General features: G+C 65.8%; 35 protein-coding genes and 1 pseudogene (1 of these 36 running past the window's edge). 17 read left to right on the top strand and 19 right to left on the bottom strand.

Features of this window, described 5'->3' with window-relative positions; genetic code table 11:
- The 12 genes from eno to pilM all read right to left on the bottom strand — a co-directional run.
- Positions 1-1,096, bottom strand: the 5' portion of a protein-coding gene (eno, locus tag FHR96_RS14115) for a phosphopyruvate hydratase (RefSeq protein WP_183388336.1). It extends 197 nt beyond the left edge of the window; the window shows 1,096 of its 1,293 coding nt (coding positions 1-1,096); the start codon lies at positions 1,094-1,096; its stop codon lies beyond the left edge, outside the window.
- A 93-nt stretch (positions 1,097-1,189) separates the two neighbouring features.
- The gene (kdsA, locus tag FHR96_RS14110; RefSeq protein WP_183388335.1) at positions 1,190-2,041 is read right to left on the bottom strand and encodes a 3-deoxy-8-phosphooctulonate synthase; all 852 of its coding nucleotides are present in this window, start codon (positions 2,039-2,041) and stop codon (positions 1,190-1,192) included.
- A gap of 5 nt (positions 2,042-2,046) precedes the next feature.
- Positions 2,047-3,702 (bottom strand): CTP synthase, encoded by a 1,656-nt coding sequence (gene pyrG, locus FHR96_RS14105; protein ID WP_183388334.1) that lies wholly within the window; start codon positions 3,700-3,702, stop codon positions 2,047-2,049.
- A 259-nt stretch (positions 3,703-3,961) separates the two neighbouring features.
- Positions 3,962-5,380: an FAD-dependent oxidoreductase gene (locus tag FHR96_RS14100; protein WP_183388333.1), complete on the bottom strand. Its 1,419-nt coding sequence runs from the start codon at positions 5,378-5,380 to the stop codon at positions 3,962-3,964.
- 23 nt (positions 5,381-5,403) lie between these two features.
- Positions 5,404-9,852 carry a glutamate synthase large subunit gene (gene gltB / locus FHR96_RS14095; RefSeq protein ID WP_183388332.1) on the bottom strand — a complete coding sequence of 1,483 codons (4,449 nt, stop codon included), beginning with the start codon at positions 9,850-9,852 and terminating at the stop codon, positions 5,404-5,406.
- A gap of 452 nt (positions 9,853-10,304) precedes the next feature.
- Positions 10,305-11,411, bottom strand: coding sequence for a 3-dehydroquinate synthase (aroB, locus tag FHR96_RS14090; RefSeq protein ID WP_183388331.1), 1,107 nt, complete (start codon positions 11,409-11,411; stop codon positions 10,305-10,307).
- Positions 11,412-11,414: 3 nt separating this feature from the next.
- The gene (aroK, locus tag FHR96_RS14085; RefSeq protein WP_183388330.1) at positions 11,415-11,957 is read right to left on the bottom strand and encodes a shikimate kinase AroK; all 543 of its coding nucleotides are present in this window, start codon (positions 11,955-11,957) and stop codon (positions 11,415-11,417) included.
- Positions 11,957-14,032 carry a type IV pilus secretin PilQ gene (locus tag FHR96_RS14080; RefSeq protein ID WP_183388329.1) on the bottom strand — a complete coding sequence of 692 codons (2,076 nt, stop codon included), beginning with the start codon at positions 14,030-14,032 and terminating at the stop codon, positions 11,957-11,959. Before FHR96_RS14080 ends, aroK begins: the two co-directional genes overlap by 1 nt.
- A 53-nt stretch (positions 14,033-14,085) precedes the next feature.
- Positions 14,086-14,610 carry a pilus assembly protein PilP gene (locus FHR96_RS14075; RefSeq protein WP_183388328.1) on the bottom strand — a complete coding sequence of 175 codons (525 nt, stop codon included), beginning with the start codon at positions 14,608-14,610 and terminating at the stop codon, positions 14,086-14,088.
- Positions 14,607-15,230, bottom strand: coding sequence for a type IV pilus inner membrane component PilO (locus FHR96_RS14070; protein WP_183388327.1), 624 nt, complete (start codon positions 15,228-15,230; stop codon positions 14,607-14,609). Before FHR96_RS14070 ends, FHR96_RS14075 begins: the two co-directional genes overlap by 4 nt.
- A complete protein-coding gene (locus FHR96_RS14065) occupies positions 15,227-15,787 on the bottom strand; it encodes a PilN domain-containing protein (RefSeq protein WP_183388326.1) in 561 nt (186 codons plus the stop codon). Before FHR96_RS14065 ends, FHR96_RS14070 begins: the two co-directional genes overlap by 4 nt.
- Positions 15,784-16,845 (bottom strand): type IV pilus assembly protein PilM, encoded by a 1,062-nt coding sequence (gene pilM, locus FHR96_RS14060; RefSeq protein WP_183388325.1) that lies wholly within the window; start codon positions 16,843-16,845, stop codon positions 15,784-15,786. Before pilM ends, FHR96_RS14065 begins: the two co-directional genes overlap by 4 nt.
- 261 nt (positions 16,846-17,106) lie before the next feature.
- Here pilM and FHR96_RS14055 point away from each other — a divergent pair, with 261 nt between their 5' ends.
- A complete protein-coding gene (locus FHR96_RS14055) occupies positions 17,107-19,632 on the top strand; it encodes a penicillin-binding protein 1A (RefSeq protein WP_183388324.1) in 2,526 nt (841 codons plus the stop codon).
- Positions 19,633-19,699: 67 nt separating this feature from the next.
- Positions 19,700-20,446 (top strand): DUF481 domain-containing protein, encoded by a 747-nt coding sequence (locus tag FHR96_RS14050; protein ID WP_183388323.1) that lies wholly within the window; start codon positions 19,700-19,702, stop codon positions 20,444-20,446.
- Positions 20,447-20,523: 77 nt separating this feature from the next.
- Here the strand turns inward: FHR96_RS14050 and FHR96_RS14045 are convergent, their stop codons facing one another.
- Positions 20,524-21,795 carry a malic enzyme-like NAD(P)-binding protein gene (locus FHR96_RS14045; RefSeq protein ID WP_183388322.1) on the bottom strand — a complete coding sequence of 424 codons (1,272 nt, stop codon included), beginning with the start codon at positions 21,793-21,795 and terminating at the stop codon, positions 20,524-20,526.
- A gap of 266 nt (positions 21,796-22,061) precedes the next feature.
- Positions 22,062-22,274, bottom strand: a complete 213-nt coding sequence (gene rpmE, locus FHR96_RS14040) for a 50S ribosomal protein L31 (RefSeq protein ID WP_183388321.1) — start codon at positions 22,272-22,274, stop codon at positions 22,062-22,064.
- Positions 22,275-22,294: 20 nt separating this feature from the next.
- Between rpmE and FHR96_RS14035 the strand changes: the two genes are divergently transcribed.
- The 13 genes from FHR96_RS14035 (at position 22,295) to tatC (ending at position 35,095) form a co-directional block, all read left to right on the top strand.
- Positions 22,295-24,652 carry a primosomal protein N' gene (locus FHR96_RS14035; protein WP_183388320.1) on the top strand — a complete coding sequence of 786 codons (2,358 nt, stop codon included), beginning with the start codon at positions 22,295-22,297 and terminating at the stop codon, positions 24,650-24,652.
- Between the two features lie 200 nt (positions 24,653-24,852).
- The gene (argS, locus tag FHR96_RS14030) at positions 24,853-26,538 is read left to right on the top strand and encodes an arginine--tRNA ligase (protein WP_183388319.1); all 1,686 of its coding nucleotides are present in this window, start codon (positions 24,853-24,855) and stop codon (positions 26,536-26,538) included.
- Between the two features lie 3 nt (positions 26,539-26,541).
- Entirely contained in the window at positions 26,542-27,252 is a 711-nt protein-coding gene (locus FHR96_RS14025; protein ID WP_183388318.1) for an SPOR domain-containing protein, read from the top strand.
- Positions 27,253-27,377: 125 nt separating this feature from the next.
- Positions 27,378-27,896 carry an ATP-dependent protease subunit HslV gene (gene hslV, locus FHR96_RS14020; protein WP_183388317.1) on the top strand — a complete coding sequence of 173 codons (519 nt, stop codon included), beginning with the start codon at positions 27,378-27,380 and terminating at the stop codon, positions 27,894-27,896.
- Between the two features lie 2 nt (positions 27,897-27,898).
- Positions 27,899-29,221: an ATP-dependent protease ATPase subunit HslU gene (gene hslU, locus FHR96_RS14015; RefSeq protein ID WP_183388316.1), complete on the top strand. Its 1,323-nt coding sequence runs from the start codon at positions 27,899-27,901 to the stop codon at positions 29,219-29,221.
- 220 nt (positions 29,222-29,441) lie between these two features.
- On the top strand, positions 29,442-29,825 hold the full coding sequence (locus FHR96_RS14010) for a gamma-butyrobetaine hydroxylase family protein (protein WP_183388315.1): 384 nt from the start codon (positions 29,442-29,444) through the stop codon (positions 29,823-29,825).
- 378 nt (positions 29,826-30,203) lie between these two features.
- Positions 30,204-30,959 (top strand): bifunctional demethylmenaquinone methyltransferase/2-methoxy-6-polyprenyl-1,4-benzoquinol methylase UbiE, encoded by a 756-nt coding sequence (gene ubiE, locus FHR96_RS14005; RefSeq protein WP_183388314.1) that lies wholly within the window; start codon positions 30,204-30,206, stop codon positions 30,957-30,959.
- A gap of 7 nt (positions 30,960-30,966) precedes the next feature.
- On the top strand, positions 30,967-31,608 hold the full coding sequence (locus FHR96_RS14000) for a ubiquinone biosynthesis accessory factor UbiJ (protein ID WP_183388313.1): 642 nt from the start codon (positions 30,967-30,969) through the stop codon (positions 31,606-31,608).
- Positions 31,605-33,227, top strand: a complete 1,623-nt coding sequence (gene ubiB / locus FHR96_RS13995; RefSeq protein WP_183388312.1) for a ubiquinone biosynthesis regulatory protein kinase UbiB — start codon at positions 31,605-31,607, stop codon at positions 33,225-33,227. Before FHR96_RS14000 ends, ubiB begins: the two co-directional genes overlap by 4 nt.
- Before the next feature lie 28 nt (positions 33,228-33,255).
- Positions 33,256-33,591 (top strand): phosphoribosyl-ATP diphosphatase, encoded by a 336-nt coding sequence (locus FHR96_RS13990; protein WP_183388311.1) that lies wholly within the window; start codon positions 33,256-33,258, stop codon positions 33,589-33,591.
- A 44-nt stretch (positions 33,592-33,635) separates the two neighbouring features.
- Positions 33,636-33,890 carry a Sec-independent protein translocase subunit TatA gene (gene tatA, locus FHR96_RS13985; protein ID WP_183388310.1) on the top strand — a complete coding sequence of 85 codons (255 nt, stop codon included), beginning with the start codon at positions 33,636-33,638 and terminating at the stop codon, positions 33,888-33,890.
- Between the two features lie 6 nt (positions 33,891-33,896).
- On the top strand, positions 33,897-34,325 hold the full coding sequence (tatB, locus tag FHR96_RS13980) for a Sec-independent protein translocase protein TatB (RefSeq protein ID WP_183388309.1): 429 nt from the start codon (positions 33,897-33,899) through the stop codon (positions 34,323-34,325).
- Entirely contained in the window at positions 34,322-35,095 is a 774-nt protein-coding gene (gene tatC, locus FHR96_RS13975; RefSeq protein WP_183388308.1) for a twin-arginine translocase subunit TatC, read from the top strand. The genes tatB and tatC overlap by 4 nt, the downstream gene beginning before the upstream one ends.
- Positions 35,096-35,286: 191 nt before the next feature.
- On the opposite strand, the gene elbB is transcribed toward tatC, so the two are convergent.
- On the bottom strand, positions 35,287-35,949 hold the full coding sequence (gene elbB, locus FHR96_RS13970; protein ID WP_183388307.1) for an isoprenoid biosynthesis glyoxalase ElbB: 663 nt from the start codon (positions 35,947-35,949) through the stop codon (positions 35,287-35,289).
- Positions 35,950-36,156: 207 nt separating this feature from the next.
- Here elbB and hemB point away from each other — a divergent pair, with 207 nt between their 5' ends.
- Both hemB and ppk1 read left to right on the top strand, forming a co-directional pair.
- Entirely contained in the window at positions 36,157-37,164 is a 1,008-nt protein-coding gene (hemB, locus tag FHR96_RS13965; protein ID WP_183388306.1) for a porphobilinogen synthase, read from the top strand.
- 44 nt (positions 37,165-37,208) lie between these two features.
- Positions 37,209-39,413 carry a polyphosphate kinase 1 gene (gene ppk1 / locus FHR96_RS13960; protein WP_183388305.1) on the top strand — a complete coding sequence of 735 codons (2,205 nt, stop codon included), beginning with the start codon at positions 37,209-37,211 and terminating at the stop codon, positions 39,411-39,413.
- A 211-nt stretch (positions 39,414-39,624) separates the two neighbouring features.
- On the opposite strand, the gene FHR96_RS13955 is transcribed toward ppk1, so the two are convergent.
- From FHR96_RS13955 to FHR96_RS13945, 4 genes and pseudogenes are all read right to left on the bottom strand, one after another.
- Positions 39,625-40,434 carry an OmpA family protein gene (locus FHR96_RS13955; protein WP_183388304.1) on the bottom strand — a complete coding sequence of 270 codons (810 nt, stop codon included), beginning with the start codon at positions 40,432-40,434 and terminating at the stop codon, positions 39,625-39,627.
- A 17-nt stretch (positions 40,435-40,451) separates the two neighbouring features.
- Positions 40,452-53,624: a YadA-like family protein gene (locus FHR96_RS13950; RefSeq protein WP_246392961.1), complete on the bottom strand. Its 13,173-nt coding sequence runs from the start codon at positions 53,622-53,624 to the stop codon at positions 40,452-40,454.
- Positions 53,625-53,669: 45 nt separating this feature from the next.
- Positions 53,670-54,284 (bottom strand): annotated as a pseudogene (locus FHR96_RS22755) (ESPR-type extended signal peptide-containing protein); the annotation flags it as partial.
- Between the two features lie 1,142 nt (positions 54,285-55,426).
- Positions 55,427-57,556, bottom strand: coding sequence for a PhoX family protein (locus tag FHR96_RS13945; RefSeq protein ID WP_183388302.1), 2,130 nt, complete (start codon positions 57,554-57,556; stop codon positions 55,427-55,429).
- Between the last annotated feature and the right edge of the window lie 115 nt (positions 57,557-57,671).

The following is a 57,671-nucleotide window of genomic DNA, read 5'->3' as shown; positions in this document are numbered from 1 at the left end:
CCGCGGTGAAACCGGCGTCCTGGGCCATGCGAATGGCGTCCAGGGTTTCGGACAACGAACCGATCTGGTTGAACTTGATCAGGATGGAGTTGCCGATCTGCTCGTCGATGCCACGCTTGAGGATGCGAGTATTGGTGACGAAGAGGTCGTCGCCGACCAGCTGCACCTTGTCGCCGATCTTGTCGGTCAGCGCCTTCCAGCCGTCCCAGTCGGACTCGTCCATACCGTCCTCGATGGAGACGATCGGGTACTGGTCGCAGAGATCGGCCAGGTAGTCGGCGAAGCCGGCGGCGTCGTACTGCTTGCCCTCGCCGGAGAGATCGTAGACGCCGTCCTTGTAGAACTCGGAGGAGGCGCAGTCCAGGGCCAGAGTGATGTCGCGACCCAGCTCGTAGCCGGCGTCAGACACCGCCTGCTTGATCACCGCCAGCGCCTCGGCGTTGGAGGCCAGGTTGGGCGCGAAGCCGCCCTCGTCGCCCACGGAGGTGGACAGGCCGCGGCCGGCCAGCACTTTCTTCAAGGCGTGGAAGATCTCGGCGCCCATGCGCAGCGCCTCACGGAAGTTGGGCGCGCCCACCGGCTGGATCATGAACTCCTGGATGTCGACGTTGTTGTCGGCATGCTCACCACCGTTGAGGATGTTCATCATCGGCACCGGCATGCGGAACTGGCTCGGCTGGCCGTAGAGCTCGGCGATATGCGCGTAGAGCGGCATGCCCTTGGCATTGGCGGCGGCCTTGGCGGCGGCCAGCGACACGGCAAGAATGGCGTTGGCGCCAAGCTTGGCCTTGTTGTCGGTACCGTCGAGCTCGAGCATGACCTCATCCAGGGCACGCTGGTCGCGAGCATCAAGGCCGACCAGGCGCTCACGGATGGCGCCGTTGATGGCCTCCACGGCTTTCAGCACGCCCTTGCCCAGATAGCGAGCCTTGTCGCCGTCACGCAGCTCGAGGGCCTCGCGTGAACCGGTGGAGGCACCGCTCGGGGCGCAGGCCGTCCCCACGGCACCGCTCTCCAGGCGCACTTCCGCCTGAACAGTAGGGTTACCGCGGGAATCGAGCACCTCGAGGGCGCGAATATCGACAATCTTGGTCATCTGAGTCGTCCTTTCAGTCAGTCAGCGTTGATTGAGTCAATAGGGAAACCGCATTTCTCTCTCGACTTGCAGGAGCTGTCCGGGTAAGCGGCCTTATTCTATTGTCAGTGCTGGCAGGCCCTTCACCAGATCATCCAGGGCCTTGAGCTGGGCCAGGAAAGGCTCGAGCCTGTCGAGCGGCAGGGCACAGGGGCCGTCACACTTGGCGTTGTCCGGGTCCGGATGGGACTCCAGGAACACTCCGGCGAGCCCCACGGCCACGCCGGCGCGGGCCAGCTCGGCCACCTGGGCGCGACGCCCGTCGGCGCTGTCCGAGCGTCCACCGGGGCGCTGCAGGGCGTGGGTGACGTCGAACAGCAGCGGGTAGCCGGTCTCTTTCATCTCGCCGAAGCCGAGCATGTCGACCACCAGGTTGTTGTAGCCGAAGCTGGTGCCGCGCTCGCAGAGGATCAGCCGGTCGTTGCCGGCCTCCTCGCACTTGCGCAGGATGTGGCGCATCTCGTGGGGCGCCAGGAACTGCGGCTTCTTGATGTTGATCACCGCGCCGGTCTCGGCCATGGCCACCACCAGATCGGTCTGACGAGCCAGGAAGGCCGGCAGCTGGATGACATCGGCCACCTCGGCGGCGGGCGCCGCCTGCCAGGGCTCGTGAACGTCGGTGATCACCGGCACTTTGAGACGCTCCTTCACCTCGGCGAGGATCGCCAGGCCGCGATCGAGACCGGGGCCGCGGAAGGAATGGATCGAGCTGCGGTTGGCCTTATCGAAGCTGGCCTTGAACACGTAAGGCATGCCGAGTCGGCCGGTGACCTCGACGTAGGCCTCGGCCACCTCGAGGGCCAGCTCACGGGATTCCAGCACGTTCATGCCGCCGAACAGCGTCAGCGGCCGGTCATTGCCGACCCGGAGGCCGGCGACATCGATCAGGCGTTCCGAGACGGACATGAGGCTCACTCCTGCGGGGCGCTCTGGGCACGCGTGCGGGCGGCCTTGTGTTCCAGCGCCGCGTTGACGAAGCCGGTGAACAGCGGATGGCCATCACGCGGCGTTGAGGTGAACTCGGGATGGAACTGGCAGGCCACGAACCAGGGATGATCGGGCAGCTCGACCATCTCCACCAGGGAGTTGTCGACGCTTCTGCCTGACACCACCAGGCCAGCCTTCTCCAGGTCGGCAACGAACTGGTCGTTGACCTCGTAGCGGTGGCGATGGCGCTCGACAATCTCCTCATTGCCATAGGCCTCGCGCGCCCTGGAGCCATCCGCCAGGCGGCAGACCTGGCCGCCCAGGCGCATGGTGCCGCCCAGGTCGGACGCTTCGTCGCGCAGCTCGATCTTGCCCTCGGGGCTCAGCCATTCGGTGATCAGGCCCACCACCGGATGCTGGGTGTCGTGGGTGAACTCGGTAGAGTTGGCGTCGTTCCAGCCCGCCACGTGACGGGCGAACTCGATCACCGCCACCTGCATGCCGAGGCAGATGCCGAGATACGGAATGTCGTTTTCGCGGGCGAAGCGGGCCGTTTCGATCTTGCCCTCCACGCCGCGCTCGCCGAAGCCGCCGGGCACCAGGATGGCGTCCTTGCCGGCCAGGCGTTCCGGGCCGTGACGCTCGATGTCCTCGGAGTCGATATAGTCGATGTTGACCTTGACCCGAGTCTGGATGCCGGCATGCACCAGCGCCTCGTTGAGCGACTTGTAGGCGTCGAGCAGCTCCATGTACTTGCCGACCATGGCGATATTGATCGACTTGAGCGGATTGAGCTTGGCGTCGAGCACGCGGATCCACTCGGCCAGGTCGGCCTCGCTGGCCTCCAGGCGCAGCTTGTCGCAGACGATCTCATCGAGGCCGTGCTCGTGGAGCATCAGCGGGATGCGATAGATGGTGTCGGCGTCCTGCAGCGGGATCACCGCCCGCTCTTCGACGTTGGTGAACAGCGCGATCTTGCGCCGCTCGCTCTCCTCCAGCTCGACCTCGCTGCGGCAGATCAGGATGTCGGGCTGGATGCCGATGGAGCGCAGTTCCTTGACGCTGTGCTGAGTCGGCTTGGTCTTGGTCTCACCGGCGGTCTTGATGTAGGGCACCAGGGTCAGGTGCATGAAGATCGCCCGGCTCGCGCCCAGCTCGCTTCTGATCTGGCGGATCGACTCGAGGAACGGCAACGATTCGATGTCGCCCACGGTACCGCCGATCTCGACCAACGCCACGTCGGCGTCCTTGCCGCCCTCATAGACCCGACGCTTGATCTCGTCGGTGATGTGCGGGATCACCTGCACGGTACCGCCCAGGTAATCACCACGGCGCTCCTTGCGCAGCACGTGCTCGTAGACGCGACCGGTGGTGAAATTGTTGGCCTGGCTCATCTTCGTGCGAATGAAACGCTCGTAGTGGCCAAGGTCCAGGTCGGTCTCGGCCCCATCCTCGGTGACGAACACCTCGCCGTGCTGGAAGGGACTCATGGTGCCCGGATCCACGTTGATGTAGGGATCGAGCTTGAGCATGGTGACCTTGAGGCCCCGGGCCTCGAGAATCGCCGCCAGCGAGGCCGACGCGATGCCCTTGCCGAGAGAGGACACAACGCCGCCGGTCACGAAGATATATCGTGTCATGAAGAACCTGTCGAAACGTGATCGGTAGGCCCGGCAGGAAGCCGCGCCAGGATGGGACGACAGCGTAGCAGAATACGACCAATGGCTCAATTTGAGCGACAAGCGGGCTGCGGGCTGCGGGCTGCGGGCTGCGGGCTGGATGATAATGCCGTCCTGCCCGCGGCTGACGCAAACCGTCTCGCTCGAGGCCCGAGGCTCGAGGCCCGAGGCTCGAGGCCCGAGGCTCGAGGCCCGAGGCCCGAGGCCCGAGGCCCGAGCCTTATACCTCCAGGTAGTCGAGGATGCCCTCGCCGGCCTGGCGGCCTTCGAACACTGCGGTGACCACAAGGTCGGAGCCGCGCACCATGTCGCCGCCGGCGAAGATCTTCTCATTGGTGGTCTGGAAGGCGTAGGCGCCATGCTCGGGAGCCTTGACCCGGCCGCGCTCGTCGAGCTCGATACCCACGGTCTCGAACCAGGGCGCGGGGCTCGGCTGGAAGCCGAAGGCGATGACCACGGCATCGGCGGCCACCACTTCCTCGGAGCCGGGCACCACCTCGGGCCGCTGGCGGCCGTTCTCGTCGGGCTCGCCGAGACGGGTGCGGACGACCTTCACGCCCTCGACCTTGTCCTCGCCAACCACCGCCACCGGCTGGCGATTGAACAGGAACTCCACGCCCTCTTCCCGGGCGTTGGCCACTTCCTTGCGCGAACCGGGCATGTTGTCCTCGTCGCGGCGATAGGCACAGGTCACCGCCTCGGCTCCCTGACGGATGGCGGTGCGGTTGCAGTCCATGGCGGTGTCGCCACCGCCCAGCACCACGACTTTCTGGCCTTCCAGGGAGACGAAGTCGGCCGGATCCTTCTCGAAGCCCAGGCAGTGGTTCACGTTGGCGATCAGATAGTCCAACGCCTTGTGCACGCCGGGCAGATCCTCGCCGGGGAAGCCACCCTCCATGTACTTGTAGGTGCCCATGCCCAGGAAGACGGCATCGTACTCTTCGAGCAAGCGATTGAAAGGCATGTCCTTGCCGATCTCGACGCCCAGGCAGAACTCCACGCCCATCTCCTCGAAGACGGCGCGACGGCGCTCCATCACGGTCTTCTCGAGCTTGAACTCGGGGATGCCGAAGGTCAGCAGCCCGCCGATCTCGGGATACTTGTCGAACACCACCGGCTTGACGCCGTTACGCACCAGGATGTCGGCACAGCCCAGCCCCGCCGGGCCGGCACCGATGATCGCCACCTTCTTGTCGGTCCAGGCGACCTGGGACATGTCCGGCCGCCAGCCCATGGCGAAGGCGGTGTCGGTGATGTACTTCTCCACCGAGCCGATGGTCACGGCGCCGAAGCCGTCGTTGAGGGTGCAGTCACCCTCGCACAGGCGATCCTGCGGGCACACCCGGCCGCACACCTCGGGCAGCGAGTTGGTGCGATGGGAGAGCTCGGCGGCCTCCAGGATGTTGCCCTCGCTGACCAGCTGCAGCCAGTTGGGAATATAGTTGTGGACCGGGCACTTCCACTCGCAGTAGGGATTGCCGCAGTGCAGGCAACGGTGCGCCTGAGTCGCCGCGTCCTGGGGCTTGAACGGCTCGTAGATCTCGGCAAACTGCTTCGCCCGCGTCGCGGCCGGCTTCTTCTCCGGATCCTGACGCCCCACGTCGATGAACTGAAAGTCGTTGCTCAAACGGTTGGCCATGTTGTGTTCTCCTCTCTGCAGGCTTACTCGGGACGCCGACGGGATTCATCCAGCAGGCTGGCGAGACTCGCCGCCTTGGGCTTCACCAGCCAGAAATGGCGGATGAAGTCGCTGAAGTCCTCGAGAATGTCGCGGCCGCGCTGCGAGCCGGTTTCCGCGACGAACTCCTCGATGATCTCCCTCAGGTGTCGCCGATGGGCCTCCATGGCCTCGGTGTTGACGCGGTGGATTTCCACCAGTTCATGGTTGTACTTGTCGACGAAGGTGCGGTCCTCGTCCAGCACGTAGGCGAAGCCGCCCGTCATGCCGGCACCGAAGTTGACACCGGTCTCGCCCAGCACCGCGATCAGGCCACCGGTCATGTACTCGCAGCAGTGGTCACCAGCCCCCTCTATCACCGCGTGAGCGCCGGAGTTGCGCACCCCGAAGCGCTCGCCGGCGGTGCCCGCGGCGAACAGCTTGCCGCCGGTGGCGCCGTACAGGCAGGTATTGCCGATGATCGCCGTCTTGTGGCTCTCGAACTGGCTCTCGCGAGGCGGCACGATCACCACCTTGCCGCCGTTCATGCCCTTGCCGACGTAGTCGTTGGCGTCCCCCTCCAGATACAGGTTCAGGCCACGGGCGTTCCATACCCCGAAGCTCTGGCCGGCAACGCCGCGGAAGCGCGCGGTCACCGGGACATCTTCGAGGCCCGCTTCGCCGTGGCGCTTGGCGATCGTCCCGGAGACCAGGGCACCAACGGAGCGGTCGCAGTTGGTGATCGCGAACTCGAACTCGCCGCCGGACTTGTCCTCGATGGCCGCCTTCAGCGCTTCGAGCACTTCCTGGTTCTTGGCACCCGGATCGTGCGGCACGTTTCGGCTGACCTGGCAGAACTGCGGCGCCTCGGCGGGCACGAAGTCGTTGGTCATCAGCGGCGACAGATCCAGGCGGCGCTGGGAATCGGTCACGCCCTCGATCGCCTCGAGCAGGTCGGTGCGGCCGATCAGGTCGGTGAGCTGGCGCACGCCCAGCATCGCCATCAGCTCGCGCACTTCCTCGGCGATGAAGCGGAAATAGTGCTTGACCATGTCGACGGTGCCACGGAAGTGCTCGTCGCGCAGGTACTGGTGCTGGGTGGCGACCCCGGTGGCGCAGTTGTTGAGGTGGCAGATTCGCAGGTACTTGCAGCCCAGCGCGACCATCGGCGCGGTGCCGAAGCCGAAGCTCTCGGCGCCGAGAATCGCCGCCTTGATGACGTCGAGGCCGGTCTTCAGGCCGCCGTCGGTCTGCAGGCGAATCTTGTCGCGCAGCCCGTTGATGCGCAGCGCCTGGTGCACCTCGGGCAGGCCCAGCTCCCAGGGGCTGCCGGCGTGCTTGATCGACGTCAGCGGGCTCGCCGCAGTACCGCCGTCATAGCCGGAGACGGTAATCAGGTCGGCATAGGCCTTGGCCACGCCGGTGGCGATGGTGCCGATACCGGGCTCGGAGACCAGCTTCACCGACACCTGGGCGCTCGGATTGACCTGCTTGAGATCGAAGATCAGCTGCGCCAGATCCTCGATGGAATAGATGTCGTGGTGCGGCGGCGGCGAGATCAGGGTCACGCCGGGCACCGCATAGCGCAGCCGGGCGATCAGTCCGTTCACCTTGCCGCCGGGCAGCTGGCCGCCCTCACCGGGCTTGGCGCCCTGGGCCACCTTGATCTGCAGTACCTCGGCGTTGGCCAGATAGGCCGGCGTCACGCCGAAGCGCCCCGAGGCGATCTGCTTGATCTTGGAAGAGCGAATGGTGCCGTAGCGAGCCGGATCCTCGCCCCCCTCGCCGGAGTTGGAACGTCCGCCCGCCTCGTTCATGGCCTGGGCCAGGGCCTCGTGGGCCTCCGGACTGAGAGCACCCAGCGACATGCCGGCGCTGTCGAAGCGCGGCAGCAGCTCCTCGACGGGCTCGATCTCGTCGAGCGGCAGCGGCGTCTCGGCCGGCTTCAGCCGCAGCAAGTCGCGAATGGTCGCCGGGTCACGCTCGTTGACCAGCGCCGCAAACGTCTTCCACTTGGCGTAATCGCCCTCCTGAACCGCCTCCTGCAGGGCCTTGACCACGTCCGGGTTGTAGGCGTGGTACTCGTGGCCGTGGACGTACTTCATCAGGCCGCCATGAGAGATGCCCTTGCGTGGCGTCCAGGCCGTCTTGGCCAGCAGCTCCTGCTGCATCTGCAGCTCGGCGAAGCCGGTGCCCTCGATCCGCGAGGCCATGCCGGTGAAACACAGGTCCATGACCTCGGAGGCCAGGCCTACCGCCTCGAACAGCTGGGAGCCGCGATAGGACGCCAGCGTCGAGATCCCCATCTTGGAAAGGATCTTGAACAGGCCCTTCTGCAGGCCCTTGCGGTAGTTCTCGCGGGCGTCGGCCGGATTGCCGACCAGCTCGCCGGTACGATGCATGTCGGCCATGACCTGATAGGCCAGCCACGGATAGACCGCGGTGGCGCCCACGCCGAACAGCACCGCCATCTGGTGGGCGTCGCGGGCGTAACCGGTCTCGACAATCAGGTTGACCCGCGGACGCAGCGCCAGGCGACCGAGATGATGATGCACGGCACCCACCGCCAGGGCGGCATGAATCGGCAACTGTCCCTTCTGCAGCTCGGCGTCGGAAAGCACCAGCAGCACCTTGCCGTCGCGAGCGGCCTGCTCGGCCTCGGCACATAGCGCCTGGAGGGCCCCCTTGAGACCGGTGGCCTCGGGATCATAGGCCAGCGACAGGGTGTGGCTGACGAATGCCGGATCCTCGTGAGTGACCAGGGCGGAGAACTTGCGCGGCGACAGCACCGGAGTGGTCAGGATCAGCCGGTGGGCGTGCTCCGGCGTCGCCTCGAAGACGTTGCGCTCGGAACCGATGCAGCTCTCGAGCGACATCACGATCGACTCGCGCAGCGGGTCGATGGCCGGATTGGTCACCTGAGCGAACTTCTGGCGGAAGTAGTCGGTCAGCAGCCGATGCTTGCCGGAGAGCACCGCCATGGGGGTATCGTCACCCATGGAGCCCACCGCTTCCTGGCCACTCTCGGCCAGCGGGCGCAGTACCTGGTCACGCTCCTCGAAGCTGACCTGGAACATCTTCTGCTGCACCGCCAGGGCATCGGCGTCCATGTTCTGGAAACGCGCCAGCTCGGTGAGCGCCGACTCCAGATAGCTGGCCTCCTGCTTGAGCCAGCGCTTGTAGGGATAGGCGGACTTGAGGCGCGAATCGACGTCCTCGGTATGCAGCACCTCGCCGGTCTGGGTATCCACGGCCAGAATCTGGCCGGGGCCGACGCGGCCCTTGGCCACGACGTCCTCGGGCTTGTAGTCGTAGGTGCCGATCTCGGACGCCAGGGTGATGTAGCCGTTTTTGGTGATCACCCAGCGCGCCGGGCGCAGGCCGTTGCGGTCGAGCATGCACACCGCCTGGCGACCATCGGTCATGACCACGCCGGCCGGGCCATCCCAGGGCTCCACATGCATGGAGTTGTACTCGTAGAAGGCGCGCAGATCGCCGTCCATGATCTCGACGTTCTGCCAGGCCGGCGGCACCATCATGCGCACCGCACGATGCAGCTCCATGCCCCCGGTCAGCAGGACCTCGAGCATGTTGTCCATGCTCGAGGAATCGGACCCGGTGGTATTGACGATCTCGTCCAGCTCGGCGATGTCGGGCAGACGCGCGCTGGTGAAGTTCTCCTTGCGCGAATTGGCCCAGCCGCGGTTGGCCTGGATGGTGTTGATCTCGCCGTTGTGGGCCAGCAGGCGGAACGGCTGGGCCAGCGGCCAGCGCGGCGCGGTATTGGTGGAAAAGCGCTGGTGAAAGACGCAGATGGCGGTCTCGAGCCGCTCGTCGCCCAGATCCTGGTAGAAGGCCGGAAGATCCACCGGCATCACCAGCCCCTTGTAGGAGACGACCTCGGAGGACAGCGAACAAACGTAGAAATCCTCGTCATCGCGCAGCGCCTGCTCGGCGCGGCGACGGGCCATGAAGAGCTCGACGTCAAAGGTGTCCGCGGCGGTCTCGCCAGGTTCGACGAACAGCTGACGAATGCGCGGCAGGCAGTCCAGTGCCATGGGGCCACAGACGCTGGGATCGACCGGCACCTCGCGCCAGCCCAGTACCTTTAGGCCACGGCCCGTCAATTCCTGCTCGAGCGTCTCACGCCCCCGTGTCTCACGGGCGTCGTCATCGGGCAGGAAGACGGTACCCACGGCAAAGCGCTCACCGAGTTCGATACCCAAGGCTTCCTTGGCGATGTCGCGCATGAAGCTCTCGGGCATCTTGAGCAGCAGGCCACAGCCGTCGCCGGTCTTGCCGTCGGCGGCGATACCGCCCCGGTGGGTCATGCAGGTCAGTGATTCGATGGCGGTCTGCAGCAGATCGTGGCTGGCCTGACCCTCCATATGGGCGATCAGTCCGAACCCGCAGTTGTCGCGAAACTCGCCGGGTTGGTGAAGACCTCTGTTCATGGGCGTGCCTCAGGTGTTGAAAGGGTTTTATCCGCAGCTTTTTGTGGTATAATTTAAGGTTTTTCTTTTTTTGTGATGCCCATTCGGCGGCATCATGACTGCGCGGCAAAAGGTTTGACAGCATAGCCATCACCCCCTTCCCATGCAATGCTTCCGCCTCGCCACCACCCCAAAAACCATTGTCAAATCCGCCACTTGGCGAACCGCCCAACAAAAAAACCACCACAACTCAACGGCTTGCACCGCTCGATCGCCGATACCTTCCATCGACATCCCACGCATAGACTTTGGTCTAACTTGCCGGCCAAATCCCATGCCGATGCTGCATATGGCATGCGCGTTCCATAATTCTTGACACCCTCGCCACCCCTCCGTGCAAAGGGTTTCCACAAACGATGACGCCCGCTGCGAAAGGCAGCGGGCGTCGAGAGAGCGACAACCAGAACGCGGCGTCAGCGTCGAGGAAATGCTTCCAGCAGCGCAGCCAGGGTGTCGGGAGGGGTCTCGTCGTGAACACAGGCCTCCCCGAGGCGCGTCAGCAGGATCAATCGCAGGCGTTCGTCGAGATTCTTCTTGTCCAGACGCATGATCGACAGAAAGTCTTCGACGCCCATCTCGGCCGGCGCGGCCAGTGGCAGCTCGGCGGCGGCCAGTATCGACCGGGTGCGTACCACCTCCGCCTCGGATAGCCAACCCAGCCGCTGCGACAGCTCCGCCGCCATCAGCATGCCGGTGCCGACCGCCTCGCCATGCAGCCAGCGGCCATACCCCTGGTGCGTCTCGATGGCGTGCCCGAAGGTGTGTCCCAGGTTGAGCAGCGCCCTCACCCCCTGCTCGGTCTCATCCTCGGCGACGATCTCGGCCTTGAGACTGCAGCTTCGCTCGATGGCACGGGTCAGCGACGCGGCGTCGAGCTCGCGCAACGCCGTCATGTGCGCTTCCAGCCAGGCCAGGAAGTCGGCATCGCGAATCAGGCCGTACTTGATCACCTCGGCCAGGCCCGCCGACAACTCACGCGCCGGCAGCGTCGACAGGGTATCGGTGTCGATCAGCACCGCCCGAGGCTGCCAGAAGGCACCGATCATGTTCTTGCCCCGGGGGTGGTTGACGCCGGTCTTGCCGCCCACCGAGGAATCGACCTGGGACAGCAGCGTGGTCGGCACCTGCACGAAGGCCACGCCGCGCTGGTAGCAAGCCGCCGCGAAGCCGACCATGTCACCGATCACTCCGCCACCCAGCGCCACCAAGGTACAGCGGCGGTTGAATCCGGCCTCGAGCAGGGCATCCCAGATGCGCTCGACGCTGGCCAGGGTCTTGGTGGCCTCACCGTCCGGCAGTATCAGCTCGCGCACCGTCAGGTCGTCGCCCAGGCCGGCCTTGAGCCGCTCCAGATAGAGAGGCGCCACGGTCTCGTTGGTCACCACCATCACCTGGCGACCGGCGAGATGGGGTCTCAGCCGCTGGGGGTCCCCCAGCAGGTCGGGGCCGATATGGATGGGATAGCTACGCTCACCCAGGGCGACGCGCAGGGTGCTCTGGGCCTCTTCGGGTCGGGTCATGGTTCAGGCCTTGCAGTGAAGGGGATCGATCATCCGCTCGACGCGACGCACGATCTCGTTGGACACCGCACGTGGACCACGGCGATCGGTACGCACCACCATGTCGGCGGTCGCCCGATAGAGCGGGTCACGCGTTCGGAACATCTCCTCGAGCACCTGCTCGCGGTCGCCACGCTGCAGCAGTGGACGGTTGCGATCCTTGGCGGTGCGCCGGAGCTGTTGCTCCACGGTGGTGTAGAGATAGATCACCGTACCACCGTCGCGCAGCATGCGACGGTTCTCTTCGCGCAGCACGGCGCCACCGCCGGTGGCGATGACCACTCCCTCGCGCGCTGCCAGCTCGTGGATCATCTGCGTCTCGCGCTCGCGGAAGCCCGCCTCGCCCTCGACGTCGAAGATCCAGGGAATGTCCGCACCGCAACGATCCTGAATCTCATGGTCGCTGTCGAAGAAATCTCGTGATAGCTCGGCCGCCAGAAGGCGGCCGATGGTGCTCTTTCCAGCCCCCATGGGGCCGATCAATATCAGGTTGGGTAATGCCGGCATCAGCGAATCGCCAGGTTGTCATCCAGTATTCGGGGCGTGATGAATACCAGCAACTCTACCTTATCGTTGGAGTCCTCGGTATAGCGGAACAGATTTCCGAGCACCGGCAAGTCCCCGAGCAAGGGCGTCTTGAACAGGCTACGCACCTGTTCGGTGGTCAGAATACCGCCCAGGACCACGGTCTCGCCGTCGTTCACCAGCACCTGGGTGTTGATCTCGTTGGTGTCGATGGCGGGCACGCCGTTGAACATTTCCCCCACGGTATCGTTGTTGATGGCCAGATCCATGATGATGCGATCGTCCGGGGTGATCTGCGGCGTCACCTCCAGCGACAGCACCGCTTCCTTGAACTCGGTGTCCGTCGCCCCGCTGGAGGTCGACTCCTGGTAGGGAATCTGGGTGCCCTGCTTGATCACGGCAGTGCTCTGGTTGGCGGTGATCACCCGCGGCTGGGAGATGGTCTGGCTCCTGCCTTCGCTCTCCAGGGCTCGCAGCTCCAGGTCGAGCAGGATATCGCCGGAGAGATAGCCGAAGGAAAAACTGGTGGAGGGATTGTCGCTGCCCAGGTCCACCGTCAGCCCACCGCGCTCGAACACGGAGCCCCCGGGATCATCGAACTGGCCGGTATACCGCCCGTCGGCATACCGCTGCCCGTCCTGGCTCAATGCCTGTCCGCTGGACGCGCCACCGAGATCGAGCCGCCCGTCGCCATCGGTCGACAGCCCCCAGTTGACCCCCAGCTCGCGAGTCGCGCTGTCCCGAGCGATGACGATCCGTGCCTCGATCTGCACCTGGCGCACGGCCACGTCGAGCCGCGCCAGGGTCTGTCGAATGCTGTCGATCTGGGCGGCGGTGTCCTGCACCAGCAGCGTATTGGTCCGCGGATCCACGGCGACGCGGCCACGCTCGGTCAACAGCCCGAAACCACTTTCGCCTCGCAACAGCTGGGCGAGGTCCTCGGCCTTGGCGTACTTGACCTGAATGTATGCGGTCTCCATGGGTGCCAGGGTCTCGAGCTGCTCGCGCGTCTGCAGCTCCAACTGCTCTCGGGCCGCCAGCTCCTCGGCCGGCGCCACCACGATGACATTGCCTTCCTGGCGACTGGCCAGGCCATGGCTCTTGAGCACCAGGTCCAGGGCCTGATCCCAGGGCACGTCCTCGAGATTGAGCGTGACCCGGCCGGTGACGCTGTCACTGGCCACGAGATTCAAGCCGGTGAAGTCGGCAATGACCGCCAGCACCGAGCGCACCTCGATGTCCTGGAAGTTCAGGGTGATGCGCTCACCGGTATAGGGAAACGGCTCGCCTTCCTGGCGATCGCGCCCCTGGGCACTGATCGGCTGAGCCGAGATGATCAGCTGCCGCCCGGCCTGGGTGGACAGCATGGCGAAGTCGCCGCTGCCCTGGATCTCGAGGGTAACGCCATCGGGCCCGACCCGCGGCGTGATACGCCGCAGGGGCGTGCCGAAATCGGAGACGTCATAGATCTGGTTGAGCGAGGGCGGCAAGCTGGCGCCATTCAAGCGAGCCACGATATCGGCATCGCCGCTCTCGCTGACCCGCGCATCGACCCCGGCCCGGTCGAAGGACACCACGACGCGCCCGCCGCCCTCGTCGCCCCGGCGAAAGTCGATATCGGTGATGCTTGGCCCGGCCGTCGCGGTCGAGACACCCGAGGCCGTCGACGCGGGCGGCACGGCGCCGCCGATCGACAGCCGCAGACGATTGCCCTGCCGGGTGGTGTCATAAGGCAATGGCCCCGAGAGATCGAATACCAGCCGCGTCCGCGAGCCAGCCTCCAGGGCGGTGACACGCTCGACACCACCGATGCCCAGCGCCTGGCGCCGCCGATCCAGGGCGCTGCGCGTGTCCATCAGATCGATGGTCAGCCGCGCAGGATCGTCGAGACGATATCCCCGCACCTCGGGCACTGCACCATCGAACACCAGATCGACCTCCAGCGCCCCACCCTCTCCCTGGCGAACATCGAGGTCGGTCAGCGTCGAGGCCGCCATGGCGGTGGTGGAGACCACCAGCATGGCCAGAGCCGCGAGAGCGCGTATCATCGATGTCATGGTTCTCTCCCTTTGGCTGCCTTTCCCTCGCCGGTCAGGCGACGCAAGATGAACTAGTCATCCAGCGACAGCTGGACACTGCGCTCGATCCAGCCACCCCGACCGGTCGGCACGACCTCTACCAACTGCACCGTGGCCTCGCTGATGCCGACGATACGCCCGTAGTCCGTACCCATATGATCGCTCACGCGCAGCCGATGCACGTTGCCGTCCGGTGCCTTGACCAGCGCCGAGGTCTCTCCTCCCACGGTCAGGATGCCCACCAACTCGAGCCGCTCGAGATCGTAGGCCTCCAGCGGCTCCCTGGGCCGCGAGGCATCCGGCGCCAGATCGAGGTCTCCCGTCGGCAACTCACGAAACGCCGGCAACTGCGCCTGGAAAGGGCTGCGCCGATCGGCAAAGCGATAGTCCACCGAACGGTAAACCGGCAGCGGCGGCAGCGGCTCCAACGTGACACCGCCCGGATCGGCTCGCAGCTCGGCAAGCTCACGCTTGAGCCCCGCCATATCATCGTCACGACAGGCCCCGAGCAACAGCGCCAGAGGCAACAGGGGCACGACGCATCGCCAGGCCCTCATGGCGCCTCCTCCTGCGCCCCTGGCGACCGATAGCTGTAGGTGCGCGCCAGCATCGACAGCGCCAGCTCACCGTCTCCCGTGGGCGCCAGTTCGAAGTCGTGCAGGGTGACGATGCGTGGCAAATCGGCGACAGCGGCGATGAACGTGCCAATGCGGTGATAATCTCCCCGCACCCGGATGTCGAACGGACGCTCCACGTAGAACTCCTGCTCGACGGGAGGTTGCAGGCGGATAGTATCGATGGAGAGCTGGTTGTCGACGGCCGCCTCGCTGATGTCGTCGATCAACGACGGAATCTCGGGCCCGCCGGGCAGCATGGCCACCAGGCCCTCCAGCCGCGAGTCAAGCGCCTCCACCTGGTCACGCAGCCCGGGCAGGTTGGCCACCTGGGCCGCCTTGCCGCGAAAGTCCCGCAGCAGGCGCGCTTCTTCCCGGCGCGCATTCTCCAGCTCATCGGCCTTCGACGCTCCCAGATACCCATACAGTCCGGAGAACGTCAGCACCAGCACCAGCAGGCAGCTCAGCCATTGCAGTAACACGGGCCAGCTGCCGGCCTCCTTGATATCCAGCTCGCCCCAGTCCAGCTCGCGCAGGCGGCGAAGCTCGGTGGCCAGCTTCATGGCGCCACCCCCTGCTGCTCGCGATTCGGCATGTGCTGGCCGACGGTAAGCGCGAAGCGCCGCTGCCCATCGTCGGTCTCGACCTCGGAGAGCACCGGCACATCGAACACCGGCGAGTCCTCGAGCCCACGCAACTGATCGGAAACGTGCCGATTGTCTTCGGCCACGCCGACCAGTCGCAACTGATCGCCCTGGCGCGACAGGCTCGAATAATGCACCCCCTCCTCGAGGCTCGCCGCCAACGCGTTGAAGACATGCACGGTCTGAGGACGCCCGGACTGCAAGCGTTGGAACACCTCGAGGCGCCGAGCGAGATCCTCGACCTGCGCCTCGTACTGGCTAATCGTACGGATGTCACGATCGAGCTCCGCGGTGCGTCGACGGATCAACTCATGGCGCTGCTGCTGGGCGACGAGCTGCTGCTCATAGTGCCAGGTCACGGCATATCCGCCGCCCAGGCCGATCAGGGCAGCCAGTCCCAGGGAGAAGTAGAAGCGTTTGCTGCGCCGCTGACGCTGCGCCTCGCGCCAGGGCAGCAGATTGATCTCGACGGTCATGCGCGCCCCCTCATCGCCAGCCCGCAGGCCGTGAGCATGGCTGGCGCATCACCTGCCAGGGTCGGGACATCGACCCGCGGATTGACCTTCATGCGGTGGAAGGGGTTGGCGATCACCACCTGCATCCCGCTCTCCTCCGCCAGACGCTCCGTCAGCCCAGGCAGCACGCTGCTGCCGCCGGCCAACAGCATGCGCCGCACTTCCTGCTTGCGGCCGGAGGTGTAATAGAGCTGCAGGGAACGCCCAACCTGCTGGCCCAGGGTATCGAGAAAGGGAGTGAGGACGCTGCGCCGGTAATCCTCCGGCAAGCCGCCGCGCTTCTTGGCCAGGCCAGCCTCTTCGAGACTCAGCCCGTAGCGACTGCGGATCTCTTCGGTCAGCGCGCGGCCTCCGAAGACGGTGTCGCGGCTGTAGATGATCCGGCCGTCGCGCAGTACATGGAACGCGTTCATGTTGGCGCCGATGTCCACCAGCGCCACGTCATGGTCATGGCCGACCGTCGGCGGCAGTTGGAGGGCAAGTTCGGTAAAGGCGCGCTCCATGGCGAAGGTCTCGACGTCGACCATGGCCGGGACCAGCCCCGCCTGACGCACGGCCTCGGTCAGTTGGCTGACGTCCTGCTGACGACAGGCCACCAGCAGGACGTCCTGCTGATCTCCATAGCGTGCGTTCAGGCCCAGGCGCTGGAAGTCGAACGCCACCTCACTGAACGGAAAGGGGATATGCTTGTCGGATTCGAGCTGGATGCGGGTTTCGATCTCATCGTCGGAAAGCGTTGCCGGCAGTGTCAGCGTCTTGGTGATCGCCGCGCTGGCCGGCACCGCCACCGACGCCCGCCGGCTGATGGGCCTGGCATGTTCCACGGCACGCTCGAGGGCATCGACGACTTCGCCCATATCGCGAATACGCCGTTCGACTACGGCACCTTCGCGGAGCGGTCGAACAGCATAGCTCTCGACCTGATATCCGCCGCCGGTGCGCTTGAGTTCGATGAGCTTGACGGTGGCTGACGTGATGTCGACACCGATCAGCCCCTTGCCGGATGCCCCTGGTCGCATCTGGGTCATACTCCTGACCGATGCTGCATGGAACTGCTCGTGATCGCGCTACTGCGGCCCCTGGAAGAATGAACCAGCGGCCATCATTCCCATCCTGTACATCGAGGCTACATGATATTTCATGAGCTCACATGAGAAAGGGTGTCGCCAGACGTCAACGCTGGTGGTCAAGCTGCCGGATTCCTATAATGGCCGTCGCGTCGCCGGACCCATTCGTCCCCGTTCCTTCGCTCCCGTTCTCAGCATGGATACCGCCTTTTCATGAAGTTCTTCAGAATCCTGGCTTTCTCGGCATTCTGGCTGCTGGTCTCGCTGTCCACCGCCTCGCTCCTGGCCGTGGTAGGCGCCGCGCTTTACTTCGCTCCCGGCCTGCCGGACGTGCGCCAGCTGCAGGATTTCGAGCTGCAGACACCGCTGCGCATCTTCACTCGCGACGGCAAGCTGATCGGCGAGTTCGGCGAAGAGCGTCGCCTGCCGGTCGAGTATGACGAGATCCCCGAGAGCATGGTGCAAGCGCTGATGGCCGCCGAAGACGCCGCCTTCTTCGACCACCACGGGGTCGACCCCAAGGGACTGCTGCGCGCCGCCGTCGAGCTGGTCGCCAGCGGCGGCGACATCCAGTCCGGGGGGTCCACCATCACCATGCAGGTGGCCCGCAACTACCTGCTGACCCTGGACCGCACCTTCACCCGCAAGATTCGCGAGATCCTCCTGGCCCTGCAGATGGAGCAGATCCTCAGCAAGCAGGAGATTCTCGAGCTCTACGTCAACAAGATCTTCCTCGGCCACCGCGCCTACGGCATCGCCGCCGCCTCCGAGGTCTACTATGACCGCCCCCTGGGAGAGCTCACCCTGGCCCAGCAGGCGATGATCGCCGGTCTGCCCAAGGCGCCATCCGCCTTCAACCCGCTGGCCAACGCCGAGCGCGCCCTGATCCGCCGCAACTGGATCCTCTATCGCATGCGCGACCTCGGCTTCATCGACCAGGCGGACTACGACGAGGCCGTCCAGGCCCCGATCACCGCACGCCGCCACGTGGCCAAGGCGGAGATCCCGGCCGACTACGTCGCCGAGATGGCGCGTCAGTATGCCGTCGACCACTTCGACGACGCCTATACCGGCGGCTATCACATCACCACCACCCTGGACAGCAAGCTCCAGCCCGAAGCCCGTCGCGCCCTCGCCGATGGCCTGATTGCCTACGACACCCGCCACGGCTGGCGCGGTCCCGAGCAGACCGATATTCCCCGCAGCCTGGCCGAGGCCCAGGAACGCACCGACCGTGAAGGCCTCGAGGAGGAGCTCGCCGAATCCCCCGAAGTCATGGCCACCGCGCGGCGCGCCGCCGAACGCAGCCAGACCGAGGTCGAGGGCGTCGAAGGCGATGTCAGCAACTGGCTCCAGGTGCTGGAACGCACGCCGGTGCTGGGCCCGCTGGAACCCGCCATCGTGGTCGAGAGCGAAGGCCGCGAGATGCGCGTCCTGTCGCGTGGCGGCGAGGTCAGGACCCTGGACTGGGACGCCCTCGACTGGGCGCAGCCCTACCGCAACGCCCGCTACCGCGGCGCGGCGCCGAGCTCGGCCGCCGAGATTGCCAGCCCCGGCGACCTGGTACGCATTCTCCAGCGCGAGGACGGCAGCTGGCGGCTTTCCCAGAAGCCCGACGCACAAGGCTCGCTGGTCGTGATGGATCCCCGCACCGGGGCCATCCTGGCCCTGCAGGGCGGCTTCGACTTCGATGCCAGCAAGTTCAATCGCGCCCTTCAGGCGCGCCGCCAGGCGGGCTCCATCTTCAAGCCGTTCATTTACCTGGCGGGCCTGAACAGCGGCGAAGTCAGCCCCGCCACCATCATCAACGATGCGCCGGTGGTCATGCAGGACGGCAGCAACGAACTCTGGCGACCCAACAATTCCGGCGGTGACTTCCGCGGCCCGACCCGGCTGCGCGTGGGCCTCGCCCACTCCCGCAACCTGGTCACCATCCGCCTGCTGCAGACCCTCGGACTGGAACGCACCATCGGCTTCCTCGAGAAGTTCGGCTTCGATCCCGAGCGGCTGCCTCACGGGCTCTCGCTGGCCCTCGGCACTACCAGCCTGACGCCCCTGGAGATGACCCGCGGCTATGCAGTGCTGTCCAACGGCGGCTTCGCCGTCGAACCCTGGCTGATCCAGAAGGTGACCCGCGGCGAGGGCCAGACAGTGGTCGGCGAAGCCGACCCGATGGTGGCCTGCCGCGAGTGTGCCGATGGCCAGGAGACCGTCGAACGCGACGGCAAGACCTATCGCGTCGCCCCACGCGTGGCCGACCCGGCCGCCGTCTACCTGCTTCGCGACATGCTGCGCGACGTGGTAGAGCATGGCACCGCCCGCCGTGCCCTGGCCCTGGAGCGCAGCGACATCGTCGGCAAGACCGGTACCACCAACGAGCAGCGCGACGCCTGGTTCGCCGGCTTCAACACCGACCTGGCCACCACCGTCTGGGTCGGCAAGGACGACAACTCCTCCACCGCGGAATACGGCTCCCAGGCCGCCCTGCCGATCTGGATCGACTTCATGGGCAAGGCCCTGGCGGACCGCCCGGAGCACTGGCCCGACCGTCCGGATGACGTGGTCGCCCGCCGCATCGACCCCGACACCGGTCGCCTGCTGCATGACGACCAGCCCGGCGGCATGCAGGAGCTGTTCCGCGCCGACCACCTGCCCGGCTATCAGCCACGGCGGGTCGACCAGGCGGTGGAACAGGAAAGCGGCTCCCAGGGGACCGGCGCCTACGAAGCCATCTTCTAGACCCGAACCGATGAGGCGGCGCCCGCCGCCTCACCTTCTTTCCACCGGACCAACCGCGAGAAGCCCCATGCGTCTCAAGGTGATCCTCGCCCTCTGGTCAGGCCTGCTGACGACAGGGGGCATCGCCCAGGCATCCCCTTTCTATGCACCGCCACCGCCGGAGGACGACGCTCCCCCCTGGAGCGGTGAAGCCGAACTCGGCTTCACCCACCTGCAGGGCAATACCAACAGCCAGACCCTGATCGCCAAGGGGCGCCTGGTCTGGCTGACCGGCAACCTGACCCACAGCCTGCGCGGCGAGGTCCGCCACGTCACCCAGAACAGCGAGACCAGCGCGGAACAGTATCTGATGGCGGCCCGCGAGCGCATCGACATCGAGGGTCCGCACTACCTGTTCGGCTTCACCCGCTGGGAGAAGGACCGCTTCAGCGGCTACGACTACCAGGCCACCGCGATCGGCGGCTATGGCCGGCAGCTGGTGAGTAACGAAAGGCACATACTGTCGCTGGAGACCGGCCCCGGCTATCGCATCGACAGCGTGACCGATGACCGCGATCGCCGGCTCGGCGTGATCTACGGCGCGCTGGACTATCGCTGGCATTTCTCCGACACCGCGAGCCTCGGTCAGGAACTCTCGCTGGAGGCCACCGACCCCAACCTGACCACGCGCTCGCTCTCCACCCTCACCGCGCGCCTCAACTCGCATCTGGCGCTCAAGCTTTCCTACGAGCTCGAGCACAACTCCCACCCGCCCGATGCGGCCATGGCCCGCACCGACCAGATCACCAGCGCCTCGCTGCTCTACGACTGGTAACGCCGGGCACGCCGGCCCAACACGACGACGCCGGCCCGAGGGCCGGCGTCGCATCCGAAGACAGGGAGCGTTGGCGATCAACCGCCGTAGACGTCATCCACGGTCTTCAACGGATAGTGAGACGGATAGGGCTTGCGCGCCACACCGGAATCCACCGCCGCCTGGGCCACCGCCGAGGACACCCGCTCCAGCAACCGCACATCCACCGGCGTGGGAATGATGTAGTCGCGCCCGAAGCTCATGCTGTCCCGCTCGTAGGCATCCAGCACTGCCTGAGGCACCGGCTCCCGGGCCAGATCCTTCAGGGCATGCACCGCGGCGACCTTCATTTCCTCGTTGATACGCGTCGCCCGAACGTCCAGGGCACCGCGGAAGATGAAGGGGAAACCCAGCACGTTGTTGACCTGGTTGGGATAGTCGGAACGGCCGGTGGCCATGATCACGTCGGGCCGGGTCTCCCGGGCGAGATCCGGCTGGATCTCCGGGTCCGGGTTGGTGCAGGCGAAGACCACCGGGTTATCGGCCATCTTGCGAATGTGGTCGGCGGTCATCAGCCCGGGACCGGACAGGCCAACGAACACATCGGCGCCATCGATGGCGTCATCCAGGGTCCGCTTGTCGGTATCGACCGCGAACATCGCCTTGTACTGGTTGAGGTCCTCGCGGCCGCTGTGGATCACGCCCTTGCGGTCCAGCATCACCAGGTTCTCGGCCTTGGCGCCGCAGGACACCAGCAGCTTCATGCAGGCGATGGCCGCCGCGCCGGCGCCCAGGCAGACGATCTTGGCGCTCTCCAGCGACTTGCCGGCGATGTCCAGGGCATTGAGCATGCCCGCCGCGGTGACGATGGCGGTGCCGTGCTGGTCATCGTGGAACACCGGAATGCTGCACTGCTCGACCAGGGCGCGCTCGATCTCGAAGCACTCGGGCGCCTTGATGTCCTCGAGGTTGATGCCCCCCCAGGTGTCGGCGATGCGCGCCACGGTGTCGATGAAGGCCTGGGGGCTCTCGGCGTTGACCTCCAGGTCGGTGGAGTTGATACCGGCAAAGCGCTTGAACAGCACGCCCTTGCCCTCCATGACCGGCTTGCTCGCCAGGGCACCCAGGTTGCCCAAGCCGAGGATGGCGCTGCCGTCGGAGATGACAGCCACCAGGTTGCCCTTGCCGGTGTAGAGATAGGCATTCTCGGGATCACGGGCAATCTCGCGAACCGGCTCGGCGACGCCCGGGCTATAGGCCAGGGCGAGATCCCGGGAGGTCGCGGTGGGCTTGGTCAGCTCCACCGACAGTTTTCCGGGAATGGGCTTCGCGTGATAGTCCAGTGCCGCCTGTCTCTTCGCGTCTGTCATGCTCGGATCCGGTTTCGAATGGTGTGGTGGACGACGAGAATATAAAAAAAACTTCCATTTCTCAACTTAGTAAAATTACGCCAAATAAAAGCCCCATTCGAAGACGTTCGGCGATATTTGCTACAACTTATACTTTCGGCGAATACCATAAAGGATTGCTTATCGTGGCGATTCACTCCTGAGAATAGCGCAAAAAAAGAACCCGCCACGGGGGCGGGTTCTTCGATGATGTCGATGATCGGCGTCGCGGGACGCCGAAGAACGCATCAGCGCTTGAGTGCGGCACCGAAGCGCTTGTTGAAGCGCTCGACGCGACCACCGGTAGTCGCCTGCTTTTGCTTGCCGGTGTAGAAGGGGTGGCACTGCGAGCAGACGTCCAGGGACAGATCCTGATCGTTGGTGGTGCCGACCTCGAAGGTGGCGCCGCAGGAACAGGTCGCGCTGACCGTCTTGTAATTCGGGTGGATACCTTGTTTCATCTTGAGCCTCGCTGCACTGTATGCCGCCACCTGATCTGGTGCCAGGCACCGCATACGGGTTGTTTGAACGTTCAAACCGGGCGCCGCCCACACTGGGTGACGCGGCGGCCGAGCATTCTAGCAGAGCCGTTCCCGGAGGCCAATTGTCTGCCACTCCCCCGCCCCCCTCGGTGCTGGGCGTCGCCATCCCCTCACCGCTGCGTCGACTGTTCGACTACCGCCCCGCCGCCACTCCCCCCACGGGCGGCTGGCAGCCGGGAGTGAGGGTCCAGGTTCCCTTCGGCCGACGCCAGGTGGTCGGCGTGGTGCTGGAATGCCGTGCCACCAGCGACCTGCCGCTGGCGAAGCTGAAACCTATCGACGCCTGTCTCGATGCGACGCCTCTGCCGGCAGACTGGCTGTGGCTGTGCCGCTTCACCGCCCGCTACTACCAGCATGCCCCGGGTGACACCCTGCACCAGGCGATGCCCGCGCTGCTGCGCCAGGGCCGCACCCTGGAGGCCCGCACCCGAGAGCGCTGGCAGATCACCGAAGCAGGCGCTGACGAGGCGCCCCCGACCCTGGCCCGGGCGCCGCGCCAGGCCGAGCTATTGACCATGCTGCGCCAGCATCCTCACGGGCTGGTCAGCCAGGCCATCCTCGCCCAGTCCTTCGGACGCGACCAGTTGCAGGCCCTGGAGCGCAAGGGCCTGATCATGCGACTCGAGGAACCCCTTACCGCCGCAGCTCCCAGCGGCGGACCGCTGCTGGCCGAGCCGGCACTGCCGCTCAACCGCGAGCAGGCCACCGCCCTGGCCGCTCTTCACGAACGGCTGGACGGCTACCATCCCTGCCTGCTGCATGGCGTCACCGGCAGCGGCAAGACCGAGGTTTACCTGCAGCTCATCGAGGCCGTGATCGGCCGCGATCGCCAGGCCCTGGTGCTGGTCCCCGAGATCGGCCTCACCCCGCAGACCCTGGCACGCTTCCGACGCCGCTTCCGAGTGCCGGTGGTGGCCCTGCATTCTGGACTCACCGACCATGAGCGCCTGGACGCCTGGGAGGCCGCGGCCAGCGGCCGGGCACCCATCGTCATCGGCACTCGCTCGGCAATCTTCACCCCGCTGGCACGCCCCGGCGCGATCATCGTCGACGAGGAGCACGACGGCTCCTTCAAGCAGCAAGAGGGCCTGCGCTACCACGCCCGCGACCTGGCGGTGGTCCGCGCCCACCACCATGGCATCCCGCTGGTGCTGGGCAGCGCGACGCCTTCGCTGGAGACTCTGCAGCGGGCGCGCAGCGGCGACTACCGCCACCTGAGGCTGACGCAGCGCGCCAGCCGCCACGCCCCGGCACGCCTGGAACTGGTTGACCTGCGTGGCCGCCCGCGCAGAGGCGGGCTGATCCCGCCGGTCATCGACGCCATCGAGGCGACGCTGTCCGCCGGCCATCAGGTGCTCGTGTTCATCAACCGCCGCGGCTTCGCCCCGACCCTGAGCTGCCACGCCTGCGGCTGGCTCGCCGAATGCGATCACTGCGATGCCCGCCTCACCCTGCACCGCCAGCCGCCGCTGCTGGCCTGCCACCACTGCGATCATCGCCAGGCCCTGCCCGACGCCTGCCCCGAATGCGGCAGCGCCGACCTGCGCCCGCTGGGCAGCGGCACTGAACGCACCGAGGAGACCCTGGCCGAGCGCTTCCCCGACGTCCCGGTGCATCGCATCGACCGCGACAGCACCCGACGCCGCGACGCCCTGGAGCAGACTCTGGCCGAAGTTCGCCGCGGCGACCCCTGCCTGCTGGTCGGCACCCAGATGCTGGCCAAGGGCCACCATCTGCCCCACGTCACCCTGGTGGTGGTGGTCAATGCCGATGGCGGGCTCTACGCCAGCGACTTCCGGGCGCTGGAGCACAGCGCCCAACTGCTCGAGCAGGTAGCAGGACGCGCCGGCCGTGCCGCCCACCCTGGCCGGGTGCTGGTGCAGACCATGCACGTCGACGACCCCAATCTTCGCCTGCTGGCCGCCCGCGGCTACGATGCCCTGGCCGAGCAGCTGCTGGAGGAGCGACGCATTGCCGCCCTGCCGCCCTTCCGCTTCCTGGCCCTGCTGCGCCTCGAAGGCGCCCAGGAAACGGCCGTCAGCGAACTCGGCAACCGCGCCGCCCAGGCGCTGCGCACTTACCTCGGCGAACGCGCACTGGACGTGGACTGCCTGGGCCCGGTACCGGCCCCCATGGAACGTCGCCAGAACCGCTACCACCTGCAGCTCATGCTCGGCGCCGAGAAACGCAGCCGGCTCCACGAGGCCAGCGCCTGGCTGGTTGCCTGGCTGGAAGCCGAACCCGCGGCGCGGCGGGTACGCTGGTCGCTGGATATCGATCCGCAGACGCTGAGCTGAAAGCTGGAAGCTGGAAGCTGGAAGGCAGCAAGAATTCGCCACGAAGGGGTCAAGCCTTTTCCTCTTCAAGCTTGCAGCTCCTCGCCCCGGTGAAACCGGGCAAGGGTTTAAAGCCTGCGCGCAATTGTCGATAATGTGCGGCCAAATGCCCGCCGACGGGCGATAGCCATCTGCCCGCGCCACAGGACATACGATTTCCCATGAAAGACACCATCATCTCCCTGCTGGAAGGCGCCCTGGCCGAACTCAAGGACCAGGGCATGCTGCCTGCCGAGCTGGCCCCGACCATCAAGGTCGATCCCACCAAGGACAAGGCCCACGGCGATTACGCCACCAACCTGGCGCTGATGCTGGCCAAGCCTGCCGGCAAGAAGCCCCGCGAGCTGGCCGAGGCGCTGGTCGCGGCGCTGCCGGCCAATGACGCCGTGTCCAAGGTCGACATTGCCGGCCCCGGCTTCATCAACTTCTTCGCCGCCACCGACGCCGCCGCCCAGGTCATCCGCCAGGTGCTGGACGCTGGCGATACCTTCGGCCGCAGCCTCACCGGCCAGGGCCAGAAGGTGCAGGTGGAATTCGTCTCCGCCAACCCCACAGGCCCGCTGCACGTCGGTCACGGCCGCGGCGCCGCCATCGGCGACTGCCTGTGCCGGCTGCTCGAGGCCGTGGGCTTCGAGGTCACTCGCGAGTTCTACTACAACGATGCCGGCGCCCAGATCAGTAACCTGGCGCTCTCGGTCCAGGCCAGGGTCAAGGGCATCGACCCCGAGGACGACGGCTGGCCGGCCGACGGCTATCGCGGCGGCTACATCATCGACGTGGCCAACAGCTATCTGGCCGGCGACACGGTGCACGCCGACGATCGTCACGTCACCGCCGCGGCCGATCCGGATGACCTGGAGGCCATCCGCGAGTTTGCCGTGGCCTACCTGCGCCGCGAGCAGGACCTGGATCTGCGTGCCTTCGGCGTAGAGTTCGACGTCTACTACCTGGAGTCCTCGCTGTACCGCGAAGGCAAGGTAGAGGCCACCGCCGCACGCCTGGCCGAGAAGGGCCATACCTACGAGCACGATGGCGCCACCTGGCTGCGCACCACCGACTTCGGTGACGACAAGGACCGGGTGATGCGCAAGTCCGACGGCGACTACACCTATTTCCTGCCCGACGTGGCCTATCACCTGGACAAGTGGCAGCGCGGCTTCACCACCGTGATCAACGAGCAGGGCGCCGACCACCACTCCACGGTGACCCGCGTTCGCGCCGGCCTGCAGGCCCTCGAGGCCGGCATCCCCCAGGGCTGGCCTGACTACGTGCTGCACCAGATGGTGATGGTGACCCGCTCCGGAGTCGAGGTGAAGCTTTCCAAGCGAGCCGGCAGCTATGTCACCGTGCGCGACCTGATCGACGAGGTCGGCCGCGACGCCACTCGCTTCTTCCTCGCCGCGCGTCGGGCCGACTCCCAGCTGACCTTCGACATCGATCTGGCTCGCTCGCAGTCCAACGACAACCCGGTCTACTACGTGCAGTACGCCCACGCCCGGGTGTGCAGCATGCTGCGCAAGGCCGAGTCCGCCGGCCAGCCCTTCGACCACACCCTGGCCATGGAACACCTGGCACGCCTCGAGGCCGAACAGGAGAAGGCGCTGATGAATCGCCTGGCCCGCTATCCCGAGGTAGTGGCCCACGCCGCCGCCAGCCGCGAGCCGCAGCAGATCGCCCAGTACCTGCTCGACCTCGCCGCCGAGTTCCATACCTGCTACAACGCCGTCAAGGTCATGGTCGAGGACGATGCCCTGCGCAACTCACGCATGTCGCTGTTCCTGGCCGCCCGCCAGGTTCTGCGCAACGGCCTTGAACTGATGGGCGTCGGCGCCCCCGAGGAGATGTAAGCCATGGCCAGCCGCAAGCCCGCCGACGGCAACCGCAAGCGGGGCGCCACCACCTCCAGGAAACGCCCCGCCAAGGCCTCCTCACGCCGTGGCGTGCCGGGCTGGCTATGGGGATTGGCCGGCCTGGTCGCCGGCTTCCTGATCTCGCAGCACCAGCACGGCACCGCCCCCTGGCAGGACGGCGCGTCCACCACGGTGCCGCTGCCAGCCGGCGAGGCGCCGGACCAGGCCAGCCGCGATCCCCAGGCGTCGGCGCCGGCGGACGAACCGCCAATGCCGACCTTCGAGTTCTACACCCTGCTCCCCGAGTCGGAAGTGATCGCCCCCGGCGACCAGGCTTCCACCGCGACGCCGCCCCCGCGCCCCGCCGAGCAGCAAGAGGCCTCCTCCGCAGACGCGCCGACCGGCGATCCCATCGCCCAGGTAATCGCCGCCAACAGCGCGCCGGTCGAGTCCGCGGCGAACCGCGCCGAGGATGGCAAACGCTACGTGCTGCAGGCTGCCTCCTTCCGCGAGACCGGCGACGCCCAGCGGCTGGCCGGCCGCCTCAAGGACTTCGGCCTGCTGGCCAAGATCAGCGAGGTCCAGACCGGCGACGGCGCCACCTGGCATCGGGTCCAGGTCGGTCCCTACCGGGATCGTCGCGAGCTGACCCGCGCCCAGGACCTGATGGCCACCCAGGGCATCGAGCCGCTGCTCATCCAGCTGCAGTGAGCCGCGCCGGTTGAATTCCAGCCACGCCGCCCACACCTTTCCTTCCAGCTTATACACGGCGTCACCCCGGTGACGCCGTGGCTACAAAGTCATCGGGAGCCCCGCTCCCACAAGGAGTCTCCTCCATGACCACGATCGTTTCCGTGCGTCGCGGTGACCAGGTGGCGCTGGCCGGCGACGGCCAGGTGTCGCTGGGCAACACCGTAATGAAGGGCAACGCCAGCAAGGTGCGCCGTCTCTATCGCGGCCAGGTGCTGGCCGGTTTCGCCGGCGGCACCGCCGACGCCTTCACCCTTTTCGAGCGCTTCGAGGCACAGCTCGAGAAACACCAGGGCCACCTCACCAAGGCCGCCGTGGAGCTGGCCAAGGACTGGCGCACCGACCGCGCCCTGCGCCGCCTGGAGGCGCTGTTGGCCGTGGCCGACAAGCACGCCTCGCTGATCATCACCGGTAACGGCGACGTGGTGGAGCCCGAGCGCGGTATCATCGCCATCGGCTCGGGCGGCAACTTCGCCCTGTCCGCCGCCCGAGCCCTGCTCGAGAACACCGAGCTGTCAGCCCGCGAGATCACCGAAAAATCGCTGGAGATCGCCGGCGACATCTGCGTGTTCACCAACCACCACGTCACGCTGGAAGAGCTCTGATCATGACCCGGATGACCCCCCGCGAGATCGTCCACGCCCTGGACCAGTACATCGTCGGCCAGCAGGACGCCAAGCGTGCCGTAGCCGTCGCCCTGCGCAATCGCTGGCGACGCATGCAGCTCGACGAAGAGCTTCGTCAGGAAGTCACGCCCAAGAACATCCTGATGATCGGCCCCACCGGCGTGGGCAAGACCGAGATCGCCCGTCGCCTGGCCAAGCTGGCCCGCGCGCCCTTCATCAAGGTCGAGGCCACCAAGTTCACCGAAGTGGGCTATGTCGGCCGTGACGTCGAATCGATCATTCGCGACCTCACCGAGGCCGCCATCAAGCTGGTCCGCGAGCAGGCCAAGGAAGAGGTGGGCCACCGCGCCGAGGACGCCGCCGAGGACCGCATCCTCGACGCCCTGCTGCCGCCGCCCCGCGGCCAGGAAAACGAGCCGCGCACCGAGAACGCCACCCGCCAGTCGTTCCGCAAGAAGCTGCGCGAGGGCCAGCTCGACGACAAGGAAATCGACATCGAGGTCACTCCCCAGAGCCAGGGCGTCGACATCATGACGCCGCCGGGCATGGAGGAGATGACCAGCCAGCTGCAGAACCTGTTCTCCAGCATGGGCAAGCAGAAGACCGAGACCCGCCGCGTGGCGGTCAAGGATGCCTTCGCGCTGCTGCGTGACGAGGAAGCCGCCAAGCTGGTCAACGAGGACGACATCAAGCAGCGGGCCATCGAGGCCGTCGAACAGCACGGCATCGTGTTCCTCGACGAGCTCGACAAGGTCGCCAAGGGCAGCGGCCAGTCCAGCGGCGGCGAGGTGTCCCGCGAGGGCGTGCAGCGCGACCTGCTGCCGCTGATCGAGGGCTCCAGCGTCTCCACCAAGTACGGCATGGTGAAGACCGATCACATCCTGTTCATCGCCTCCGGCGCCTTCCACCTGTCGCGCCCGTCGGACCTGATCCCCGAGCTGCAGGGCCGCCTGCCGATCCGCGTGGAGCTCAACGCCCTGACGCCGGAAGATTTCAAGCGCATCCTCACCGAGCCTTCCGCGGCCCTGACCCGCCAGTATGAGGCGCTGATGGCCACCGAGGGCCTGGAAATCGCCTTCACCGACGACGGCATCGCGCGCATCGCCGAGATCGCCTGGAAAGTCAACGAAGGCACCGAGAACATCGGCGCCCGCCGTCTGCACACGGTGATGGAGCGCCTGCTCGAAGAAGCCTCCTACCAAGGCTCCGACCTGGGCAGCCCGCTGACCATCGACGCCGCCTACGTCGACTCCCAGCTCGGCGAACTGGCGATGGACGAGGATCTGTCGCGGTATATTCTGTAAGCCACTAGCGACGGGCTTCGGGCCCGGAGCGGCTCGAAGCTCGAAGCTCGAAGCTCGAAGCTCGAAGCTCGAAGCTCGAAGCTCGAAGCTCGAAGCTCGAAGCTCGAAGCTCGAAGCTCGAAATCAGCATAACGTTTCCAAGGCTTGAGTCAGGGCTGTTTCTTCCAGCTTCCAGCCGCGAAGCGGCGCTCTTCCAGCTTCAAGCTCACCGGAGGTGCCCATGTCCGCCCCCATTCCGACCCGAGTGCACTACCACAAGCAGGCCCGCGAGCTGGAGCTGACCTATGAAGGCGGCGAGAGTCATCGGCTGTCGGTGGAATACCTGCGGGTGTTCTCGCCCTCCGCCGAGGTGCGCGGCCATGGCCGCGGCCAGGAGACCCTGCAGGTCGGCAAGAAGCACGTCGGCCTGGCCAACATCACCCAGACCGGGCGCTACGCGCTCAAGCTGCACTTCGACGACGGCCACGACAGCGGCCTCTACAGCTGGGACTACCTGCACGAGCTGATCGTGAACCGCGAGGCCAACTGGGCCGACTACCTGCGGCGCCTGGAAGAAGCCGGCGCCTCTCGCGAGCCGCTAGGCATCGAGATCAGGCAGCTGTAGGAATCGGAACGTTCCAGAGGCAGCTCCAAGAGGGTCGGGGCTGACCCGCCGAAAGGGCCTGCGAGGGGCACCATGCTCCCTTCCATGGGCACGACTTTGTTTGGCCCTGCGGCGCTCCTGCATCTCGCTCCGCTTGCAGGACCGGTGCTGGCCCTCCATGGCCAGCCCATTCGGCGAATTCGCCTCACCCATGGCCAAAAACCCCCTCGACGCCCCTTCGGCGGCCCCCTCGGTGCAGCGTCACCGAGCGGATCGGCACTCTGGCAACCGACTTCACCGTCAAGACAAGCCCCCCCGGGGGGCGCTACAATGCGCCCCATCGCGCGGGGCCGCCGGCCTCGCCTCACCATGTGCAGCTGACTCGGGAGCCTCCCTCGCATGACCTCCAGCGACAAGCGCACCACGCACTTCGGCTACCAGGAAGTCCCGGTCGACGAGAAGGCCTCCCGGGTGGCCGATGTCTTCCACTCGGTGGCCGCCCGCTACGACGTGATGAACGACCTGATGTCGTTCGGCATCCATCGGCTGTGGAAGCGCCTGACCATCGAGCGGGCCGGCGTGCGTCCCGGCCACAGCGTGCTCGACATCGCCGGCGGCACCGGCGACCTGACGCTGAAGTTCTCGCGCCTGGTCGGCCCCCGGGGGCGTGTTGTCCTCGCCGACATCAACGCCTCCATGCTGCGAGTCGGCCGCGACAAGCTGCTCGACCAGGGCGTCGGCGGCAACGTCGAGTACGTCCAGGCCAACGCCGAGACCCTGCCCTTCCCGGACAACAGCTTCGACTGCATCACCATCGCCTTCGGCCTGCGCAACGTCACCGACAAGGACGCCGCCCTGCGCTCCATGGCCCGCGTGCTCAAGCCCGGCGGCCGGCTGCTGGTGCTGGAGTTCTCCAAGCCCGGCAATCCCCTGCTGACCCGCGCCTACGACGACTACTCCTTCCACCTGCTGCCGCGCATGGGCCAGCTGGTGGCCGGCGACGCCGACAGCTACCGCTACCTGGCCGAGTCGATCCGCATGCATCCCGACCAGGAGACCCTCAAGGGAATGATGGAGGCTGCCGGCCTGGAGCGGGTCGAGTACACCAACCTCACCGGGGGCATCGTTGCCCTGCACCGTGGCATCAAGCTGTGAGAATCCGATGGCGCTGACACCGACCCTGCTGCTGGGCGGCCTCGAACGCAGCCTGAATGCCCTGCTCGCCCGCGATCCCGCGGCGCCCGCGCGACTGGCCCGCCTGGCGGGCCAGCGCCTGCTGCTGCGGCTCGAGCACCCGCCCCTGGCCCTGGCCGTTGCCTTCCACTCCCAGGGGCTGGACCTGCTGCGCCCCGACGACGAGCCGGAGGAAGCCTTCGATGCCGTCGTCGAAGCCGACGCCGAAACCCTCGGCGAACTGCTTGGCGGCGCCTCGATGGAACGGCTGATGTTCCAGGGCAAGCTCGCGGTGCGTGGACGCATACCGCTGCTCGAGGCGACCCGCGACCTGCTGCTCGACCTCGACCTCGACTGGGAGGGTGAGCTAGCCCACTGGCTGGGCGACATCCCCGCCCACAGTCTGGCCGAAGGCATGCGCAGCCTGGGACGCTGGGGCCTGCGCACTCGGCAGGAGCTGTGCGCCGATGTCTCCGAGTACGTCTTCGAGGAAGCCAGGCTGCTGCCCGGCCGTCACCAGTTCGAGGGCCTGCGCGATCACCTCACCGAGCTGGAGGTCGCCACCGACCGCCTCGAGGCCCGCCTCGAACGCCTGCGCCGACGCCTGACGGAAGGGAGAGAGAGCGCATGATTCCGCGGCTGGCGCGCATCGCCTGGGTGGTCACCCGCTATCGGCTGGACACCCTGATTCCCCAGGAGCGGCTGCCTTGGTGGCTGCGCGGCCTGCTGGCGCTGTCGCCGCTGCGCCTGGTGCCCGTCGGCCCGCGCCCTCGCGGCGAACGGCTGCGCCTGGCGCTGGAGACCCTGGGACCGATCTACGTCAAGTTCGGCCAGGTGCTGTCGACCCGTCGCGACCTCTTCCCTCCCGACATCGCCGACGAACTCCGGCGTCTCCAGGACCAGGTGCCGCCTTTCCCCGGCAAGCAGGCCCAGGCGCTGGTGGAGGAAGAGCTCGGCATGTCGCTGGACGAAGCCTTCGCCGAGTTCTCGCCCGAGCCGCTGGCCTCGGCGTCGGTGGCTCAGGTGCATGCCGCCAGGCTGCCCGACGGCGCGCAGGTGGTGGTCAAGATCATCCGCCCCGGCATCGAGCGGGTGATGCGCCAGGACATGGCGCTGATGTACCGACTGGCCGCCGTGCTGGCCCGCGTTCCCGAGGCACGCCGGCTGCGCCCGGTGGAGGTGGTGCGCGACTACGAATCAACCCTGTTCGACGAGCTCGACCTGACCAAGGAAGCTGCCAACACCTCCCAGCTCAAGCGCAACTTCAAGGGCTCGCCGCTGCTGTTCGTGCCGGCCATCCACTGGGGGCTGACCCGCCACCGGGTGATGGTCCAGGAGCGCATCCACGGCGTGCCGGTGGCGGACACCGCCGCCCTCGAGGCCCAGGGCACCGACCTGCGCCGTCTGGCCGAGCGCGGCGTAGAGATCTTCTTCACCCAGGTGTTCCGCGACAATTTCTTCCATGCCGACATGCATCCCGGCAACATCTTCGTGTCCCGCGAGACCCCGTGGAACCCGCAGTACATCGCCATCGACTGCGGTATCGTCGGCAGCCTGACCCGCGAGGACCAGGACTACCTGGCGCGCAACCTGCTGGCCTTCTTCCATCAGGACTACTACGAGGTGGCGGCGCTGCACATCGAGTCGGGCTGGGTCGGCGAGGACACCCGCGCCAACGAGTTCGCCGCCGCGGTGCGCACGGTGTGCGAGCCGATCCTCGAGAAACCGCTCAAGGACATCTCCTTTGGCCAGGTGCTGCTGGGGCTGTTCCAGACCGCCAGGCGCTTCAACATGGAAGTGCAGCCGCAGCTGGTGCTGCTGCAGAAGACCCTGCTCAACATCGAGGGCCTGGGGCGCCAGCTGTATCCGGACCTCGATCTCTGGACCACCGCCAAGCCGTTCCTGGAGCAGTGGATGAAGGAGCGTGCCGGCACCCGCGGGCTGTGGGAATCCATGAAGCGCCAGGCCCCGGAACTCACTCGCCAGCTCCCCGAGCTGCCGGTGCTCGCCCACCAGGCCCTGGCCCGGGCCGAGCATGGCCATCAGCAGCAACGCCGCCAGAGCGAGGCCATCGGCGCTATCCACCGCCGGCTCGAGCATCAGGGCCGGCGTCAACGGCGCCTGCGCCTGGGACTTCTGGTCGTGGCGGCGGCACTCGCCTGGCAACCGCTTGTCGAATGGGCAGACGGCCAGCCCTGGCCGGTGCTTGGCGCGGCGGCCATCGGCGTCCTGCTGCTGGCCTGGAACTGATTCACTCACTGCAACGGAAACGTCTCATATGAGCGATATTCTCGACCGCCTCGACGAGGTCCTGGAAAGCCGCCGCCAGGCCGCACCGGAGGACTCCTATGTGGCCAGCTTGCATCACAAGGGCCTGAACAAGATACTCGAGAAAGTCGGCGAGGAAGCCACCGAGACGCTGCTGGCGGCCAAGGACGCCGAGCAGGGTGACGAGGCGGCACGCCAGGCACTGGTCTGTGAAACCACCGACCTGTGGTTTCACAGCCTGGTGATGCTGTCGCACCTGGGACTGAGCCATCGCGAGGTTCTCGACGAATTGTCGCGCCGCTTCGGCCTCTCCGGCCACGATGAGAAAGCCGCGCGCACCCCATAAGTCTTCGACGCCGGGCCCCGGCGCCACAACCTGAGGAACACCCTATGTTAGGCGGTATCAGCATCTGGCAACTCCTGATCGTCCTCGGCATCATCATCCTGATCTTCGGCACCAAGAAGCTGCGCAACGTCGGCGGCGACCTGGGCGGCGCCGTCAAGGGCTTCAAGAAGGCGATGAACGACGAAGACAAGAGCGAGGACGGCGACAAGCCCCAGGCTCAGGTCCGCCACGACGACGAGGGCGAAACCTACGACGTGCGCGCCGAGCGCAAGACCGAGGAACAGGAAGAGCGCAAGTAAGCCGCCATGTTCGACATCGGCTTTCTCGAACTCCTGATCATCGGCGTGGTGGGCCTGCTGGTGCTGGGCCCCGAGCGCCTGCCCAAGGCTGCCCGCACCGCAGGGCTGTGGATCGGCCGCATCAAGCGTACCGTCTCCGGCATGCAGCGCGAGATCAACGCCCAGCTCGAGGCAGAGGAACTGCGCCAGAAGCTCGCCGAGCAGCAGAAGAAGCTGGATGAGGGCTTCGACAGAGTCAAGCGGAACGTCGAAGACTCGGTCGACCCCTCCTCCGCCGACCGCGCGACGCCGGATCGCAAGGCGTCGGAGCAGGCGAACGACGACCGGCAGCAGCACGGCTCGCCCGAGCGGCGCCTCGACGACGCCCTGGGCCGCGCTCGCCGGCAGGTCGATGACGCCGATTCCGACACCCACGAGGATGCCCCTCCCCGATGAGCCAATCCGACGACTCCCGGGGCCCCGAACAGGCCCAGGCCCCGCTGATCGAACACCTGGTCGAACTGCGTTCGCGGCTGCTGCGGGCGGTGATCGCCATCCTGGTGATCTTCCTTGGCCTCTACGCCTTCGCCAACGATATCTACGCCTTCGTCGCCCAACCGCTGATGGCGCTGCTGCCGGAAGGCTCGCGGATGATCGCCACCGAGGTGGCCTCGCCGTTCCTGGCGCCCTTCAAGCTGACCCTGGTGGTGGCGGTGTTCATCGCCGTGCCCTATGTGCTGCACCAGGCCTGGGCCTTCATCGCACCCGGGCTCTACGACAACGAGAAGGCGCTGGCACTGCCGCTGCTGGCCTCCAGCGTGGCGCTGTTCTATGCCGGAGCCGCCTTCGCCTACTATGTGGTCTTTCCGTTGCTGTTCAAGTTCTTCACCCAGACCGGGCCGGAGGACGTGGCGGTGATGACCGACATCAACCAGTACCTCAACTTCGTTCTCAAGCTGTTCTTCGCTTTCGGCGTGGCCTTCGAGATTCCCATCGCCACTTTCCTGCTGATTCTGACCAGGGCGACCACGGTGGAAAGCCTGTCGAAGAAGCGCCCCTACGTGGTGCTGGGCTGTTTCGTGGTGGGCATGCTGATGACCCCCCCGGACGTGGTCTCGCAGAGCCTGCTGGCAGTGCCCATGTACCTGCTCTACGAAGTCGGCCTGCTGTTCGGGCGGCTAGTGCGCCACAAGCGCGAGAAGGATGCGGCCGACAGCGAGGCGTAAGCTCGAAGCTCGAAGCTCGAAGCTCGAAGCTCGAAGCTCGAAGCTCGAAGCTCGAAGCTCGAAGCTCGAAGCTCGAAGCCAAGCTGAACCAAAACGCCTCCCTGGCAAAGCCAGGGAGGCGTTCTTCTTCCCGCTTCAAGCTTCCAGGCGCGAAGCGCCGCTCTTCCAGCTACTGACCCGGCGCAGCCGGGTCAGAGATCCATCATCTCATCGATGCGATCCACCAGCTTGAAGATGCCGGTGGCCGCTTCGCCGATGCGCGTGGCCAGCATGTAGGCTGGAGTGGTGACTACGCGATTCTCGAAGTCGACGACGATATCCTCCACGCTGCAGCTGCGGTGCAGGCCGCCCATGCTGCTGATCGCGCCGGCCACACCCGGATCGTGGCCTATGGTCACGGCGATGCCCGGGCCCAGCAGACGCGGCACCATCACCGGCGCGATGCACATCAGGCCGATCGGCTTGCGCTCTTCGCGGAACTCGGCCATGACCTCGATCAGGCCGTCATGAATCACCATGTCGGCGCCGGCCTCGGCGAAGTTGGAGAGGGTCTTGGCGGCTCCGAAGCCCCCCGGCAGGATCACGGCGTCGAAGTCGCCGGCGTCCAGCTCATCAAGCGGGGAGATCTCGCCGCGCGCCAGGCGCGCCGACTCGGTCAGCACGTTGCGCCGCTCCTCGCGGGCCGCCTCGCCGCTGCGGTGATCGACCACGTCGTGCTGGTCGATGTCGGGGGCGAAACAGCGATAGCCGATGCCCAACTGGTCCAGGCGCAGCAGGGTCAGGGTGGTCTCGTAGATCTCCGAGCCATCCTGCACTCCGCATCCCGACAGAATGACTGCCACCTGCTTGCTCATATGCGTCTCCTCGTGCGCCTCCTGCCGCCGACCGGCAGGGCCGATAAACATGAAGCCATCACTTTAGAGAGTCGACGGTGGTGCGACAAGGCGCGTCTTTCGGCGCCGGTTCACCCTGATATACTCGAACGATTGTCATCGTTTCGTCATCTACGCTCGCCAGACTAGGTTCTGGCGGCCCCGGTCACCGTTTCGGAGAGAGATGTCTTGAGCTTAACGACCGCACGCCAATATCCCGCCACCCGCATGCGCCGCATGCGGCGTGACGACTTTTCGCGTCGCCTGATGCGCGAGCACACGCTGACCGCCGACGACCTGATCTGGCCGGTGTTCGTGCTCGAAGGCGAGGACCGGCGCGAGGCGGTGCCCTCCATGCCGGGCGTCGAGCGTCTGTCACTCGACCTGTTGATCGAGGAAGCCCGCGAGGCCCGCGATCTTGGCATCCCGTTACTGGCCCTGTTTCCGGTGGTGGACCCGGCGCTGAAGAGCGAGCTGGCCGAGGAGGCATTCAGTGCCAACGGGCTGATTCAGCGCAGCGTGCGCGCCCTCAAGGAGGCCGTGCCCGAGCTCGGCATCATGACCGACGTCGCGCTGGACCCCTACACCAGTCACGGCCAGGACGGCATCCTCGACGACCTGGGCTACGTGCAGAACGACCGCACCGTGGAAACCCTGCTCAAGCAGGCGCTCTCCCACGCCGAGGCCGGGGCCGACATCGTCGCGCCTTCGGACATGATGGACGGCCGCATCGGTGCCATCCGTCAGGTGCTGGAACAGGAACAGCTACACAACACCCGGATCATGGCCTACAGCGCCAAGTATGCCTCGAGCTACTACGGCCCGTTCCGGGATGCCGTCGGTTCTGCGACGAACCTCGGCCGCGCCGACAAGTCCACCTATCAGATGGATCCGGCCAACGGCGAAGAGGCGCTGCACGAGGTGGCCCTGGACCTGGCAGAGGGCGCCGACATGGTGATGGTCAAGCCGGGCATGCCCTACCTGGACGTGGTACGGCGCGTCAAGGACGAGCTCCGAGTGCCGACCTTCGCCTACCAGGTGAGCGGTGAATACGCCATGCACATGGCCGCCTTCGACAACGGCTGGCTGGATGCCGACGCGGTGATGCTGGAATCGCTGATGTGCTTCAAACGCGCCGGCGCCGACGGCGTGCTGACCTATTTTGCCAAGCGAGCGGCCCGGCTGCTCGCCGAGTAACCGCCGGACGGGGTACCCCTTCCGGCCGACGACAGGGTACACCCATGGACGAATCGCGCAGCCCCAACACCCCCGTCACCGTGGAATCGCTTCCCGGTGGCGAGGCAGCCACCGAGACGCCGATCCCGCGCCTCAACCAGACTCGTACCGGCATCAAGCCCAAGTCGCTGCCGGATCCCGAGGCCGATCTCGGCGATCCGGGCCTGTATTTCAATCGCGAGCTATCGCACCTGCAGTTCAACGTGCGAGTCCTCGAGCAGGCCCTGGACGAGGCGCACCCGCTGCTGAACCGGCTGATGTTCCTGCTGATCTTCTCGTCGAACATGGATGAGTTCTTCGAGATCCGCGTGGCCGGCCTCAAGAACCAGGTGATGATCGGCGACGCCACCTCGGGGGCCGACGGCCGCTCCCCGCGCTCGGTGCTGGCCGAGATTTCACAGATCGCCCACGAACAGGTGGAACGCCAGTACCGCATTCTCAACGAGGCACTGATCCCAGCGCTCGAAGCTCAGGGCCTGCGTTTCCGGCGCCGCGGCGACTGGACCGAGGCCCAGCGGGACTGGGTGCGCGACTACTTCGAGACCGAGATCATGCCGGTGATCAGTCCCATCGGCCTCGATCCGTCGCACCCCTTCCCGAGGCTGGTCAACAAGAGCCTCAACTTCATCGTCGAGCTGGAGGGCAAGGACGCCTTCGGCCGCGAAGGCGGTCTGGCGATCCTGCCGGCGCCGCGCTCGTTGCCAAGGGTCATCGGTCTGCCCGAGGAACTCTGCGAGTCGGGCTTCGCCGAGTATGTCTTCCTGTCGTCGATGATCCACGCCCACGCCGAGGAAGTGTTCCCCGGCATGAAGGTGCGCGGCTGCTACCAGTTCCGCCTGACGCGCAACGCCGACCTCTCGGTGGACCCGGAAGACGTCTCCGACCTGGCCTCGGCGCTACGCGGCGAACTGCTCTCGCGCCGCTATGGCAGCGGCGTTCGCCTGGAAGTGGCCGACAACTGCCCCGACGACCTGGCCGAATTCCTGATCAAGCAGTTCCAACTCGAGGCCTCCGACCTCTACCGGGTCAACGGCCCGGTGAACCTGACGCGCATGATGTCGGTGCTGGGCGATGTGGAACGCCCCGAGCTGTGCTATCGCGCCTTCACCCCAGGCCTGCCCAAGGCCCTGCGCAAGCGCGACAGCGTGCTGCAGGCCATGGCCGAGGGCGATGTCCTGCTCCACCACCCCTTCCACTCCTTCTCGCCCGTGGAAGAGCTGCTGCGCGAGGCAGCCCGCGATCCGGACGTGCTGGCCATCAAGCAGACGCTCTACCGCACCGGGGCCGACTCGCCGATCGTCAACGCGCTGGTGGAAGCCGCCGGCAACGGCAAGGAAGTCACGGTAGTGATCGAGCTGCGGGCACGCTTCGACGAGGCCGACAACCTGGCCCTGGCCTCGCGCCTGCAGGAAGCCGGTGCCATCGTCATCTACGGGGTGATGGCCTACAAGACCCACGCCAAGATGATGCACATCGTGCGCCGCGAGAAAGGCCAGCTGCGCCATTACGCTCACCTGGGCACCGGCAACTATCACTCCAAGACCGCCAAGCTGTATACCGACTACAGCCTGCTGACCGCCGACCCCGTGCTGTGCGCCGACGTGCACAAGGTCTTTCAGCAGCTCTCCGGCATGGGCCGTGCGCGCAAGATCGAGAAACTGCTGCACGCTCCCTTCACCCTTCACGAGCGGCTGGTGGCGATGATCGACCGCGAGGCCGAGCATGCCCGCAAGGGCAAGCGAGCCCACCTGGTCATCAAGTGCAACTCGCTCACCGAGCCCAAGCTGATCCAGGCGCTGTACCGAGCCTCCCAGGCCGGCGTCGAGTGCGACCTGATCATCCGCGGCATGTGCTGCCTGCGCCCCGGCCTGCCCGGCATCTCCGAGACCATCCGGGTGCGCTCGATCATCGGTCGCTTCCTGGAACACACCCGAGTGTTCCACTTCCACAACGACGGCAAGTCCGAGACCTGGGGCTCGAGCGCGGACTTCATGGCCCGCAACATGTTCCACCGGGTCGAAACCTGCTTCCCGCTGCTCGACAAGAAACTGGCAGCCCAGGTCCGCAAGGATCTGGAAACCTATCTGGTGGACAACTGCCAGAGCTGGCAGCTGCGGCCCGACGGCACCTACGTCAAGCAGTCGCCCGGCGAGGCCGCACCGATCAGTGCCCAGGAGACTTTGCTCTACGCCTACGCGGCGCGCGCCTGAACTCGGCCGTGCGAACGACCGGCCCCACCGAGATATCCCCTCTCGGTGGGGCGTCGTGATGCGACATGGTCCGTCGATACTCGTCTCACGCCATCGTCAGAAGGCAGAGAAAGAGGGCATCGACATGCCCGACCTTTCCTTATGACGAAAAAAACCGCGGAAACCTGACGCCTCGTCACGTTTCCACGGCCATGGTCCAGACCGCTAGATGCTATCCAGTTTCGCTGACTTCGATATCGACACGCCTGTTGGGCTGCAAACATGCTTTCAGCCCCGGCGTCGCGCGCGTCCCTTCACAGCGCGTCACCGGCTGGCGTTCGCCAAAGCCCCGGCTTCGAATCGATGACGGGGCAATCCCGTTGCTGACCAGGGCGGATCGCACCGTGGCGGCACGGCGCTCGGACAGCGCCTGGTTATAGTCACCGCTACCCAGGCGATCGGTATGCCCGAGCACCATCACCTCGGGAGCCGTGAAGTCGCTGCGAATACGATTCGCGAGGACGTTCACCTGCTGCCGCCCCCGCGGCGACAGCCGGGCACTATCGAACTCGAACAGCGTATCGCCCGACAGGGTCAAACGCGTCGGCTCGGTGCTGCTGCGTGGCTCGAGCAGGGCGGCACATTCCCCATCCCGCCAGCGCAGGCTGTCGGCCAGCATATCGTCGTCGAACGTCACCTGATACTGGCAGGTCATGTAACTCCCATCGCCCGCGGGCAGATGGAAGACATAGTTCCACTCATGCACCCCGAACAGCCCCTCGGAGAAATGCGGACGCCCGATCAAGTCATAGGTCTGATCCTTGGAGAGCCCCTGCTGCATATTGCGCAGGTTTTCGACGTTGGCGTAGGTGCCATCGACCCATGCCTCCTCCGGATCAGGAAAGGTCGCCGTCTCATCGGCCACCCGGGGCGGAGCTTCCGCACCTCCCTCGCCACTGGTGGCACAACCCTGCAGCCCTAGGGCCGTCATCCCGACGACCCCGAACGCCAGTACTGCCCTGTAATAGCTTGGATGTTCCATGTTCATCCCCTAGTCGTTTACCAGTGGAAACCCACACCGACACCGGCCCCGAAATTGCTCTGCGAATCGCCGGTGGCATTGAGCTTCACCGCCCAACGACCGTTATCCGAGAGGCGAGATACCCCGACGGAAACCGCCGATTCGCCGCTGTAGGTGCCCGCACCGACCGCCACCATGCTTTTACCGGGCAGATAGGCCTGAGGCACGGAAGCCGCCGCGATCGCACTCGCGGTGCCCGCATTGGCCTGGTCCTCGACATCCTCGATGCGATGGCTGAGGCTGCCGATCTGCTGGTTGAACTGCCGGTTCAGCTCCTGCAGCTGCCCCACGTTGGCCGCATCCGTCGGCAGTTCACCTGCCGCCACGTTGTGGATCTGCGTCGGTGTACCTTCCTGACCCAACGTGACCGAGCCATAGTTCACACTGCCGTCATCGTTGCGGTCATAGCCCACTGAGCCGGCCTGCACCGCCTCCAACTGACGGACGTTGACCGCATCCGTGGCTTCGGTACCGCCGGCCACGTTCGTGATCTGACGCTCGCCGCCTTCGCTGCCGACGGAGACCGCCCCCTGGGTCGACGCCACGGATTCTCCGGAGAAGGCCTCCTCGGCACCGTTCATGCCCTCACGGGTCGCCTGCGAGCCGGCCCCCAGGGCCACCCCACCGTCGCTTTCGGCCACCGCGCCATCACCGGCTGCCACGCTGTGGTCACCCTGAGCCACGCTGTTCGGCCCCATGGCGACGCTTTCGGCGCCTTCCGCCCGGGCCGCTGCCGCCTCGGAGTTGGCCCTGAAGTACTTGCTGCCTCCCTCGTTGATGGTAGTGAGCTGTTCCTGCATCTCCCACAGCTGGCTACCGTTGACGGCATCGCTGCTGTCCTCGGAGACATCGCCGTCCGCCACGTTGGAAATGGTGGTACCACCCTCACCCGCGAGGGTAATCGAGTCGTAGTTGACGTTGCCGTCTTCGGTGTCGTACTTCACGGCGCGGTCGTCCAGCTCGGCAAGATCATTGCCGATACTGGAGACATCACCCTCGACGTTGGACACCCGGTCGCCCAGTTGGGTGACATCACCCTCCACGTTGGTGACACGGCCGTCGAGATTGTCGATGTCACCCTCGACATTGGTCACACGGTCTTCGACGTCTCCTACGGCCTGGTTGACGTCTCCCACCGCCTGGTTGGTGGCGTAAAGCTGACTGCCGTTGATGGCATCCGTGCTGTCCGCCGTCACGCGCCCCGCGGCCACATGGGTGATCGTACGTTCGGCGCCGGCGGAACCGACACTGAAGGTGCCGATTGGCGAGACCCCGGCGAAGGCATAGGTCTGCCCGCCGATCGTGATATCGGCCGTGCCGACCGCCGCCTCGGTCGTCGCTCCCGAGCCCATCGCCACGCTATCGGCTTCGCTGGCCATGGCGCCTGCGCCCATGGCGATGCTGCCCTCTGCCGTGGCCGAGGCATCCACGCCGGCGGCGATGGCGTTCACCCCCGTCGCGCCGTCGTTGTCGTGGTTACCGCCCTCGGTGCCAGCGTCGTTGACGCTGTAATAGTGCACCTGGCCGGCCTCGACTTCCTGGCCCAAGGCATCAATGGCGCTGTTGGTTGCATACAGCTGGCTGCCGTTGATGGCATCGGTACTTGTCTCGCTGACGCGCCCTGCCGCCACATTGGTAGCCGTACGCTCGGCGTCCACATCACCCAGCGACACGGTGCCCTCTGGATCGGTACCGGCCACCAGATAGGTCTCGCCGTTGATGACCACCTCGGTGGTCCCTTCGACCGGCGCCGTCGCGCTGTTGGCGCCCAGCGCCACGCTGTCGGCATCCCCGGCCGTAGCGCCGGCCCCCAGGGCCATGGCACCGTCCGCCGAGGCAGAAGCATCCACGCCGGCAGCGATGGCATTCACGCCCGTCGCCCCGTCGTTGTCGTAGTTGCCCCCCTGGGTCCCGCCGTCGTTGACGCTGTAGTAGTGGGCGCGGTTCTGGTTGAAGTAGTCGAGATTGACCGCATCGCCGCCGCTCGTCGGTGCACCGACATTGGTGATGCTGTCACCGCCCATGTCGATACCATCGCCATCGATCGTCGGGCCATCGGTGACGGTCAGGCTGCTCCCGATCGTCACATCCTCTGCCAGATCGAAGGACACCGTCTCCTGAGGACCGTCAGTGGCGTTCTTGCTGATCACCAGATTGCCGTCGGCGTTGCTCAGGTCCAGCGCATCGCCTGGAGCGACGTTGGTGGTGTCGGCCCCCTGTGCGCTCAGATCCCAGCCGGCGCTGGCCACGTCGCTGACGACCTGCAGCTGTTCCTCGGTAGCTGCGCGGCCCTCGGTAGCGAAGCTCGGATCGCTCAGATCGGTGTTGGACAGGCCAGTGATGGTATCGGTCGTGCCATCCACGCTGATGTTTCCACTGGACACGCCGATGGCGGTCAGCGACGTGGTGTTCGTGCCGTCGGTCACCGTGGTACCGGTAGCGGTGGTGCTGGTCACGTTGCCGCCGCCATCATCCACGACCAGCCCGCTGTTGCTCAGGGTGCTGTTGCCAGTAGAGACGCTGGTGACATCGAGATCGTCGGCCAGATCAAAGGTCACCGTTTCCTGTGCCCCATCAGTGGCATTCTTGGCGATCACCAGGTTGCCGTCGGTATTGGACAGATCCACGCTGTCGCCCGGCGCCACATTGGTGGTATCGGCACCTTGGGCGCTGAGATCCCACCCTTGGCTGGCCGACTCCACCGCCTGGTTAGTGGCATAGAGCTGGCTGCCGTTGACCGCATCGGTACTCGTCTCCGAGAGACGCCCTGCCGCCACATTGGTGAGGGTGCGCTCGTTGCCCACATCCCCGATGCTCACCGTGCTCTGCGGCGCGATACCCGCGAAGCCGTAGTCGATACCGGCGATGGTCGTCCCTGAGGTGGCCACCGGTTCGGCGGTGGCCGAGTTACTGCCCAGCGCCACGCTCTGGTCGTGGCTGACCGTCGCCCCGGCCCCCAGCGCGATGCCCTGCTCGGCCTCGGACAGGGCTGAAGTACCCAACGCCATGCCGTCGGCCAGCATCACGTGGGCGCCATCGCCGATCGCGGTCCCCCCAGGGGCGATCTGGTCAACGATGGCCCCGTTGCCCATGCCAATGCCATTGTCGCCGTCGACCACCGTCGTCGGGCCCACGGCAATGCTGTCCTGCCCGACCGCAGCGGAATCCGGCTGAACCGAGTTGGCATGGAAATACTGGGTACCGGTGACGGTGACCGAGCCGATAGCCCCCTGCAGCTGACGAACCGTCACCGCATCTTGCGCCAGGATACCGTCCGCCACATTGGTGATCTGACGATAGGAGTCACTATCCCCTACGGAAATGGCTCCCAACAGCTCCTTGTCGGTGGTGTTGTAGGTGACGGTGGCACTGCCAGCCGGAATGGCACCGGAAGACGGCGCCAGGTTGCGATTGGCGATCGAGCCGCTACCCAGTGCCACGCTGCCGTCGATCGAGGCCTCGGCATCTACGCCGGTGGCAATGGCATTGATCCCGGTGGCGCCATCATTGTTGTAGTTGCCGCCGATCACACCATCGTCGTTGACGCTGTAGTAGTGGGCGCGGTTCTCATCGAAGTAACCGAGATTGATGGCATCGCCACCGTTCACCGGCGCGGCGACGTTGCTGATGGTCTGGCCGCCAGCGTCGATGCCGCCGCTGCTGGTCACGCTGGGACCACCTGCCACGATCAGGCCGTCATCGGTCACGGTGGTGACGTTGCCGCTGCCGTCGTCGACCGCCAGCCCGCCGTCGTCCAGGGTGCTGTTGCCGGTGGTGACGCTGCCGTCGGTGCCCAGGTCGACGTTCTCGGCCAGCTGGATGGTCAGCGTGTCGGTGCCGTCGCCCACCACCCCGATGTTGCCGCTGGTCAGCACGCCCGAGGCGCCGCCGGTGACGTTGAGGGTCTCGCCGAGCTGGCGCTCGACATTGGTGCCGCTGTCGCCGGCGAAGGTCAGCGGCGTGGTGGCCAGATCAGTGATCTGGCCCACGGTTGCCGCGTCATCGCTTGCCACGCCATCGGCGACGTTGCTGATGGTCTGGCCGCCGGCGTCGATGCCGCCGCTGCTGGTCACGCTGGGACCACCCGCCACGGTCAGGCCGTCATCGGTCACGGTGGTGACGTTGCCGCTGCCGTCGTCCACCGCCAGCCCGCTGTCGTCCAGGGTGCTGTTGCCGGTGGTGACGCTGCCGTCGGTTCCCAGGTCGACGTTCTCGGCCAGCTGGATGGCCAGCGTGTCGGTGCCGTCGCCCACCACCCCGATGTTGCCGCTGGTCAGCGCGCCCGAGGCACCGCCGGTGACGTTGAGGGTCTCGCCGAGCTGGCGCTCGACATTGGTGCCGCTGTCGCCGGCGAAGGTCAGCGGCGTGGTGGCCAGGTCAGTGATCTGGCCCACGGTTGCCGCGTCATCGCTTGCCACGCCATCGGCGACGTTGCTGATGGTCTGGCCGCCAGCGTCGATGCCGCCGCTGCTGGTCACGCTGGGACCACCTGCCACGATCAGGCCGTCATCGGTCACGGTGGTGACGTTGCCGCTGCCGTCGTCGACCGCCAGCCCGCCGTCGTCCAGGGTGCTGTTGCCGGTGGTGACGCTGTCCAGGTCGAGGTCGCGGTTGAGGGTGATCTCGACCGCGCCGGCGTCATCGACACCGGTCTGGGCCACGTCGATATTGGCATCACCGCTGAAGGTGACGTCGCCGTCAGGCCCGATGTTGGCAGCGCTGGTGCCGTCGGTGACGTTCCAGCCAGCATTGGCGGCGGTATTCGCGGCCGCGATGGCGTCGTCCACCGTGTCTTCACCGGTGCCACCGATATCGCTGGTGGTCACGGTGCCGTCTGGATTGACGACCGCATTGCCGCCGATCACGGTGTTCACCGAGTCGGCCACGTCGAACAGCTGGCTACCATTGACGGCGTCGGTGCTGCCGGCCCCGACAGTCCCCGCCCCCAGGTTGGTGATGGTGTCGCCACCCATGTCGATGCCGGTGTTGTCGATCGTGGTGTTGCCGATCGTCACGCTGTCGGACAGATCGAAGGTCACCGTTTCCTGGGCGCCGTCGGCGGCGTTCTTGGTGATCGAAAGGTTGCCGTCGCTGTTGGTCAGGTCCACCGCGTCGCCCGGCGCCACGTTGGTACCGTCGGCGCCCTGGGCGGTGAGATCCCAGCCCTGGCCGGCGGTGGCCGCCGCGTCTTCCACCGCCTGGTTGGTGGCGAACAGCTGGCTGCCGTTGATGGCGTCGGTGCTGCTGGCCGAGATGCGGCCGGCCGCCACGTTGGTGAGGGTGCGCTCATTGCCGACGTCGCCCACGCTCACCGTGCCGGTCGGCGTGCCGCCGGCGAAGCTGTAGTTGGTGCCGGCCAGGGTGATATCCGTGGTGCCCACCGCCACGTCGGTCACCGAGTCGGTGCCCAGCGCCACGCTGTCGGCGTTGCCCGCCGTGGCGCCGAAGCCCAGGGCAACGGCACCATCCGCGGTGGCAGCGGCATCGACCCCGGACGCCACGGCATTCACGCCGGTCGCTCCGTCGTTGTCGTAGTTGCCGCCTATCACACCATCATCGTTGACGCTGTAGTAGTGCGTCGCGATGCCCTTGAGCTGCGAGACGTTCACCGCATCGGTATCGGCACTGCCCGCCGCGACGCCGGTAATCTGGCGTTCGCCCGGCTCCGTCAGTTGGTTGCCGCCCTCGTCGAAGACCGCGACCTGGCCGATGGCCAGCTCACCCTTGGAGGTCTGCAGCGCATCCAGGCCGTACGCCACATAGTCGTCCTGTGGCCCTCTCACCGTCTGGGAAGCGCCGCCCAGGGCGATGCTCTGTTCATGCATTGCCGTGGAACGTGCACCGATCGCCATGCTCCCGAAAGCCTGGGCGTCGGCATTCGAGCCGAACGCCGAAGAGCCCTGCCCGGATGCAATGCTGTAATTGCCGATGGCCGTGCTGCGCAGCCCGCTGGCCTCGGCCTCGGTCCCCACCGACAGGGCGTCTTCCGCGGAGGCCAGGGCCTCAAGCCCGATCGCCGCAGAGCGCAGCCCCGAAGCCGTCGCGACCTGGCCGACCGCCATGGCCCCGTCGCCCGAGGCGACGGAGGTATTGCCGGCCGCGAAAGCACCGAAACCGGAAGCATCCGAGCTGTTTCCCAACGCCATGGCGTGCTGCGAGGTCGCCGAGGCGTTCGACCCCAGAGCCAGGGTATCGAGGGCACCGCTGGTGGCGTTGTTGCCCACCGCGAAGGCCCCGTCACCGCTCACCATGTTGTCGTTGCCCAGGGCCACGGCACCGTTGCCGGTGGCCTGGTTATTGACCCCCATGGTGATGGCGCCATTGCCGGTCGCGGTGTTGGTGTCACCGATCGCCAGGGCACCGTCACCTTCGGAGGTGTTGTTGTTACCCACGGCCACCGCCCCGGTGCCCTCGGCATAGTTGTCCTTGCCCAGGGCCAGGGCGCCGTCGCCGATCGCGGTGCTCGGGTCACCGATCGATACCGCGCCATCGCCCGTGGCAGTGTTGCCATAACCGATGGAAATCGCCTGGCCACCATTGGCGGTGGCATCACGCCCGATGGCCACGGCCCCGCCCGATTCGGCGCTGGCATACTGGCCAATGGCCACGCTGTCCACGCCGGTGGCGCTGGTGTTGTAGCCGAGCGCCACGGCGCGCTCGGCGCCAGCCCCGGTAGAGGCCGCCACACCGGCGGCCAGGGAATCCACTCCCGACGCACCATCGTTGTCGTAGTTGTCCTGCTGGGTGCCGCCATCGTTGACGCTGTAGTAGTGGGCGCGGTTCTCGTCGAAGTAGCCGAGATTGATGGCATCGCCACCGTTCACCGGCGCGCCAACGTTGGTGATGGCCTGCCCACCGGCGTCGATACCGCCGCTGTTGGTCACGCTGGGACCGCCCGCCACGGTCAGGCCATCATCGGTCACGGTGGTGACGTTGCCGCTGCCGTCGTCCACCGCCAGCCCGCTGTCGTCCAGCACGCTGTTGCCGGTGGTGACGCTGCCGTTGGTACCCAGGTCGATGTTCTCGGCCAGTTGGATGGCCAGCGTATCGGTGCCGTCGCCCACCACCCCGATGTTGCCGCTGGTCAGCGTGCCCGAGGCGCCGCCGGTGACGTTGAGGGTCTCGCCGAGCTGGCGATCCACGTCGGTGCCGCTGTCGCCGGCGAAGGTCAGCGGCGTGCTGGCCTTCTGATCGACCGCCGCCAGCTGCGAGACGTTCACCGCATCGGTATCCGCCGAGCCGGCGGCCACGTTGGTGATACGACGCTCGCTGCCGGCATCGCCTACCGACACTTCGCTGGTGGCCGTCGGCGCCGTAACGGCAATCGGGTTGCCTGCCGCATCCAGGGGCTGGAAGGCCGCATCGGCCAGCGTGCTGCCATCGGCAACGGAGCCAGAACCTAACGCGACATTCTTGGTGCCCTGCGCGGAAGCACCATTACCAATGGCAACTGCTTCTACACCACCATCAAATAAGTCAGTTGAGGCCTGAGCGCCTGCACCAATAGCAATTGATGTATTACCGCCTGCCAGAGCACCAGCCCCGAGCGCCACCTGATCTCTACCAATACTCCCTGTGCGCGCACCGTCACCTACAGCGACAGAGGAGTTGCCGTCAGATACAGCATTAGTACCCGCTGCCAGTGCGTTGATGCCTGTCGCACCGTCATTGTCGTAATTGCTCTGGACGGTGCCGCCGTCGTTGACGCTGTAGTAGTGCGTCTCGGTGGCGGCCTGCACCGCTTGCAGCTGGTTGAGATTGACGGCATCGGTACCTGCCGTGCCATCGGCCACGTTGGAGATGGTCTGGCCCCCGGCGTCGATGCCGCCGCTGTTGGTCACGCTGGGACCACCCACCACGGTCAGGCCGTCATCGGTCACGGTGGTGACGTTGCCGCTGCCGTCGTCCACCGCCAATCCGCTGTCGTCCAGGGTGCTGTTACCGGTGGTGACGCTGTCCAGGTCGAGGTCGCGGTTGAGGGTAATCTCGACCGCGCCGGCGTCATCGACGCCGGTCTGAGCCACGTCGATATTGGCATCACCGCTGAAGGTGACGTCGCCGTCGGGCCCGATGTTGGCAGCGCTGGTGCCGTCGGTGACGTTCCAGCCGGCATTGGCGGCGGTATTCGCGGCCGCGATGGCGTCGTCCACCGTGTCTTCACCGGTGCCACCGATATCGCTGGTGGTCACGGTGCCGTCTGGATTGACGACCGCATTGCCGCCGATCACGGTGTTCACCGAGTCGGCCACGTCGAACAGCTGGCTGCCATTGACGGCGTCGGTGCTGCCGGCCCCGACAGTCCCCGCCCCCAGATTGGTGATGGTGTCGCCGCCCATGTCGATGCCGGTGTTGTCGATCGTGGTGTTGCCGATCGTCACGCTATCGGACAGGTCAAAGGTCACCGTCTCCTGGGCGCCCTCGGTGGCGTTCTTGGTGATCACCAGGTTGCCGTCGGCGTTGGTCAGATCCACCGCGTCGCCCGGGGCGACGTTGGTGGTGTCAGCGCCCTGGGCGGTGAGATCCCAGCCCAGGTTGGCGGTCGTTGCCGCATCCTCCACGGCCTGATTGGTGGCGAACAGCTGGCTGCCGTTGATCGCATCGGTGCTGCTGGCCGTGATCCGCCCCGCCGCTACATTGGTAAGGGTGCGTTCGTTGCCCACGCCCCCTACGCTCACCGTACCAGTCGGCGTACCACCGGCGAAGGTGTAGTTGATCCCGTCGAGGGTGATATTCGTCGTGCCCACCGGCGCAGCGGTCACCGAATTAAGCCCCAGCGCCACACTGCCAGCGTGATCTGCCGATGCCCCGTTGCCCATGGCGATGCCGTTATTGGCACTGACATAGGCATCCGTACCGATGGCGATACCGTCCAGCAGTCCCACATCTGTGGCTGCGCCACTGCCCAGCGCAATATTGCGCTGACCGCTAGCCGCGGCACCCGTACCGATCGCCAAGTCGTCTGTTCCGAACGAGGAAGCGTTGCTGCCGATAGCGATCTGGTTATTGCCGAACACATTGTTGGAGGCGCCATCCCCCATGGCAATGGAGGATGCTCCTTGAGAGGTGGTGCCGGTGCCTATGGCGATGCCATCGCTTTGCTGTACATCAGCACCAAAGCCCATGGCGACACTGCCATTTCCAGCGGCCGTGGCATCTACTCCGGCAGCGATGGCATTCACACCGGTAGCACCATCATTGTCGTAGTTTCCGCCCTGAACACCGTTGTCATTAACGCTGTAGTAGTGTGTTCCGCTGGCCTTGAGCTGAGCGACGTTGACCGCATCGCTATCCGACGTGCCCGCGGCCACGCCGGTGATCTGGCGCGTCACGTCGTTCGCCGCGTCGCCCACGCTCACCGCGCTCGCGGTGCTTTGCCACGTCGCCGACGTGTCGGTCGAGGGGGCACCCGTTACCGGATCATAGCCCGCGACACCCGCTGCCGTGCTGGCGACCGAGGCACTGCCAATCGCGACGCCACCATCGACGGTCACATCCGCGCCGTTGCCCATTACGAAGGCATCGGCCACATCAATGTCATTACCGTTACCCACAATGCGACTGCCGGTAGCCGTCGCAGCCAGGATATTGTCATTACCGAAGGTGCCAGCTTCGTCGGCATCAATGGTGTTGTCGTTACCCAGCGAATAGGAGCCTGTGCCGGTGATGGTGGTTGGATCGCCGATGGCACCAGAGCTGTCACCACTGACCACATTGCCAGTACCGATGCTGATCGATTGGCTGCCTGTGGCTTTCGCGTCATGCCCCATGGCGATGGCGTTTGTGGCTGCTTCTGTGCCAGAGCCCATTGCCACCGCATCACGCCCACTGGCTACAGCCTCGGAGCCAATCGCCACGCCCGATACGGCGCCTTCAAGCACCTTAGCGGTACTACCGATGGCCGTTCCAAGACTGGCATTAATTGCTACGTCTGCGCCCTGCCCGATGGCCACTGAGCGATTCGAATTGACCGTGGCGTTGCTACCGACTGCCGTGGAAGAGGAGGCACCATTCGCCACTGTCGAACCCTGCCCGACGGCCACGGAGGTCGACGCATTAACCGTGGCGCCGCGACCAACAGCCGTGGAAGAAGTGGCACCATCCGCCACTGTCGCGCTGTTGCCGATGGCGGTTGAGCTACTTGCATTGTCGCCGACCTTCGCATTGGGGCCGATAGCTGCGGCATAGCTTGACCCCACCCCTGTACTTGCATTGGAGCCTAAGGCAATGGCACCAAACTGGTTGGCCTTAGCTTGACGACCAATAGCGACGGCCGAGTTGACGCTTGCAACACTGGCACCCGTCGCCATTGCACCTTCACCAATGGCAATGGATGCACCGCCAAGCGCCTGCGCTCCCGTTCCGATGGCCACGTTGTCCGTTTGGCTTCCTGTCGCGCCAGCAATGGCGCTCGTCTCAGACTGGTGACCAACAGCAATATCCCGCGTCTCACTTGCCGTGGCAGTATTACCAATGGCCACGGCGGATGACCCTGCAGCGCTGGCACTTACGCCTGCCGCCAGGGCATTCGTACCGGTCGCACCGTCATTATTAAAGTTTGATCCAGCGCCGGTCACAGTCGAGTTGACGCTGTAGTAGTTCGTTCCGCCACCACCGAGAGACAGGTCCTCGAGCGCCTGATTGGTGGCGAACAGCTGGCTGCCATTGATAGCGTCGGTGCTAGTCGCCGACACTCGACCCGCCGCCACGTTGGTGATCTGGCGCTCGCTGCCGGAGCGGCCGACACTGACCACCCCGATCGGCGCACCGCCGGCGAAAGTGTAGCTGGTACCGTTGATCGTGCCGCTCGGCGTGGCATTCGCCACCGCGGTGATGGCATCTACCCCTAGCGCCGTACTATTGGAATGGCTGGCTCTGGCGCCCTGGCCGATGGCGATACCACCCTGGGTATTGGCAACCGTCTCTGCGCCGATCGCGATGGTGTCTTGCTGAGAAGCGTTAGCCCCCGAGGCCGCGTTGCCGCCGATGGCAATCGCCCCGTCGCCTGCGGCACTGGACTCACGCCCCAGCGAGACCGAGTTGTCGCCGAAGGCCTGGGTCGCGGGGCCGATGGCTAGAGCGTAGTCACCCATGGCCCGTGTGCCGGTCGAGAATGGCAGGCCGCCGATGGCCACCGAGTTTTCGCCGTTGGCCGTGGCATAATCGCCGATCGCGATCTGCGCGCCTGCACCATCGGCATTGGCGTGGGCACCGATCGCCGTGGGCGAGGCTTGGGAGGTATTGACGGCAGAGGCGTCGAACCCGATCGCCACCCCTTCGCTGTGGATCTGCACGCCGCCCACGACCGCGCCACCGACCGTGGCGCCCGAACCGATCGCCACCCCCTGATCGGGAAACTGGCTGTTCGGGCCAGTCGTCAAACCCACGGAAGCATTGTTGCCAATGGCCACGGAGTTGGTGCCCATGGCGGTCGCGGCATTGCCCATCGCCACCGAACTCGTGCCGGCGGCCCGAGCATCGTGGCCCACGGCCGTGGCATTGCTCCGGACCGCACTCGCGTTCACGCCGGCGGCCATGGCATTGGCAGCCGTCGCGCCATCATTGTCGTAGTTGCCGTCCAGCGTGCCACCATCGACGCTGTAGAAATGAACGCGGTTATCCTCGATCGCCTGGTTGGTGGCGAACAACTGGCTGCCATTGATGGCATCGGTGCTGGTCGCCGATACGCGCCCCGCTGCCACATTGGTGAGAGTGCGCTCGTTGCCGCTAGTCCCCACGCTCACCGTGCCGATCGGCGATTCGCCCTCGAAGTCGTAGGTTATACCAGCGATGGTCGTATCGGCGGTGCCGACCACGGCGGCGGTATTCGCATTGGAGCCCAGCGCCACGCTGTCGGCGACATCGGCCGTGGCGCCATCACCCAAGGCGACGGCACCGGCCTGCGAGGCCGTGCTATCGCCCAGTGCGACGCTATCGTCGGCGGAGGCCGTAGCGCTATACCCATAAGCCGAGGCCCGATCACCCGACGCATCGCTAAAGGCTCCCACAGCGCCAGCATGAGTACCCGACGCATCGGCCTGAAGGCCCATCGCCATGCCATAGTCTCCGCTGACGCTGCTGTCAGCCCCTAGCGCGATGCCGTACTGGTTCAGCGTCTCGGCGCGGAAGCCCATGGCAATGCTGGTATTCCCCGTAGCGTTCGAACCAAGCCCAATCGCGATGGCGGAATTCCCGGCAGAGGAGGCAGCCGCTTCGAGGGCTGACCCACCACCAATGGCAATGGATTGGGCATTCGTGGCACTGGCACCAGCACCAACCGCCACCGTAGAGTTCGCCGAGGACGTCGTCCCGCTCCCCAGCGCCACGCTATCGTTACCTCCAGCGGCCGCTGTGTCGCCGAGGGCAATGGCACCGTCTTGCAACGCGCTGCTGGTGGAACCCATCGCAATGGCGCCCTGGCCATCGGCGATGTTCTGGTAGCCGATACTGACCGCGCCCTGAGCCGCCGTACCTGGCGTGCCCACCGCTTGGCCACCACCGCCCGCCATATTGGTATTACCGAGCGCCACAGTACCATTACCGGTGGCCGTGTTATCCATACCCTGCGCAATGGCACCATCGCCGGTTGCCGTATTGGGATCGCCGATGGCCACGGCACCGTTGCCCGACGCGACGTTTTCCGACCCGATCGAGACCGATTTGCCGCCGGTGGCGATGGCGGCATTACCGATGGCTACAGCATCATCCGTATCGGCCGTTGCCCCTGTGCCCATGGCGATGGACGAGATACCGGAGGCGGTGGCAGAATCGCCAAAAGCCAAGGTGGACGCCGCTGACGCAGTGCTACCCTGTCCGAACGCCAGGGAAGTATCACCGCTGGCGGTGGTGTCCGAGCCGACGGCGATGCCCTCATCTACCGACGCTGTGGTATTGCGACCAAGCGCAATCGTGCCGACCGCCGATGCCTCGGCACTGTTGCCGACCGCGATTGATCCGCCACCCGTCGCCAGAGCCGGTGCCGCATCTGTCGTCCCGATGCCGATCGACCGGTTACCGGTGGCCTGGGCACCCATGCCCAAGGCCGTGGCCGCCAACTGGGTACCGGCGCCTCCAGAGCCCGCAACAGCCCCGAACCCCACGGCCACCCCGCCATAGGATTCCGCCAGCCCACCCACGGCCACGCCTCCCGCCATGGTGCCCGCTCCGGTAGTGACAGACTCGGCCGAGGCCCCAGTCCCCATGGCAATGGCCGAGATACCAGAGGCCGTGGCGGAATCACCAATCGCGTAGGATGATTCGCTCGAAGCCACCGCTCCCGCGCCCAGGGCAAGTGAGCGAAGGTCGCTGGCTACCGAGCGGGTGCCAATCGCAATGGCCCCCGGCCCATCGGCAATGGCTCCACTCCCCGCCGCATTACCACCGCCAAGCGCAACCGAGTAATTCCCCAAAGCCTGTGCGTACTCTGCTCCAGCAAAAGAGCCTGCTCCCGCCGCCTCGGATTCAAGACCAATCGCAACAGCGCCATTGCCAGAAGACGTGCTATTCCGCCCGATAGCGGTCGCACTTTCTTCTGAGCTGACGGCGTTAGCGCCAAGTGCAAGGGCAAATGTGTCACATGCCGAAGCACCTGAGCCAATGGCGGTGCGTCCGGCATCGCCTGTGCAATCATCGCCTCCACCTGCTTCATAAGCTTGGACCGGCGTGAGCGCTCCGACGCCAGCGACCAGGCCGAGTGCCATCAAGGCACGCCGCACCAGCCCATCCCGAGACTTGGTACGACGCTTGGCCAGTTCGGACGTCACCACGGACTGCCCGCGAGACACACTCCAGACGATGCAATAGATGGTATTCATACTGTTCCCTCAGATTTGCGACGAGACGCGCCTGATGCTCGAGCGACGCGATACGCCCGGTCAGCCCTACGTCTCGCAAGGCACACGTCTTGGACGCCCTTATTTATCGCTGCCATATCTGCCAGAGACGAGCAGCTCCCCGTGAAGGCAAGCGTTCCGCTACTGATATCACTTGCGCTTCACTACCCCCTATTACATGCATTTTTAATATTATTTAAAAAACGCTTTTCGGCGCTGCGCACTCACCGATGAGTACCGAGTCATAAAAACCAGAGCCCCGAGGATTTCGCTCCGCTCCTCAAGAGAAAAAAGCACCTTTGCTGAAGCCCATGAAACCGAATAGCACAGGCAAATTTTCTTGAAACACGAGCCAACAGGTGGGTAATCGAGATTGACATGATCACAACCCCATCCCTGATCGACGTTCTTAAGATATCTCGCCCATGAAACGCCTCCACCCGCTTGTCGGCACCAGAGTGATCGCTCATCGTTATTCATCGCCTCCTATGATCTTGCCGATCTACTCCACGCTCGATACTGACAATCACCCGTGCAATACACCTGCCGTCAAGACAATACCTAGCCTGTAACACCACGCACTGGCAAGGATAAAAAATTTCACAATTTTCGACCTAGCCACGCTGCAGGCCACGGCTCCCGTGACATCCAGCCTTCCAACATTACAAAAATTGACGCATTCTCCTACATGAAAAATAGCTAATTTCCTACAATCGGCCGTCGTGACCTCAACCCTTCCTCCAAGATGTCAACCCTTAAGAATGAAAGAATATGAAATTAAAATCAAAGTAGCAGCACCTTGTTCATACTTTCAAGTGACAGATTATCTATCAGATGGACGCCAGCAACTTGTTCATGAAATCAAGGTGAAAAGCAGCGAAAAGGAGGGATAAATGGACCGATATCACCTCTATCAAGGTCATGAATTTTTCGTCAACTCGCCATGTAACGATTCATTCAATGAGGAATAGCACTAGGATGCCGAACACGATGGCTCGGGCATCTCTTACGTCAAAGAGCCAACTGCGAATAAAAATGACAAGACCGCTCCCTCGGAAGAGCTCCGAAGAAACGGTCTTGAGGATGGAGACACGGCACCGAGGGCGCAGGGTGCCGCGGGTAGATCAGATGGCGACCGGGCCGCCGTCGACCTTCTGGATCACCACGGTGGCGGCCCGTGGGCGAACGCTGCCCTGAGCGGCGATGGTGGCATCCTCGGCGGCGGGCCAGTTGCCGGGATGCTGGATATTGATGAACAGGGCCGTGCGGTCCGGGGTGGCGAAGATCCCGGTCACCTCGCAGCCGTTCGGGCCCACGGCGAAGCGACGGAGCTGGCTCTGGTTGCCAGCACCAATCACCGCGGCCTCGCCGTCGCCGGAGGCAACGCTCTGAGGCACCACCGCCAGCAGCTGGTCGTTGGTGTGCTCGGCTACCCCCGCGTAGCCATTATCGGTCTGGATCCACAGGATGCCCTGCCCGTCGCCGCGGTCGTCATACCACAGGCCGTCAGGGCTGGCGAACTGGTTGCGTTCGGTCAGCCCGGAGAGGTTGCCGGCATCGTCGGCAGCGGCCCCGAATACGAACACCTCCCAGGAGAAGGCGGCGCCCTCGCCCTCGCGCCAGCGAATGACCTGGCCGGCCTCATTGTCGGCCCGCGGGTTCGGCGCATTGGTCGGCGCGGTGGCATAGCCCACGCCGCGCTGTTCGATACCCGAGCCGTCGTGGGTGAAGGTTGCCGCGGTGCCGTCTTCGGTGCGCTGGGAGTTGTTGGTCAGGGTCATGTAGACGTCGCCGGAGGCCGGGTCGACGGTGCCCCACTCGGGGCGATCCATCGGCGTGGCCCCCAGCAGGTCGGCGGCGTCGCAGGTGTGGATGATCACCCCGGCCCGATCGTTGGCGGCCAGACCCAGCGCCTTGGCCAGGGTGCGGCCGTCGGCGATAACGGCATCCGGAGTCAGCGGCAGCCATTCGCCGCGCCCGTCGGCGTCGAAGCGCGCCACGTAGAGCGTACCCTGGTCCATGTACTTGGCACCCAGGGCCAGGCGATCGTATTCCTGCCCGGGGCGGTTGGCGTCGGCCGGATCCCAGCGGGCATCGGAGACGAACTTGTAGATGTACTCGTTGCGCGAGTCGTGGCCGGAGTAGAACACCACCGGCTCGCCGGCGACCAGCTTGCCCGGCCAGCAGCCCTCGTGGCGGAAGCGCCCTAGAGCGGTGCGCTTGACCGCTCGCGCGCCGCTGTAGGGATCGATCTCGACGATGTAGCCGAAGGTTCGCGGCTCGTTACGATAGTCGTCACCGGCCGTGTCGCCGCGCGGCGTGGCGTCGAAGCGGGAGAACTCGTCGTCGGCCTCGCCGTCTGCGGCAGCGGTCTCCCAGCCATAGCGACCGCGCTCCTCGGGGATGCCAAGGCGATCGTCGTCGGCCTGACGATCGGCGCGCTTGATGAAGTAGCCCGGCCAGTTCTCCTCGCAGGTCAGGTAGGTCCCCCAGGGCGTGAAGCCGTTGGCACAGTTGTTGTTGGTGCCGCGGGTACGGGTGCCGTCCGGCGAGAACCGCGTCCTGACGTATTCACTGCCGGCCACCGGGCCGCCCAGCGCCATCTCGGTGGCACTGGTGATGCGGCGGTTGTAGGGTGAGTCGGTCACGTGGGACCAGCGGCCCTGCTCGTCCTTGCGGACTTCCACCACGGTCACACCATGGGCATTGATCTCGGTGCGGGCCTCGTCGGCCGGGCGTGCGCCCTCGCTCGCATTGGTGGCGCCACCGCGGGCGGCCCACAGCGCAGCCTGATCGATGTACTCGTTATTCATCGCCAGCAGGAAGCGACGCGAGGCGTTCGCCTCGTCCAGGGCAAAGGCATGCATGCCATCATGATGCATGCCGACGCTGTTGGCCTGCCCCTCCGGAGTGGGGTCCAGGTCCTCGCGCCAGGCCGGCGCCTTGTCGTTGAGCGGGGTGCCCCAGGGCAGCAACACCTGGGCCCGATAGCCTTCGGGCACCACGATGGCATCGCTACGCGAACCGGCGATGGATTCGAACGCCAGCGCCAGAGGTGTCCTGGCGACACCGGCCGTCTCGGCATTGGCCAGGCGACTGCCGACGAGCCCGAAGCCGCCCAGCATGGTCATGGCGGCCATGCCGAGCCCGCCCTGCATGACGCGCCGACGAGAGACGTGGTGCTCGAGCACCGAAGAGAAGGGTTCGTTCGTGCTGCGATTGAGAATCCGCGGGTCTTCGATTTCCTTGCTCATGATCTTCCTCACTAGTGACAGAGCTATGGTGATTTCTGGTGTACGGGAGGAGGTAGGAAGGGTGGCGTATCCTATTGATTGATCACGACCAAGATCTCAATCAACACGAGCGGAT

Origin of the sequence: Halomonas organivorans (genome assembly GCF_014192055.1) — a bacterium.
Taxonomy (GTDB): domain Bacteria; phylum Pseudomonadota; class Gammaproteobacteria; order Pseudomonadales; family Halomonadaceae; genus Halomonas; species Halomonas organivorans.
Note: the sequence above shows the minus strand (reverse complement) of the source record. Positions and strands in the feature narration are given on the sequence as shown.

Excerpts from the sequence above, each read along its gene's own strand:
- kdsA (WP_183388335.1), bottom strand. The coding sequence starts at position 2,041 with ATGTCCGTCTCGGAACGCCTGATCGATGTCGCCGGCCTCCGGGTCGGC.
- pyrG (WP_183388334.1), bottom strand. The coding sequence starts at position 3,702 with ATGACACGATATATCTTCGTGACCGGCGGCGTTGTGTCCTCTCTCGGC.
- FHR96_RS14100 (WP_183388333.1), bottom strand. The coding sequence starts at position 5,380 with ATGGCCAACCGTTTGAGCAACGACTTTCAGTTCATCGACGTGGGGCGT.
- gltB (WP_183388332.1), bottom strand. The coding sequence starts at position 9,852 with ATGAACAGAGGTCTTCACCAACCCGGCGAGTTTCGCGACAACTGCGGG.
- aroB (WP_183388331.1), bottom strand. The coding sequence starts at position 11,411 with ATGACCCGACCCGAAGAGGCCCAGAGCACCCTGCGCGTCGCCCTGGGT.
- aroK (WP_183388330.1), bottom strand. The coding sequence starts at position 11,957 with ATGCCGGCATTACCCAACCTGATATTGATCGGCCCCATGGGGGCTGGA.
- FHR96_RS14080 (WP_183388329.1), bottom strand. The coding sequence starts at position 14,032 with ATGACATCGATGATACGCGCTCTCGCGGCTCTGGCCATGCTGGTGGTC.
- FHR96_RS14075 (WP_183388328.1), bottom strand. The coding sequence starts at position 14,610 with ATGAGGGCCTGGCGATGCGTCGTGCCCCTGTTGCCTCTGGCGCTGTTG.
- FHR96_RS14070 (WP_183388327.1), bottom strand. The coding sequence starts at position 15,230 with ATGAAGCTGGCCACCGAGCTTCGCCGCCTGCGCGAGCTGGACTGGGGC.
- FHR96_RS14065 (WP_183388326.1), bottom strand. The coding sequence starts at position 15,787 with ATGACCGTCGAGATCAATCTGCTGCCCTGGCGCGAGGCGCAGCGTCAG.
- pilM (WP_183388325.1), bottom strand. The coding sequence starts at position 16,845 with ATGCGACCAGGGGCATCCGGCAAGGGGCTGATCGGTGTCGACATCACG.
- FHR96_RS14055 (WP_183388324.1), top strand. The coding sequence starts at position 17,107 with ATGAAGTTCTTCAGAATCCTGGCTTTCTCGGCATTCTGGCTGCTGGTC.
- FHR96_RS14050 (WP_183388323.1), top strand. The coding sequence starts at position 19,700 with ATGCGTCTCAAGGTGATCCTCGCCCTCTGGTCAGGCCTGCTGACGACA.
- FHR96_RS14045 (WP_183388322.1), bottom strand. The coding sequence starts at position 21,795 with ATGACAGACGCGAAGAGACAGGCGGCACTGGACTATCACGCGAAGCCC.
- rpmE (WP_183388321.1), bottom strand. The coding sequence starts at position 22,274 with ATGAAACAAGGTATCCACCCGAATTACAAGACGGTCAGCGCGACCTGT.
- FHR96_RS14035 (WP_183388320.1), top strand. The coding sequence starts at position 22,295 with ATGCCGCCACCTGATCTGGTGCCAGGCACCGCATACGGGTTGTTTGAA.
- argS (WP_183388319.1), top strand. The coding sequence starts at position 24,853 with ATGAAAGACACCATCATCTCCCTGCTGGAAGGCGCCCTGGCCGAACTC.
- FHR96_RS14025 (WP_183388318.1), top strand. The coding sequence starts at position 26,542 with ATGGCCAGCCGCAAGCCCGCCGACGGCAACCGCAAGCGGGGCGCCACC.
- hslV (WP_183388317.1), top strand. The coding sequence starts at position 27,378 with ATGACCACGATCGTTTCCGTGCGTCGCGGTGACCAGGTGGCGCTGGCC.
- hslU (WP_183388316.1), top strand. The coding sequence starts at position 27,899 with ATGACCCGGATGACCCCCCGCGAGATCGTCCACGCCCTGGACCAGTAC.
- FHR96_RS14010 (WP_183388315.1), top strand. The coding sequence starts at position 29,442 with ATGTCCGCCCCCATTCCGACCCGAGTGCACTACCACAAGCAGGCCCGC.
- ubiE (WP_183388314.1), top strand. The coding sequence starts at position 30,204 with ATGACCTCCAGCGACAAGCGCACCACGCACTTCGGCTACCAGGAAGTC.
- FHR96_RS14000 (WP_183388313.1), top strand. The coding sequence starts at position 30,967 with ATGGCGCTGACACCGACCCTGCTGCTGGGCGGCCTCGAACGCAGCCTG.
- ubiB (WP_183388312.1), top strand. The coding sequence starts at position 31,605 with ATGATTCCGCGGCTGGCGCGCATCGCCTGGGTGGTCACCCGCTATCGG.
- FHR96_RS13990 (WP_183388311.1), top strand. The coding sequence starts at position 33,256 with ATGAGCGATATTCTCGACCGCCTCGACGAGGTCCTGGAAAGCCGCCGC.
- tatA (WP_183388310.1), top strand. The coding sequence starts at position 33,636 with ATGTTAGGCGGTATCAGCATCTGGCAACTCCTGATCGTCCTCGGCATC.
- tatB (WP_183388309.1), top strand. The coding sequence starts at position 33,897 with ATGTTCGACATCGGCTTTCTCGAACTCCTGATCATCGGCGTGGTGGGC.
- tatC (WP_183388308.1), top strand. The coding sequence starts at position 34,322 with ATGAGCCAATCCGACGACTCCCGGGGCCCCGAACAGGCCCAGGCCCCG.
- elbB (WP_183388307.1), bottom strand. The coding sequence starts at position 35,949 with ATGAGCAAGCAGGTGGCAGTCATTCTGTCGGGATGCGGAGTGCAGGAT.
- ppk1 (WP_183388305.1), top strand. The coding sequence starts at position 37,209 with ATGGACGAATCGCGCAGCCCCAACACCCCCGTCACCGTGGAATCGCTT.
- FHR96_RS13955 (WP_183388304.1), bottom strand. The coding sequence starts at position 40,434 with ATGGAACATCCAAGCTATTACAGGGCAGTACTGGCGTTCGGGGTCGTC.
- FHR96_RS13950 (WP_246392961.1), bottom strand. The coding sequence starts at position 53,624 with ATGGCGGGAGGCGTGGCCGTGGGTGGGCTGGCGGAATCCTATGGCGGG.
- FHR96_RS13945 (WP_183388302.1), bottom strand. The coding sequence starts at position 57,556 with ATGAGCAAGGAAATCGAAGACCCGCGGATTCTCAATCGCAGCACGAAC.